The 57,671-nt window shown below is 41.0% G+C and carries 43 protein-coding genes, 2 tRNA genes and 2 pseudogenes (2 of these 47 running past the window's edge); 36 read left to right on the forward strand and 11 right to left on the reverse strand.

Annotated features, from left to right (window positions below; translation table 11 throughout):
- On the forward strand, positions 1-1,797 hold the 3' portion of the coding sequence (locus JMX18_RS01655; protein WP_201583086.1) for a fimbria/pilus outer membrane usher protein. It extends 768 nt beyond the left edge of the window; 1,797 of the gene's 2,565 nt are visible here — the last part of the coding sequence; its start codon lies beyond the left edge, outside the window; it ends in the stop codon at positions 1,795-1,797.
- Positions 1,794-2,816, forward strand: a complete 1,023-nt coding sequence (locus JMX18_RS01660; RefSeq protein ID WP_201583088.1) for a fimbrial protein — start codon at positions 1,794-1,796, stop codon at positions 2,814-2,816. Before JMX18_RS01655 ends, JMX18_RS01660 begins: the two co-directional genes overlap by 4 nt.
- Positions 2,817-2,982: 166 nt before the next feature.
- Here JMX18_RS01660 and JMX18_RS01665 read toward each other — a convergent pair whose 3' ends face one another.
- From JMX18_RS01665 to JMX18_RS01690, 6 genes are all read right to left on the reverse strand, one after another.
- Positions 2,983-3,810, reverse strand: a complete 828-nt coding sequence (locus JMX18_RS01665) for a M48 family metallopeptidase (RefSeq protein WP_265088803.1) — start codon at positions 3,808-3,810, stop codon at positions 2,983-2,985.
- A 2-nt stretch (positions 3,811-3,812) separates the two neighbouring features.
- Positions 3,813-7,181 (reverse strand): type I restriction endonuclease subunit R, encoded by a 3,369-nt coding sequence (locus tag JMX18_RS01670; RefSeq protein WP_201583090.1) that lies wholly within the window; start codon positions 7,179-7,181, stop codon positions 3,813-3,815.
- Positions 7,182-7,697: 516 nt separating this feature from the next.
- Positions 7,698-9,047: a KAP family NTPase gene (locus JMX18_RS01675; protein ID WP_201583092.1), complete on the reverse strand. Its 1,350-nt coding sequence runs from the start codon at positions 9,045-9,047 to the stop codon at positions 7,698-7,700.
- A gap of 176 nt (positions 9,048-9,223) precedes the next feature.
- Positions 9,224-10,408 carry a restriction endonuclease subunit S gene (locus JMX18_RS01680; protein WP_201583094.1) on the reverse strand — a complete coding sequence of 395 codons (1,185 nt, stop codon included), beginning with the start codon at positions 10,406-10,408 and terminating at the stop codon, positions 9,224-9,226.
- The gene (locus JMX18_RS01685; RefSeq protein ID WP_201583096.1) at positions 10,398-11,918 is read right to left on the reverse strand and encodes a type I restriction-modification system subunit M; all 1,521 of its coding nucleotides are present in this window, start codon (positions 11,916-11,918) and stop codon (positions 10,398-10,400) included. Before JMX18_RS01685 ends, JMX18_RS01680 begins: the two co-directional genes overlap by 11 nt.
- 468 nt (positions 11,919-12,386) lie before the next feature.
- Positions 12,387-13,574, reverse strand: coding sequence for a hypothetical protein (locus JMX18_RS01690; RefSeq protein WP_201583098.1), 1,188 nt, complete (start codon positions 13,572-13,574; stop codon positions 12,387-12,389).
- A 430-nt stretch (positions 13,575-14,004) separates the two neighbouring features.
- Here JMX18_RS01690 and JMX18_RS01695 point away from each other — a divergent pair, with 430 nt between their 5' ends.
- The 28 genes and pseudogenes from JMX18_RS01695 (at position 14,005) to JMX18_RS01825 (ending at position 47,100) form a co-directional block, all read left to right on the forward strand.
- Positions 14,005-14,919: a YagK/YfjJ domain-containing protein gene (locus JMX18_RS01695; RefSeq protein WP_201583099.1), complete on the forward strand. Its 915-nt coding sequence runs from the start codon at positions 14,005-14,007 to the stop codon at positions 14,917-14,919.
- Between the two features lie 128 nt (positions 14,920-15,047).
- Positions 15,048-15,353 (forward strand): hypothetical protein, encoded by a 306-nt coding sequence (locus JMX18_RS01700; protein ID WP_201583100.1) that lies wholly within the window; start codon positions 15,048-15,050, stop codon positions 15,351-15,353.
- 23 nt (positions 15,354-15,376) lie between these two features.
- Complete coding sequence (locus tag JMX18_RS01705; protein ID WP_201583101.1) at positions 15,377-16,372, forward strand: DUF932 domain-containing protein; 996 nt, start codon at positions 15,377-15,379, stop codon at positions 16,370-16,372.
- A gap of 105 nt (positions 16,373-16,477) precedes the next feature.
- Complete coding sequence (locus JMX18_RS01710; protein WP_201583102.1) at positions 16,478-17,584, forward strand: YqaJ viral recombinase family nuclease; 1,107 nt, start codon at positions 16,478-16,480, stop codon at positions 17,582-17,584.
- A gap of 126 nt (positions 17,585-17,710) precedes the next feature.
- A complete protein-coding gene (locus tag JMX18_RS01715; RefSeq protein ID WP_201583103.1) occupies positions 17,711-18,622 on the forward strand; it encodes a recombination directionality factor in 912 nt (303 codons plus the stop codon).
- A 175-nt stretch (positions 18,623-18,797) separates the two neighbouring features.
- Positions 18,798-19,049, forward strand: a complete 252-nt coding sequence (locus tag JMX18_RS01720; protein WP_201583109.1) for a helix-turn-helix transcriptional regulator — start codon at positions 18,798-18,800, stop codon at positions 19,047-19,049.
- Between the two features lie 365 nt (positions 19,050-19,414).
- On the forward strand, positions 19,415-20,782 hold the full coding sequence (locus tag JMX18_RS01725; RefSeq protein ID WP_201583110.1) for an aminotransferase-like domain-containing protein: 1,368 nt from the start codon (positions 19,415-19,417) through the stop codon (positions 20,780-20,782).
- A gap of 468 nt (positions 20,783-21,250) precedes the next feature.
- Entirely contained in the window at positions 21,251-22,534 is a 1,284-nt protein-coding gene (locus tag JMX18_RS01730) for a hydroxymethylglutaryl-CoA reductase, degradative (RefSeq protein WP_201583111.1), read from the forward strand.
- A gap of 94 nt (positions 22,535-22,628) precedes the next feature.
- Entirely contained in the window at positions 22,629-23,060 is a 432-nt protein-coding gene (locus JMX18_RS01735; RefSeq protein WP_201583112.1) for a hypothetical protein, read from the forward strand.
- Positions 23,061-23,185: 125 nt separating this feature from the next.
- Entirely contained in the window at positions 23,186-24,559 is a 1,374-nt protein-coding gene (locus tag JMX18_RS01740) for a tripartite tricarboxylate transporter permease (RefSeq protein ID WP_201583121.1), read from the forward strand.
- 234 nt (positions 24,560-24,793) lie between these two features.
- Complete coding sequence (locus tag JMX18_RS01745) at positions 24,794-26,083, forward strand: CitMHS family transporter (RefSeq protein ID WP_201583123.1); 1,290 nt, start codon at positions 24,794-24,796, stop codon at positions 26,081-26,083.
- A 24-nt stretch (positions 26,084-26,107) separates the two neighbouring features.
- Entirely contained in the window at positions 26,108-27,451 is a 1,344-nt protein-coding gene (locus tag JMX18_RS01750; RefSeq protein WP_201583125.1) for an acyclic terpene utilization AtuA family protein, read from the forward strand.
- The gene (locus tag JMX18_RS01755) at positions 27,452-27,751 is read left to right on the forward strand and encodes an AtuA-related protein (RefSeq protein ID WP_201583127.1); all 300 of its coding nucleotides are present in this window, start codon (positions 27,452-27,454) and stop codon (positions 27,749-27,751) included.
- Between the two features lie 78 nt (positions 27,752-27,829).
- Positions 27,830-27,928: pseudogene (locus tag JMX18_RS01760) on the forward strand (AlpA family phage regulatory protein); the annotation flags it as partial.
- Between the two features lie 435 nt (positions 27,929-28,363).
- A complete protein-coding gene (locus tag JMX18_RS01765) occupies positions 28,364-28,795 on the forward strand; it encodes a hypothetical protein (RefSeq protein ID WP_201583129.1) in 432 nt (143 codons plus the stop codon).
- Positions 28,796-28,799: 4 nt separating this feature from the next.
- Entirely contained in the window at positions 28,800-29,567 is a 768-nt protein-coding gene (locus tag JMX18_RS01770) for an HEXXH motif-containing putative peptide modification protein (RefSeq protein WP_201583131.1), read from the forward strand.
- Positions 29,564-30,730, forward strand: a complete 1,167-nt coding sequence (locus JMX18_RS01775) for a radical SAM protein (protein ID WP_201583135.1) — start codon at positions 29,564-29,566, stop codon at positions 30,728-30,730. Before JMX18_RS01770 ends, JMX18_RS01775 begins: the two co-directional genes overlap by 4 nt.
- A gap of 210 nt (positions 30,731-30,940) precedes the next feature.
- Positions 30,941-31,072, forward strand: a pseudogene (locus JMX18_RS13305) (IS3-like element ISPar1 family transposase); the annotation flags it as partial.
- 286 nt (positions 31,073-31,358) lie between these two features.
- Entirely contained in the window at positions 31,359-32,681 is a 1,323-nt protein-coding gene (umuC, locus tag JMX18_RS01780) for a translesion error-prone DNA polymerase V subunit UmuC (protein WP_201583141.1), read from the forward strand.
- Positions 32,682-33,107, forward strand: coding sequence for a translesion error-prone DNA polymerase V autoproteolytic subunit (gene umuD / locus JMX18_RS01785; protein ID WP_201583142.1), 426 nt, complete (start codon positions 32,682-32,684; stop codon positions 33,105-33,107). It begins immediately after the preceding gene.
- A gap of 88 nt (positions 33,108-33,195) precedes the next feature.
- Positions 33,196-33,399, forward strand: a complete 204-nt coding sequence (locus tag JMX18_RS01790; protein ID WP_201583143.1) for a hypothetical protein — start codon at positions 33,196-33,198, stop codon at positions 33,397-33,399.
- 614 nt (positions 33,400-34,013) lie between these two features.
- A complete protein-coding gene (locus tag JMX18_RS01795) occupies positions 34,014-34,613 on the forward strand; it encodes a DUF1819 family protein (RefSeq protein WP_201583144.1) in 600 nt (199 codons plus the stop codon).
- 12 nt (positions 34,614-34,625) lie between these two features.
- On the forward strand, positions 34,626-35,237 hold the full coding sequence (locus JMX18_RS01800) for a DUF1788 domain-containing protein (protein ID WP_193009405.1): 612 nt from the start codon (positions 34,626-34,628) through the stop codon (positions 35,235-35,237).
- Between the two features lie 10 nt (positions 35,238-35,247).
- The gene (gene brxC / locus JMX18_RS01805; protein ID WP_201583149.1) at positions 35,248-38,853 is read left to right on the forward strand and encodes a BREX system P-loop protein BrxC; all 3,606 of its coding nucleotides are present in this window, start codon (positions 35,248-35,250) and stop codon (positions 38,851-38,853) included.
- The gene (gene pglX / locus JMX18_RS01810) at positions 38,853-42,317 is read left to right on the forward strand and encodes a BREX-1 system adenine-specific DNA-methyltransferase PglX (RefSeq protein WP_201583153.1); all 3,465 of its coding nucleotides are present in this window, start codon (positions 38,853-38,855) and stop codon (positions 42,315-42,317) included. The genes brxC and pglX overlap by 1 nt, the downstream gene beginning before the upstream one ends.
- Positions 42,317-44,815, forward strand: a complete 2,499-nt coding sequence (gene pglZ / locus JMX18_RS01815) for a BREX-1 system phosphatase PglZ type A (protein ID WP_201583161.1) — start codon at positions 42,317-42,319, stop codon at positions 44,813-44,815. The genes pglX and pglZ overlap by 1 nt, the downstream gene beginning before the upstream one ends.
- 240 nt (positions 44,816-45,055) lie before the next feature.
- Positions 45,056-46,143, forward strand: a protein-coding gene (locus JMX18_RS01820) for an IS3 family transposase (RefSeq protein WP_201583165.1) whose coding sequence is annotated in 2 segments (ribosomal slippage) — positions 45,056-45,308 and positions 45,308-46,143 — 1,089 coding nt in all. Because the reading frame shifts where the segments join, the coding sequence is not laid out codon by codon here.
- A gap of 24 nt (positions 46,144-46,167) precedes the next feature.
- Positions 46,168-47,100: a hypothetical protein gene (locus JMX18_RS01825; protein WP_201583166.1), complete on the forward strand. Its 933-nt coding sequence runs from the start codon at positions 46,168-46,170 to the stop codon at positions 47,098-47,100.
- 74 nt (positions 47,101-47,174) lie between these two features.
- Here JMX18_RS01825 and JMX18_RS01830 read toward each other — a convergent pair whose 3' ends face one another.
- The 3 genes from JMX18_RS01830 to JMX18_RS01840 all read right to left on the reverse strand — a co-directional run bounded on the left by JMX18_RS01830 (position 47,175) and on the right by JMX18_RS01840 (position 48,991).
- Positions 47,175-48,542 (reverse strand): tyrosine-type recombinase/integrase, encoded by a 1,368-nt coding sequence (locus JMX18_RS01830; protein ID WP_201583167.1) that lies wholly within the window; start codon positions 48,540-48,542, stop codon positions 47,175-47,177.
- Positions 48,543-48,705: 163 nt separating this feature from the next.
- Positions 48,706-48,792, reverse strand: a tRNA-Leu gene (locus tag JMX18_RS01835).
- Positions 48,793-48,917: 125 nt separating this feature from the next.
- Positions 48,918-48,991: transfer RNA gene (locus JMX18_RS01840), tRNA-Cys, on the reverse strand.
- A 348-nt stretch (positions 48,992-49,339) separates the two neighbouring features.
- Between JMX18_RS01840 and folD the strand changes: the two genes are divergently transcribed.
- Positions 49,340-50,227 (forward strand): bifunctional methylenetetrahydrofolate dehydrogenase/methenyltetrahydrofolate cyclohydrolase FolD, encoded by an 888-nt coding sequence (folD, locus tag JMX18_RS01845; RefSeq protein ID WP_201583169.1) that lies wholly within the window; start codon positions 49,340-49,342, stop codon positions 50,225-50,227.
- The gene (locus tag JMX18_RS01850) at positions 50,227-50,823 is read left to right on the forward strand and encodes a phosphate-starvation-inducible protein PsiE (protein ID WP_227674523.1); all 597 of its coding nucleotides are present in this window, start codon (positions 50,227-50,229) and stop codon (positions 50,821-50,823) included. The genes folD and JMX18_RS01850 overlap by 1 nt, the downstream gene beginning before the upstream one ends.
- Positions 50,824-50,954: 131 nt before the next feature.
- On the opposite strand, the gene corA is transcribed toward JMX18_RS01850, so the two are convergent.
- Both corA and JMX18_RS01860 read right to left on the reverse strand, forming a co-directional pair.
- A complete protein-coding gene (corA, locus tag JMX18_RS01855) occupies positions 50,955-52,145 on the reverse strand; it encodes a magnesium/cobalt transporter CorA (protein WP_201583171.1) in 1,191 nt (396 codons plus the stop codon).
- Positions 52,146-52,216: 71 nt separating this feature from the next.
- Positions 52,217-52,606, reverse strand: a complete 390-nt coding sequence (locus tag JMX18_RS01860) for a DUF2237 family protein (RefSeq protein WP_201583173.1) — start codon at positions 52,604-52,606, stop codon at positions 52,217-52,219.
- A 395-nt stretch (positions 52,607-53,001) separates the two neighbouring features.
- On the opposite strand from JMX18_RS01860, the gene JMX18_RS01865 reads away from it, so the two are divergent.
- The 4 genes from JMX18_RS01865 to rlmN all read left to right on the forward strand — a co-directional run.
- Complete coding sequence (locus JMX18_RS01865) at positions 53,002-54,267, forward strand: ATP phosphoribosyltransferase regulatory subunit (RefSeq protein WP_227674524.1); 1,266 nt, start codon at positions 53,002-53,004, stop codon at positions 54,265-54,267.
- 113 nt (positions 54,268-54,380) lie between these two features.
- Positions 54,381-55,670: an adenylosuccinate synthase gene (locus JMX18_RS01870; RefSeq protein WP_201583174.1), complete on the forward strand. Its 1,290-nt coding sequence runs from the start codon at positions 54,381-54,383 to the stop codon at positions 55,668-55,670.
- Between the two features lie 294 nt (positions 55,671-55,964).
- Positions 55,965-56,396: a nucleoside-diphosphate kinase gene (gene ndk, locus JMX18_RS01875; RefSeq protein WP_201583175.1), complete on the forward strand. Its 432-nt coding sequence runs from the start codon at positions 55,965-55,967 to the stop codon at positions 56,394-56,396.
- 458 nt (positions 56,397-56,854) lie between these two features.
- A protein-coding gene (gene rlmN, locus JMX18_RS01880; protein WP_201583181.1) for a 23S rRNA (adenine(2503)-C(2))-methyltransferase RlmN crosses the window boundary here: on the forward strand, positions 56,855-57,671 show its 5' portion. The gene runs 416 nt beyond the window's last position; only the first 817 of its 1,233 coding nucleotides appear in the window; its start codon is at positions 56,855-56,857; its stop codon lies off the right edge, out of view.

Here is a 57,671-nt window from a genome sequence, read left to right on the forward strand (position 1 = left end):
TTTCCTAAATATAGAGGGGTACTAACACTAGGTGATAGCTTTACCAATGGTGAGTTATTTAATTCGTTTGGGTATCGTGGAGCAGAGTTTGCTAGCGACGATCGCATGCTACCTAGTAGTATGCTTGGTTATGCGCCAAGAATTCGTGGCAATGCTAAAACTAATGCCAAAGTTGAAATTCGTCAGCAAGGCCAATTGATTTATCAAACCACAGTAGCTGCGGGAAGCTTTGAGATTAATGATTTATACCCGACGGGCTTTGGGGGTGAGCTTGAAGTCTCTATTGTTGAAGCTAATGGTGATATCCAGAAATACTCAGTGCCTTATGCTTCAGTAGCACAAATGCTACGGCCAGGAATGAGCCGCTATTCATTAATGACCGGTAATTTTCGTGATGCAGATATTGATGCTGATCCATTCATTGCTCAGGGTCAATATCAACGTGGCATCAATAATCGTATAACGGCTTATGGTGGCCTTCAGGGATCAGAGGATTATACCGCAATTACTTTAGGTAGTGCATTTGCAACCCCGATAGGAGCAGTTGCATTAGATGTTACCCATTCTAAAACAGAGTTTAAACGGCGCAAGCAAGAAACAGGACAAAGTTATCGTCTTAGTTACAGTAAATTAATTACCCCGACCAATACTAACCTAACTTTAGCAGCATACCGTTATTCAACCGAAAACTATTATAATTTACGTGATGCACTGCTGGCTCAACAGCTAGAAAAAAGAGGGGTAAGCTCTGGGTTTTTTGGTAAACAGCGTAGTGAGCTGCAAGTAACTTTAAATCAAGGCTTACCAAAGGCTTGGGGCAATTTGTATGCTACAGGTTCTTGGGTAGATTACTGGGATCGTGAAGAGACCTCAAAGCAATATCAAATTGGTTATAGTAATAACTATCGCAACCTTAATTATGGTTTGTCAGCGAATAGAAGGATGATAGAAAACAAAGCCACAAACCATGTTGAGGATGATACTGAGTATATGTTAACGCTATCTTTACCTCTCTCATTCAAACGCAACGCTATCAATCTAAACTCAGTTCATACAGAAGATAATACTACGATTGGTATGAGTGGAGTGGCTGGGGATCGTTTCAATTATGGAGCTTCGGTGTCAACAGACTATGAAGATCGGTCAAGCTTAAATGTTAATGCTCAATACCGTAATAACTTTACCACCTTAGGCGGCTCCTATGGGGTTTCAGATCAGTACCAGCAAGTTTCACTAACCGCTAGAGGCAATGTCGTTGCCCACTCTGATGGTATACTGTTTGGTCCAGATCAAGGTCAAACTATGGTCTTGGTTTATGCCCCAGAGGCTGCAGGTGCTAAAGTAAATAACACCAAGGGTTTGACTATTAATAAATCTGGCTATGCTGTGATTCCTTATGTGACTCCTTATCGTTTGAATGAGATCGTTCTAAATCCTGAAGGTATGGCTTTAGATGTAGAGTTAGAAGGTACCAGTGAGCGTATAGCGCCTTATGCCGGATCGATATCTAAAGTTAATTTCGTTACCAAATCAGGTAAAGCGCTGTATATCAAAAGTTTAAATGCGAATGGTGAGACCTTACCTTTTGCAGCTGAAGTCTTCGATTCAAAAGGGGAGTACGTAGGCATGGTTGCTCAAGGTAGTTTGGTTTATTTGCGCACCAATACTTTGGCTGATACCGTCACCGTAAAATGGGGTGAAGAGCCAAATGAACAATGTAATATAGATTATGATGTCACCACTCAAGCTCAGCAGAGTGACAAAAATATACTGATGTTAGAAGGTTTGTGTCAATGAATTATAAGCTCTTAAATAGTGTTCTTATACTGCTAGGCTGTACTTTGAGCTTAGAGTCCTATGCTGCATGTACAGCAGACAGGAGATTTAATTCAGTAGACATCAGTATGAATGTAGGCAGGGTGGTCGTTAGACCAAGTGATCCCGTCGGAGCGGTGTTGCGCCGTGCTTCTTTTCCTATTACTGCTAATGGATCTACAATTACTTGTAATCGTTTTGGAGGCACAATCCAAGCGGAGCTCTCTCAAAACCCTTTATTAAGTCCTGCAGGCGGTGATGCTGTTTATGATACCAATATCGAAGGCATTGGTATTCGTTTATACAGGAATGCTGGCTCGGGTGCTGCAAACTTTTCAGGGTACTATCCTTATAATCGTTCTCTGACTAGTAATACCACCTATAGATTAGGAGAAGGTTTTTTTATTGTTGAGATCATTAAAACGGCGAGCTCGACAGGCTCGGGTGCTCTAACTGCAGGTAGGTATAGTAGCTATTACTCGCGTGATGATGTCAATAATCCATTTCTAACAAGTACGGTCTATGGGAGTGCTATTACGATTGCTTCCTCTTCCTGTGAGCTTTTAGGAGAGGTTAATAAGACCGTTCAACTCCCTACAGTCAATAAGTATGATTTCAAAGGTGTCGGTTCTACCCAAGCGGCGCAAGCTTTTGATCTAAACTTTTTATGTAATGGCGGTGAAAACCCAACAGGCTATCAAGAGAGCAATGTAATTAGTTTAAAGTTTGATTATACAGCAGCGCCTAATACTACCAATGTTATTAATAATAATGCACCTGCATCAACCAAAGCGCGAGGCGTTGGTGTTCAATTAAAAACCAGTTATAACAATACTAATAAAACCATTGCCAAGAATGAAAAACTCAAGCTAGGGGTGTTAAAGTCCAATGATAGCCTTCAATATAATGTCCCTTTGAGTGCCAGTTATTATCAAACTGATGCAGATATTACGGCAGGGAAGGTCAGCTCGGTAGCGACGGTGACGGTCGAGTACGATTGATTGCAGCACTAAATGCCATCTATTTGACTCCTAACTCTAACCTATTGTTTTTATTAATAATTTATTTAGTGTTTAATAGAACAAGGCTCAAATCGAGATTATTCATTAAGTATATATCAGGCTAGAATGAGCCTTTTCAACCCTACAGGATTTCTGTTAATAGCCTTTATTCATTTAAATAAAACTCAGCCATGCTATCGAGTTGGGTCTTAACCGCCTTCCAATGCGGCATCACCTGAGTGAGCAGCCGCCAGAATCGTTCACTATGATTGTGCTCTTTGATATGGCAGAGCTCATGCAAGATCACGTAGTCGATACTTTCTTTAGGCGCTTTAACCAAATGCGGATTGAGGATTAAATGGCCTTGAGTAGAGCAGCTGCCCCATTGCTTTTTCATCGAGAGTATCTTGAAGGTAGGAGAGTTATGTACCCAATGAGCTTGCGGCAGTACAGCAGCAAGGCGCTGTGCAAATATCACTTTAGCCTTGCCCTGATACCAGTCCTCTAACAGGGATTTAACTTTGATAGAGCGATCATTATTATCACTACCATCACAAGGCAAGCTAACGGTTAGTTTGCCACGGCTAAGCTTTACACCAGCAGCTTGCGTGGGATCGATAATGACTTTGAGTACATATCGGCGGCCCAAATAGAATTGGCTTTCACCACTGACATAGCGTCTTGGCAGCACGTCGCTTTTTTGCTTGGCAAAGTCCTGTAGATGCTGCCATATCCAGCGCGCCCGTTTTTTGACGACGCTCTCAATATACGCATCTGATAGCCGCGGCGGCGCAGTGATTATCACCCGCTGATCGGGATGTACTTTGATACGCAGTTTACGAGCTTGGTCTTTACGTACTACCTCATAGCGTATTTTGTCTTGCCCATAGTATAGATAGTGCTGCACCCCAGCAGATTTGGTAGGCTTACTATCCTTACTAGACATGCTATCTTTAACGGGCTGCTTATCATCGTTTAGTAAGGCAATTACCATGATTAGTTACCCCTAGATATGCCATGGCGAGCAATATCTATGACTTTATCAGACAGTTTTTTGGCATTATCAGTGCCGATAGCTTTGAACAATAGCTTTAGCAAGCCCACTCTGATGTCTTTTTCCATTTGTGAGGGATTCAGTGAGTTTTCTGCCACCGCTTTATTCACTACCTCATCAATATCGTAGGCACAGCTAACCAGTGCTGCATTATCTAAGTCATTTTCTGCTAAGATACTTGGATCGAATAAGTGTTTGAATAGTCCAAAGTAGGCTTGAGCATGTTTATTATGTTTACCTGATTCATCGACAAATTCGTTAGGAATATCAGGCACTTTGCGAGCTTTAACGTCTTCTTCAAAGTCAGCAAACATCATGTACTGCTTGACTGGCGCATCGAACATGGCTTTGGCATCCTCAATGGCTTGTCTGAGCAGCTTGGAGAAATGCTGTTGCGCATAAGGATCATCCGCCAAATCCTCTTCAATCATCTTCGTTACACGGCTGGTAATCTTGTCCGTTTGGTTACGGGCTTCATGATCACTCAGCGTTTCAGGCTTGCCGTCTTTTTGCAGCGTTTTGCCCAGATTGCCGATTAGATAAGCGCCTTTAGGCTCTCTGACCTCTAAACCGGCAATATGTTTGTTGAGCAGGTTACGAATGTCGTCTTCAAACTCATCAAAGTTAATGGTCTCATTGGCATCTTCACGCACTTGCCTGCGCAGCTCAACAAAGGCTTTTAGATCCTTTTTATAGTGCTCTCGCTTACCGTCAAAGAAGCTATCTTCAAAATAGGAAGCAGACTGTAACGCTACTTTCATCACATTAGCAAACTCAGTCAAGGCCGCATAAAAGTCATCGCGTTTTTTTAGGCGTGTATCAATGATAGTACCGTCTCTTTCTTCCATTTTTGGCGATAGAGATTGGCGGAGAGCATGCCCATCTTGTTTGTTAGCGACCTCTGAAAATATAGCCCAAACCTTCTTATGTAGCATCGGCAGCTTTTTATATTCAGAATCCATAGCGTGGTACATACCCGCTAAGTCTGCAATATCAAAGCCACCCTGAGTACGCTCGGCAAGATCTTGGTATTTCTCAATAGTGGTATCCAGCTCTTTTAGGATACCTCGGTAGTCAATCAGATAACCAAATTGCTTTTTGCTATGTAGGCGATTCACCCGAGCAATGGCCTGAATCAGATTATGACCCTTTAAAGGTTTATCAATATACAGCACGGTGTTTTTAGGCTCATCAAAGCCAGTCAATAACTTGTCTACCACGATCATAATATCTGGGCCATTGCCATTACTGTGGTCGTCGCCAAAGGCAGCGATGATGTCCTTGGTATATTGAGTGTCATCCATACCGTATTTGGGCGCCACGTTATCCTGCCACCAGTTTTGTACGATGTCCTTACTCTCGGCGTCGACAATTTCATGACCTTCACGAGTATCAGGAGGGGACATCGCCACCACTGATGTGACCTTACCAATGGTATCCAAAGCCTGCTTATAGCGAATGGCAGACACTTTTGAGTCGCAGGCCAGCTGACCTTTTAAGCCTTGCTGTTTAAAGTTTTGAAAGTGGTCAGAGATATCATGAGCGATCAGCTCTATACGCCCTTCAACCTGATAGAGTTGTCCTTTTTTGGAAAACTTACGTTTCAGATCCGCTTTTTGAGCGCTGGTCAGCTTTTGAGTAATACGATCAAACCATTTATCTATAGCGATATCATTGGTATTAAGCTCAGGGATACGCTCTTCATAGAGCAGGGGCGTGACGGTTTTATCAGCCACCGCTTGCTGCATGGTATAGGAGTGAATGATGCTGCCAAATTTATTTTCGGTCTTATCGTCCTTTAGCAAAGGCGTACCGGTAAAGGCAATAAAGGCTGCATTAGGCAGCGCTTGTTGCATACGGATATTGTTCTCACCGTTTTGGCTACGATGACCTTCATCGACTAAGACGATAATGTTTTCACTGGGGTTATAAAAGTCATCGTACTGCGCTGCGGCACCAAACTTATTAATGATAGAAAATATAATACGCTCGTTACTTTTACCTACTTTCTTCGCCAAGTCTCTACCTGATAAAGCTTTGGCAGTGCGCCGATCTTTATCGCTCAGCGCTCCTGCTGCGATAAAGGTACGGGCAATTTGGTTTTCTAAATCGATACGGTCAGTGACCACAAATACTCGGCATTTTGCCAGCTCTGGCAACCAAATCAGCGCCTTGGATAAGAACACCATGGTAAATGATTTACCACTGCCGGTGGTATGCCATATCACACCGCCCTCACGGCTACCACGCTCATCGAACTGGGTGATACGCTTGACTAGGGCTTTGATGCCAAAGACTTGCTGATAGCGTGCGACGATTTTACCGGCTTTATTATCAAACAAAGTGTAGTAGCGGGTCATATCGAGCAGTCGATCTGGGCGCAGTAAGCTGATAATCAGTCGGTCTTGATCGGTGACGGCTAGCTCGCCTGCATCAAGCAGTGATTGATATTCCTGCTTATCATAAGTGCCACGCTGCGCAAACAAGTGGTCAATTTGAGCATCTTCTAAACGCTGGTTCTTTAAACGATAACATTCAGCCTCGCTGATTTCTTCTTCGATCCACTTGGACCAAAACTTTTCAGGAGTGCCGCAAGTCCCGTACAAGCCCTCATGACCATTAACCGCAAGCAGTAGCTGACTATAAGCAAACAGGTGCGGAATGTACTTTTGCCCTTGATTGCGGATGTGCTGCGAGATGGCTTGGCTATTGGTCGACTGCTGCGGGTTATTGGAGTCGGGGCGCTTGGCCTCAATCACTACCAGTGGCAGACCATTTACAAAGCAGACGATATCAGGTATCACGTTACCCGTGGCATCGGTGTTTTGTACGACCATCTCTTCGGTCACATGATAGGCGTTATTGTCGATATCTTCCCAATCGATGAGCTGGATAGTCGGCGAGGCTCTTTTACCATCGATAAATTCAGTGACGCTGACGCCATAGAGTAGGGCGTCATATAGCTTTTCATTGGCACGGGTTAAGCCAAGATTCATCGCAGGATTTAGCTCGCTGATGATCTTGTTGATACCTGCTTCCGATAAAGAATGCTGCTGACCTTCAAAAGGGAAGGTTTGATTGGCTAAAAATTCACGCAGTATCGGCAATAGCAGCACTTGGTTACTGCTATTGGTTGCTGAGTCAGCTGGTACGCTAGTGGCTCGCAAAGTACGTAGCTTTGAGCATTCTTTAGGGGAGAGGTAGCGATAGCCCAAATTCATTAGTAGGGTAAGGGCAGGAATCTTTGCGCTAAATTCTTCGGCGAAATTGATGGCTGCATGGCAGCTAATATTAGAGCTTGGGTTGGTCATATCTGTCCACTTTAGACATAGCGTTTGTTTGATTATATTAATTGTAGCTGATACTGTCATAAAAAAGGCAACAAAAAACCGTCATGGTTGCGCGTTACCCAAAGGGCACTAAGCGTGACGGTTATGTTAGGTATAGAGTAGTTGACTGATTTTGCTGTGTCAATGTAGATTAATAGAAATTAAAAAGCAAAAACTTAAAAAATTAGCCTCGAGATTTGAATGCTTTAAAAGTGGGGAAATATGCAGGTCATGGGACGGTGTTCTTTAAAACTGCATTCGCGCCTCGTCCCTCGGCAAAAGCCGCTTACATCTTGCACTTGGACAGAGCAGTGCTTTGTTTAATACTTGCTCACTTTTGGCAAAGAATTTTTTGTAGGCTGGGTTTTTAACCCAGCGTTGTAATTCTGCAAAGTCTCAAAGCTGGGTTAAAAACCCAGCCTACGCATCCTACGAAACTAAAAATGCAGGACAACTTTTCAACGTTTCTCAGAGTTAAAAACTCAGATTATGCAACTATCACTCAAAAGCCATAATATTTGCTGTTTTAACTATTTCACCTATTGCCATTCCAGAGGTTAAAGAACGTCCCATAAATTCAACAACATAGTATTTCCAAGAGTCATCATACTTTTCTGGCAGAATATATTTTTCAGTATTTTTATTACAATCTTTTGCAATAAATATCATCATAACTTCAAAAACTTCTAATGCTCCCAATCCTTGTTCAAAGGTTGGAGTTCTTTCAACGCCTAAAAACTCTCCTAGCGAATTGGCATCAATGTTACCCTTTTTAATTTGCCTTAGTAAATCTGGTCGATAACAAACTAACATAACGCCAATTAATCGTAGCAACGTGTAACCAAGATAATTTCTTTCAACAAAAACTTTTGAGTCAGAAAGACCTTGTACAATTTGTATATGTAAAATTAATGTTTCAATCTCCCTGAGAGAAAGACTCTGATGTCGTATTAAATGCTCTATCGCGCCTCTAAAGTAGTCACCATTCAAGCAATCATCAGGTAAACATTGTTTTTCTGATGCAAGAGTAAAGAAATGTTGTTTAGAAGCTATAATGGGAGAATGAACACTTCTATCAGAAAGAATAGACAATTCAAATCTAAATTTTATAAACTTGTCCAAATAACGTTGCGCATCAACTGCTTGACCGTAGCAATGATTTATAGAGGCTCTTAATTGCTGAGTGTTAGTAATAAGTACAAAACTGACGTTTTTAACATCGAAGGTATGCTTAATAATTTCAAGCATATCAATTGCAAAGTTTGGTCTACAACGGTCAAGTTCATCTACGAATACAATAATTGGATTATCAGTTGCAATTGCGGTCAATGCTGCTTGCAACGTCTTTAGGTTATGCTCTGCTTCTACATGATCTTTTAGGATTAATTCAGCTGTAGCGTCAATTGCTTTATCGGTCGCATTTTCAATTTCTTCATTAAAATTTTCTGCAACATCGGAAAAGTCTTGCCGAAGTAAATGAGATACACCAGCTTTAGCAAGCGATTTAAGCCCAAATCTTATCGCAGGTAATACCTTTTTTATAAAGTTCTCACGTGTAGAGTCTTCTGGTAATGTCTTGATGATTTCTGCAAGTACTGTCATTAAAGGTTCGTTGATATGATCAGCTTTAAAGGCATCAATATAAATTATATTATGTGTATCATCTTCTTTCATTAAATTAATGAGTTTATGGCAAAACTCAGTTTTTCCTGTTCCCCAACTGCCATCAATGACCATTGGTGAAATATCTATATCAGATTTTAGAAGTTTGATAGCTTTTTCAGCGATACTTTTACGTCTAAACTCATCGCGATCTTCAAACGTTTTCGTTGTAATATCCATATCCATTTTATCTTTCCTCTTTAACTATAATCAAAATACAATTCAGCAGAAATATATGGTGCTGTAGGGTGTGGTTAGCGCAGCGTAACCCACCGAGTAATTAAGAAAACTGAAAATCGGTGGGTTACGTTTTTCGCGATTCTCTACGAGCATCTAAAAACTAACCGCACCCTACGCCAAAATCACCCATCAACCCGCACCCTTTTCCTACCCGTCAACAACACCTGCATCAACGCCTTTTTCTCTTGCTGCAAATCCGCCAACTGCTGCTTAAGCAACTCAATTTCTTTATCAGCGTTGATTAATACCGCAGCGATTTTTTGTTGTTCTTTGAGAGGTGGGAGAGGTATAGGTATTAAAAGCATGTCACCTTTATTCAGCTTTGCTCTTGTACCGCCATTAACAAAAGCTAGAATATTTTTATGAACTAATGAATAATATAACCATTCAGTTATCGTATTTGACTTCGCTTTAAGTACATGAGCATGATTATTGACCCATGCCTTACCATAAGAAATATTAGCTATTGGACGAGTAGAGAATTCACTAAAATTACCTCCATCTTCAGCTAAGAGGACTATAGGTTCATCAAAAATATATTTATTGATGTAACCTTGGATGCCATTAGCACCCCAATAGGGAATGTCACCCTGCATAGATTGTCGTTTGGTCGAATTCAAAGGGATTCTTTTGTTATCTAAGCTTGTGGCACAGTCTTTTAACTTAACCTTTTCCCATTCACCCTCAAACCGTTTACCCTCATCATCAAGCAAACGCTTTTTACCCGTGAGCAATTGCTGCATCAAGGCTTTTTTCTGCTGCGTACTGTTCTCAATCAAACGCTCAGTAGTGTTAATCGCTTTATCCCAAGTAGATAGGATTTTGGCAATTTTTTGTTGTTCATTAATGCAGGTAGGGTGAAGGAGTTTAACTTTCTTTAATTCAGCAGATTTTATTCCTTTAGCTGTAGAACCTGAAGATCTTATATCTATTAGTCGCTGCCCATGCTCCGAAAGTAAGAAATATAAAAGAAAGTCAGAATGTAGCTTATTACTGACTCTTAAAGTAACCGTTCTTTGTGCTACAGCATATCTTCCTGTCTCAGGAAAGCGACAAGCCATACCTAAAGGTGCTTCTGTTGTAAACAATATGTCGCCAACAGTAGGAATACCTCTAGACATCCAATTTTCAAATTCATCTTCATGTACATATTCTTTATTAGAAAAGTCTAAATATCCAAATCTTACGTTTCTTGCAGTAATTAAAGGAATGCCTTTATCGGCTTTCGGTACAGACTGTCCTCTGTAATCTATTATTTTATCTAATAGATTTACTAAGGATTTTTCATTCCACCCATCAGGCACCATAACCCAACTCCTTTAAAAACCCTGCCATTTCTTCTTCTAACGTATTTAACTCCGCTTTAAGCGCCAAACGCTCTTTACGTACCGCTTCCAAATCAATCTCCGCCTCTTCCTCAAAGGTATCGACATAACGCGGAATATTGAGGTTAAAGTCGTTCTCCGCTATCTCATCAAAGCTGGCAAGATAGGCGTATTTATCGACAAACTCGCGCTTTTGGTAAGTATCGATAATTTTCGCCAAATTATCCTCAGTAAGCTTGTTTTGATTCGAGCCAGAGTCAAACTCACGGCTGGCATCGATAAATAGTACCGTCTTATCGGTTTTACTCTTTTTAAATACCAATATCGCTGCCGGAATTCCTGTCCCAAAGAATAGCTTTTCGGGTAGGCCAATCACCGTATCGAGTAGGTTCTCTTCAATGAGCTGCTGACGGATTTTGCCCTCAGAGGAGCCGCGAAACAGCACACCATGCGGCACCACCACACCCATACGCCCATTGTCGTTCTTTAACGTTTCAATCATGTGGGTAATAAACGCATAGTCGCCTTTGGTCTTGGGCGGTATACCGCGATGGAAGCGACCATGCGGATCATCGGTGGCATCTTCATGACCCCATTTACTCAGTGAAAAGGGCGGGTTGGCGGTCACCACATCGAAGCGCAGTAGATTACCTTTATCATCGAGCAACAACGGATGGCGCAGAGTATCGCCCCATTCGATACGGTGATTGTCCTCACCGTGGAGGAACATATTCATTTTGGCCAGTGCCCACGTTGAGCCAATCGCTTCTTGACCAAACAGCTCATAGTTTCGGCTGCCCGAGTTTTTACGGGCCATGGCTCCACACTTAATCAGCAAAGAACCCGAGCCGCAAGCTGGATCACAGATAGCATCGCCCTCGGCAGGCTCTAGGATAGTGGCGAGTAGGTTGGAGACCTCAGGCGGCGTATAGAACTCGCCGGCACTGGCACCCGAATCGGCCGCAAAGTGCTTAATCAAAAACTCATAGGCATTACCAATCACATCCAAGCTACCGACCCGAGAGGGGCTTAGGTTCATCACCTCTTTACCGTAGTCCTCTAGCAAATGCCGTAGCAGCTCGTTTTTCTTTTTCTCATTACCCAGACGATCGGTGTTAAAGCTGATATCTTGGAAGACGTTTTTTAGCTTATTACCGTTGGCTTCTTCAATCGCATGTAGCGCTTCATCAATACGCTGACCGTTGCCCGGTTGATGGCGCAGCTCATATAAATCCCAAAAGCTAGCGCCATCTGGCAACACAAAGCGCTGGTTACTCATCAGCTCTTTGACCAAATCGGCATCGCCATACTCTGCCATCAGGGTGTTGTACTCGTCTCTATAGACATCGGACAAATACTTCAAAAATAGCATGGTCAAAATAAAGTCTTTATAGGTATCGGCACTGATCACCCCACGGAAGGTGTCACAGGCATTCCAAACCGCTTTGTTAATCTCGCTTTGGCTAATAGAGGAGGTAGGGGTTGCAGCCATGGCAGGGTATTTCCTTCAATTGAGACTTAATGGTTTTAAATAGGATTATATTTTATAGCTTTATAAATGGGTTGAATCACATCTTGTGCACTATGGTAGTTGACTGACATGCTTTAGTCTATCGCAATCTTAGCAGGGTACGACAGTAAGTGTCGCATAGATATAGAGTTTCTTGACTTAAAGTATGTTGAGGCAGGGGTGTCACTCGGGGGAAGCTTAACTGAATAAAATGGCTAATAAAAGTCAGCCATAAAAAAACCGCAAATCGTTATGATTTGCGGTTTTTTGTACTACTATAATGGTACCCGGAGCCGGAACAGTTATTATAACTTAAGTAATTGATTTAATTGGATAAATAAAATTATTAAATATAAAGTGTACATACTGGTGTACATAAAGTTTAGATTTCGAGATTGACTAGCAATTGCAAAATAAATCTATCGTAGCATGAAAACCTAACTTTCAGTATCATTGATCCTTATAAGCAGAGTCGATGAGACTAGTAAGCATCTCAACTGAACTTATACCATAGTTATTAGACAGCTCTAACAATTTCTTTTTACTTGCTTTTGGTAAAAGTAGGTCTTGAGCAGATTCAGCATCTCTCTTATCTCTAAATTTTTTCTGACTCCAAGCCTTGCGCATTCTAGATATGAATAAGTACTTATTCATAGATACTTCATAATGCTGATGCAATTTATATAAATATGAATCCATAGCATCAAGGCTAGCACATATCTGGTCAAAAATATCATCAATACTAGAAGGGTGGAAGGATGGTGGTATGATCAAAACCTTATGCTCTTTAAGATATTCAACTGCCCAATAAATTTGGTCTTCATTGCCTTTATCTAGCCATTTAGTATCCTTACGAGTAGTCATAATTCTTATGTATACCATTTTGGCTTGATTCAAAAAGTTAATCTTCTCTTGTACTGCAAAATTAAATTGAAAAAATGGTGACTGATCATATGCATTATTATCATCGCTCATTAAGTTTTGTTGCTGCTGAGGTTGCCGGTAGCCATACTGTAAATCATCTTGATTTGGTACAAGCTGATGCTGAGGTTGTTGCTGAACGCCTTGAAAAGATTGAGGATATGATGAAGTAGATTGAAGTTGCTGCTGCTGGTGTTGATAATACTGCTGTGGAAATGTTTGCCTAAAGAAACGTTGATGAATTGGAGCTGGATATCCCATGTATGGCTCTTGTAGTGCATAACCTTGCCTAGATTCTACATATGGGCCTATAGATTGTTGCGGTTGAGCTGTGTTAGATGCTTGAGGTGTAAAGTAAGTTATATCAATATTAAATATGAGGTTGTCTAAAAAATCGTTTAAAAAATAAAAATGAGCTTGTGGAATTGAATAGTCCATATAATAGTTATGATAGAAACTCTCCAACCATATGGCTGCTCTTAAGTCACTTTTGACCCAAGAAAAGAGTTCGTCATTAACTATTTTTCCATGAATAAGGTCGCAGATATTTTGAATTATATTGCTATTTTTGTAAGGCTCCCTGTTAAGAAGGGATAGTAAGTATTTATTATCGCCAGGAACTATGGTGGTAGGTTGGTCGTATCGTAAACCAAAGAGTATGAAGTTAGTTTCTCTGTAACTAAGCTTCTCGATACAGCTCTTAAGGTGAGAATCCACAATTATATCCCTAAAATGAGTGGTAATTTAATAATATACTACTAATATTTGAAAGATACAACAGTGCCATTTCAATAGTTTTATAGTAATACTAAGATAGTATTTACGTAATAATTACGTAGTTACTATATCGCTAGAAGCAATATTTATCGGGGCTTTAGCTATATATACGATAATATTAACGGTTTTAATAAATTATTAAACTTTAAGTATTATTCGGCCTAACTCCATCTCTCTCAAATTTCTCAAATCACACGTCTCACTCGCATCCAAACGTTACAACCCAAAAAAGCAACTTGCACTGGTACGCAACCTGCTTAGTGGGTTATTTATATTATTAACTAATACTCAATACCTACCAGTAAAAAATAACACTCTCCATTGATAATTATGTACAACCACCTCAACCTTAAAACCAATGGAGAATCTCATGTCATATTCACTCATAGGCCAATCACAACTCATCGATAACGTTGATAAACTCGTTAGACAGGTATTGTCTCTTACCCTTAGTTTCGAAGCGATTAAAAACCAGTTAAATAGGTTGTATCAACCATTCATGTCCACCTTTGATCCTGATTTATTCTACTCACAGACTATCGACTCATTTGTGTATAGTACCGATGCTATTGTCGGTGATTTATACCCGTCTGATGTTATTTGGGATCACAGTAAAACACAGCAATTCGTTAATAACATAGCTTGTTATAAACAGGACGTTGAGACCGAGGATAACGCTTGGCGCTATCAAGAGAGTCAGAATAGAAAGAAGCTCGAAAGCTACGTTAGAAACCTGCTGAATCACTACTCAAGGCTGTTGTTCATTCGAGTGGACTTGATGTATCTGAAAGAAACGAGTCATATGGTGACTATAGAAGACTTTAATGATCACATGACTAAGCTCAGAGAATTCATAGGAAATAAGAAGACATGCTTTGAGCATTTGCAAGGTAACGCTTGGGCTTTAGAGCAAGGGTATAAGAATGGCGGTCTGCATTGTCATTTACTGCTCATCTATGATGGTTCAGAAAGGAATAGTGATTATTACTTAGCGAAAGAAGTCGGTGAGAAATGGAAGAGCATCACTGAAGGTACTGGTACTTACTATAACTACCATGACGCTGAGACTAAGCAGAGTTATAGACGATATGGTAACTTAGGTATTGGTATGATCCACCGAGATAATCCGCAGCAAGTCGAGAATGCAGTGCGTACGGCATTATACTTAACCAAACCTGATAAGGTGGGTCAGCACTTAAAAGTATGGTTGCCTAGCATGCGTACCTTTGGTCATGGTATTTACCGTACAAATAAGCGTCGTGGATTACCGCCCATAACAAACTAATTTCAAATACATACTACATTCATGAGATACCACCGCTCACGCTTTGTGAGTGGTTGATCTAAATACTCCCTTTCCCAAGGTCTGCCTCGTGCAGGCCTTTTTTTATGCCCTAAATTTAAGGAGCACTTATGAAACCAGTATGTCCACGCTGTCAGTCCACTGCAGTCTATGAGATGACAGATGCTACCAGTCACCCACTGGTGAGTGAAACAGTCTTACCTGCAGTACTCGTCCCTCTCAGTATTGGCTTATGTAAGTCACTCAATATCCACCCTGTCATCGGTGTTGTGCTTGGCAGTGTCTTAGCCACTGCTATTGAGCAGGCAATACCTCATCACACACGACCGATCACTCACAAGCATTATCGCTGTGATCAGTGTTCTCACGTTTATCACGCCGTGAATGAATCACGCTTTTACATCCCCTCAATTTAATAAACAACACAAGGAATATTCTTATGGCACATTTAATCGAAACTATGGCTTACGTCGGTGACACCCCTTGGCATGGCCTAGGGCAAGAGCTATCGCCTAAGCAGCCTATCGAGATCTGGGCACGTGAGGCGGGTATGGATTGGCGTATCGAATCCTCCGATGTCAGCTATATGGCAACCAATGACAAAGGCCAAAACCTGATCATGCCTTTTGACAACAATAAGGTATTGTACCGCTCTGATACGCTTGAGCCATTATCAGTCGTCAGTCAGCGCTATCAAGAAGTACAGCCGAGTGAGATCTTAGAGTTTTACCGTGATCTGACCGAACAAGCAGACTTTGAGCTTGAAACCGCAGGCGTCTTAAAGGGTGGCCGTAAGTTCTGGGCACTCGCGCGTACGGGACAATCAGCAACCCTACGCGGTGGTGATGTCAGTCATGGTTATTTACTACTAGCAACGGCTTGTGACGGCACGCTTGCGACCACCGCACAGTTCACCAATATTCGGGTGGTATGTAATAACACCTTAGCGATCAGTTTGGCTAATGGCAGCGGCGGCGTGGTGAAAGTACCGCACAGCACCACCTTTGATGCGCAGAAGGTCAAGCAGCAATTGGGCGTGTCCGTCAGCCAGTGGGATGACTTTAACTATGAGATGAAGCAATTAACCAATCGACGAGTCACCCAAGCAGAAGCAGCCAATTACTTAAACCGTGTGTTTAACGATGTGCAGGACGATGGCCTGATTCTGTTTAATACCGCTAAGAAGGAGAAAGAAGCAGTGCCTAATGCTCGTGCCATGAATCAGGTAATGACGATGTTTAACGGTCAAGGTCGCGGTGCTGATTTGGCCTCTGCTAAAGATACCGCTTATGGGCTACTATCTGCGATGACAGAATTTGTGGATCATGAACGCCGTGCCATGTCGAGGGATCATCGTTTGGATTCTGCTTGGTTTGGGGCTGGGGCGAAGCTAAAGGATAAAAGCTTAGAGCAAGCGCTATTGATGATCGCCTAAATCAGCGTATGAAACTTAATGATTAAACCACGCCCTTGAGCGTGGTTTTTTTATGCCGTTTATTCAACCAATCACATTCACTAATCCATTTATAAGGAATCTATCATGGAAACTATCGCTTTACACAATACCAATCGCACTCAGCTAAGCGCTAAACGGTCAACTGTTACGGTTAAGCCAACAGCAACACCGCTAAAGCAAGATAGGACTGTTGATAAAACCAATCAATCTAAACCCTCAACCACGACCAAACGTCTGATCAACACCAAAGACTTAAGCCATGAGGACTGGCTGCAAGTACGCAAGCAAGGCATTGGCAGCTCTGACGCCGCTGCTGCTTGCGGTATTCATCCGTATCTCTCTATGCTTGAGCTATGGATGATTAAGACAGGACGCATGAGCTCAGACATCGATGAGAGCATTGAAGGGTACTCGCCTTTGTATTGGGGCAATACTTTAGAGCCAATGGTGGCTAAGTACTATCAAGAACACACAGGCAATAAGGTACGGCGCGTTAATGCCATCTTGCAGCATCCTGATGCTGATAAAGCTTTTATGCTGGCTAACTTAGACTATGCCGTAACAGGTAGTGACGAAGTACAGATACTGGAGTGTAAAACCGCTGGTGAACATGGCGCTAAGCTCTGGAAGCATGGCGTACCTTTATACGTCACTTGCCAAGTGCAACATCAATTAGCAGTGACAGGTAAAACGGCTGCTCATATCTGTGTGCTGCTGTGTGGACACGAGGCTAAGATTTATAAAGTTGAGCGTGACGAGCGCTTGATTGAATCCATCATCGAGCATGAGCGTCTGTTCTGGCAGTATGTAGAAACCGACACGCCACCCACCCCTGATCATTCTGAATCTGCAGCCAAAGCGTTAAAACTGCTGTATCCAAGCCCTAAGCCGTCAAGCAAGATTGATCTGCGAGACGACGACGGGGCCAATAAGTTGTTTGAGCAATTACTGAGCTACCGTAATTCCATGCAAGAAATGGAACAGCGTCATGATCAGGTGAAGCACCAGCTGCAAACGCTGATTGCTGATAACGAGATTGCGGTGTTCTCAAGTGGCGCGATCTCTTGGAAGCGCTCGAAGGACAGTATTGGCTTGGATAACAAGGCAGTACTTAAAGCCCACCCTGAGCTATTGAGTGAGTTTAGTAAAACCAAGCAAGGTAGCAGACGCTTTGTGATCTTAAACGACTAGGTACTTATCTCATTAATTACAAATCAATCCACTTATCAAACAACCAAAATAAGCGCATAACAGCCCACCAGAATCGGTGGGCTTTTTTATGTCTTAACCAATTTATTAAATTTAAGGAATACCACCATGATTAAAGGTCTCACGATAACCCCACCCGTCTTAGGTCGAATCAGCATTGGCCGTGTCATTCAAAAGGATGGCAAGCGTCTCCCTGCGAAAGACGATCAATTCACCATTACCAGCCAAGTGCAAAATAAAGACGGCTGGGTCAATCATCCACTAGACGCCAAGCTGCGTAAGGGTACAACCGATAAGCTCAGACAAATACCAGTACGGATGTTGTTTAACGATCCTGAGCTAAACCTACGTGCTGAATACACCTTATTTGATCGGCAAACAGGCAGACCGTTATGCGTCGGCGATGGTGAGCAGTGTCAACGTCGCACAAGTAACGGCGTTGAGCAACTGCCTTGCCCATCCCCTGATCGTTGCCCATTAGCACAAGGCGGAGCCTGTAAACCTTATGGTCGTCTGTATGTGAATCTATCAGAAGACGATGAGCTGGGTACCTTTATCTTTCGCACTACTGGCTTTAATAGTATTAGAACGCTTGCCGCACGCTTAAGCTACTTTGCGGCGGTATCAGGCAATAAGCTGTCATGCTTGCCACTGCAATTAACTCTAAGAGGTAAAAGTACCACCCAAAGCTATCGCACGCCAATCTACTTTGTGGACTTAACCCTGCGTGAGGGCGTCACGCTTAAGGATGCAGTACAACACGCTGGAGCAATTGATCGTGAGCTGAGTGAGCACGGCTTTGATCAAGCCGCCTTAGAAGCAGTCGCCAAACAAGGGTATGTGAACTCAGCCTTTGAGATCGATAGTGATGAGGCACTTGCCGCTATTGAAGAATTTTACCCAGCCGAGAGTAGTGACACTAATCAACAGCAGCAAGAACACAGGCAAAATGGGCTAGCCACTCATGAGATGAGTAGCATTGAGCAGGGACTACGGCAAAGTGTGACAGCGGTGAGCTAGTCCAGCCACAGCCGTTAATGGATACAACATAAAAAGGAGCTGATTTATTCAGCTCCTTTTTTTTATTAGCTGCATCAAAGGCTAACTGTCGGACGGTATGGGATGCAGTAAAAAAATATAGGTCTCGGTAAGTATATGAGAGGACACGCTCTCATTCACTTATAAGGAGCAAGTCATGGAAAATCTAAATGTAACACAGCCAGTAATCGAGCAGTGCAATCATATACCACAGCTATTAAGTATTAAGGATGTTGGTCATTATACTGGTCTTAGTCGCTCTACAATTTATGAAATGATCAATGAGAAGTCTGATCGTTATGATCCAACGTTCCCTAAGAAGGTACAGCTTACGCAGGTAAGGGTAGTGTGGGTCGCGAGTGAGATTGCAGAATGGATTAATACTAAGATCAGTGAGCGCTCAGTCTAACCATGTCAAACCGCCTTTACTCTAAGAGTAGGGCGGTTTATTTTTTTTATTACCTTGATTGCTGAATTCATAAGTATGCTAAAAAGATTTTAGAAGAAGACATATTTAGAGTATCACCATCATTGCTGACAAATTACTTTGTTTCTTTTAAGCTTAAGGTATCTAGAGCCATCCAAATTACTAAAATAATCGTAAATACCATAACCGTCCATTTTGGCACATACTTATTTAAGCTATGCTGATATTACTGTTCAAGATTGGTTAAAGTAATATGGCAGTTCCTAGTATTAGGAGGTTCAAACGATATACTTTCAAGAGTTTGCTATGATGCCTAATGAGTCTTTTATTTAAAACGGAGTTTAAAATTGAAGAAGTTCGAAAAAATATGTCTATTGGTGATTGATGACATTAAATCTGGTAGAAAAAAGGTTGGAGATAAAATACCTTCAATTCGAGCTATGTCAAAGAAATATCAGGTTTCAAGAAATACTATAGTGAATGCTTATAATATTTTATTAGAACAACGTTGGATCAAGGCGCTTCCTAAGTCAGGGTTTTATGTCAGTGAGGATTTATCCAATAAAGAAACTCATAGCACTATGTTAGATTTAACTAATTTTTACAATGGAGTCGATTTACTAGAACAACAATTAGTCAATGAATATAACCATAGACCTGGTGAAGGAAGATACCCTAGAGAATATATGGATAATTTGAATCTAGATAGTTATTTAGGACATCCAAATTATGGAGAAAAACCATTATATTTTGACTACGGCTATGGTGACCCAGCCGGGAACAGCATGCTTCGAGGATTTATTGTCGAAATACTCAAAAAGCACTCTCTTAGCGTTGAACCACAGAATTTATTAATGACGTATGGAACTAATCACAGTCTGGATTTGATCATTAGGCACTTTCTAACTGAAGGAGATAACGTAATAGTAGAATCTCCTGGATACTACCCTTTATTTAGTAAACTTAAGTTAAATCCAGTTAATGTGATCGCTGTAAAAAGAACTAAGTTCGGTATAGATGTTAATAGTTTAGAGACGATAATTAAAAAGAGTAATCCTAAGGTTTTCTTCTTACAGCCCTTTGCTCACAATCCTACAGGAACAGATTTAACAGTAGAAAATATAAAGTCTATTAAGTCAGTATGTATGGCGAATAATGTCCTTATTGTCGAAGATGACCCGTTTCTGTTGATTAGGAATAATGCAGCCAGCTATCTTTTTGGTGAAGATTCTCCTGTAATTTATTTAAGTAGCTTTTCGAAGACAGTCTCAGCCTCATTAGGATGTGGTTTTATAGTCGCATCTACGAAATTGATAAAGTCACTCACACGCTTAAAAATGATAACGATTATTAATACATCGTCAATAATTGAGAATATTCTTAATCACTTGATAAGTAGCGGTACTTTAAACAATCATTTACAAACCTTCAAAAATCTATCATATGAGAAGTCGACTGACTCGATAAAGGACTTAAGTAAAGTCGAAGGCTTAGAGCTTTATCCTCACAACCCTGGAGGCCATTTCTTATGGTTCCGTATTCCAATGGACGACAGAAAAGTACTTAAGCACGCAAGGAGTAATAGTATTTTTATTGCTCCGGGAAACCTTTTCTTTCCTACAGAAAACGGCTACTTCGCATTAAGAATTAATAAGTTTTATGTAGATCAAACCACTGTTAGATTTCTTGAGAAGGAGGTTTTTAATAGAGAATAAAATTGGTGCTTCGTTACTAGGTTTCTATCAATTAATCTGTGTTTGCATAGGCCTTATATATACAACCCTCCTGACTAAATCAAAGTCAAATATAGCCTTCAGCGATAGTGCAAAGTTGTCTAAGTTTATATCATAAAACTATTCTACTAAGGCAATATTAATAGCTAAAAACTTATTCGATTTTTTTGAAAAAAAACGTAATTCTTATTCTCAATGACGACAGCTAGCTATAGAAATGGGTACAGTTTCAAGTGAAAAAGTAGTTCTGTACCCTAGGAGGAAGACTAAACTCATGGTATTTCTATAGTAACTAGCTGAAGTGGCATTGCCACGAGAAACCTGAAGGTTTAGTTAGCTAGATTTATACTAAGGCATTTTTGGTGCGTATCTAATTTTTTCTAGTACAGAAAGCATATCAAATGCCCATCAAACCCTTCTTCATGGAATTGTTTTACAGGACGTATCCCTATGGAAAATTTAACCTCTTCTTCAAGACTTGCGGGTTTTCACAAGCTGCAACACCAGCAGCGTCTCGACAAAATATCTGATTTTTTAGGAAAAAGCGCATTCAATCAAGAGCATTTTCTAGACACAGGCAATACTAACTTCAAAGTCGTCGACAATATGGTTGAGAATGCAATCGGAACCATGAATATACCTGTGGGCGTTGCCACTAATATGATAGTCGATGGTAAAGATAAGCTTGTTCCTATGGCAACTGAAGAGTCTTCAGTTGTTGCTGCTGTTTGTAATGCTGCTAAACAGTGCCGAAATACTGGAGGTTTTTATACTTATACCTCTGAACCTATAATGATCGGCCAGATTCAATTGATTAATGTTCTTAATCCCATGATCACTAAACAAATCATACTTGAGAATGAGGAGGATATTAAAAGCATATGCAACGAAGTAGATCCTCTGTTAGTTAAGTTAGGCGGCGGATTCAGGGGCATGGAGGTAAAAGTTTTAGATAATGGCCATGAGTATAATGTCATCGTCCATATTCTTGTAAATACTTGCGATGCTATGGGTGCAAATGCGGTGAACTCTATGGTTGAAGCATTATCGCCAGTGTTAGAGAACCTGACAGGTACCAAAGCGAATATGAGGATTTTATCCAACCTTGCAGATAAACGGTTATCTATGGCAAGAGCCACTTGGAATACCGATGAAATAGGAGGGGAGGAAGTTAGAGACGCCATGTTGTCAGCATATAGATTTGCGGATTCAGATCCATATCGAGCAGCTACGCATAACAAAGGCATCATGAATGGCATATCAGCTGTTATCTTAGCTACAGGCAATGATACACGTGCGATAGAAGCAGGTGCTCATGCTTACGCTTGCAGAACTGGTCAATATCGTAGTTTATCTAGTTGGAGTGTCGATAAAGACGGTAATTTATGCGGCAGTTTAGAGCTGCCCATGGCGGTAGGTTTGATTGGTGGTGCTACCAAAGTACACCCAACGGCTCAGCAGAACTTGGAGATTCTTAGTATTGAGTCTGCAGATGAACTGGCTAGAATTACCTGTGCTGTTGGACTTGCCCAAAATTTTGCTGCAATGAAAGCATTAGTAACCACAGGTATTCAAAAAGGTCACATGTCACTACATGCAAAAAACATAGTCGCGATGGCTGGAGCTACTACGGATGAAATCGATAAAGTAACTGAATTACTAATCCAGGGCGGTAAGATACGTATAGACGTGGCTGAGGAAATATTAGCAAGCTTACGCAATACCAGTATGTAGAAAACTAAGAAGAGTTCAGTCTAGACTTAAGTACGAAGCTAAATGCTTACTTCTAGACAGTCGCTCTAAACTGTATATGGTGAAAAGGATGAACATGAATATGGAAAGTTCAGGGAGCAACTTGGTAGAAGTATGGGGTGATACGGTTAATTTTAGGTCAATGCTATTCGCTATAGTGATAGGTAGCGTAGTGAGTACAGGCACTTTTTTATTAGCCAAATTTTATATGTCTTCGCTATCTGGAGATCCAACTCTTCTAAATGGTTATGCGATGCTAATTGGTTTAGGAGGCTGCTTGCTATCAGGCTTTATTTGCTCAGTTATGTTTAAACCTGCGAGAACAGTAATAGCAAGTAGTGAGGATAACAGCGAAAATATCCAAGAGTTTATTGTTGAGCTAATAAGAGACGATCCTAATTACACTAGTGTAAACGACCTACCTTCTGAGGTTAAAGAAGAGCTGGATTTATTAAAACTGATGCCGGTGTTTCAGGAAGCTGAAGCAATTGTGAAGAAACAATCATGATGAATAAATGATTTTATTTCTGATGAGCACTTACGTCAGAGTAGTTTAGTAATTAGCTAAAGATAGAGTTCAAACATATTTATATTTCTTACTAATAACTGATACAGACTTCAAGGAAGAAGGTAATGTTACATGAAATTTTGATTCAGTTTTGGCCGGCTCTTATGTACGGCTTAGCTGGAGCTATTGTTTTTTCGTTAATTGGCATGGTCTCTGGAACAGACGAAACAGCAACAATGGTACCGCTTACCTTAATGGTGATAATAATTGGTGCGCCACCAGCAGCGGTTTTTACCTTTTGGATGGCAGGGGCTGTTTCTAAACATATGACTCATGCAATACCAACAGCGCTCTTAGGTATCCCTGGAGACACAATGGCGACTCCAATGTTGGAAGAAGCCGATCTCTTAAGAAAGTTAGGCATACCACATATTGCCCTCAAAAAAATGATTTCGAGCTCGATAATATCTGCTTTTATTGCTGTTGTTGCAGCCGTTGGTTTTGCATTAATTCTAGCTCCGTTTGGCGATATTATTACTAAATTTGCGCCATGGATATTTTTAATAGCAGCTATATTAATTGCTTATTTCTCTAAAGGTAAATGGGCTTCAGTACTTATACTAATCCCCTTTGTGACTTTTATCCTGGCTCTGAAGGCTTTTACAGGACAATATGATACTAAACTTGGTGTCACCTACTTTTTAGCCATTGCTATTGGTCCTTTAATAGCTGATTTATTTACAGTTATGAGTCCTATAGGAAGAAAAGCGCAATCTAGAGAAAAGGAAAATGAGATTCAAATAGCACCTGATTTGAAGTTATGGCAGGGCTATTTTCCTAATCCGTTCAAAATTTTGGATAGGACGCAGATTAAATTTACAGTGATAACTTCACTGATATCTAGTGCTACTTTCGTATTTAGTCCTGTAGCTATGACTGTTATATTGGGAGAGTTCGTAGGGTCGCGTATTAAAAATACATATCATCGACTGACTACCGTGCTTTCTTCTAAGAATGGTGTTACTGAGTCTACTTATATTGCAGAAGCGCTAATTCCATTAATTGCTTTTGGTTTACCGCTTAGTCCAGTTGCTGCTGGTCCAGCAGCCCCTTTATTCAATGCGCCTCCTGTTTTTAATGTTGAGACTGCAGAGATGGCTGGTAATAACCTGCATCACTTACTTAGCCCTATGGATTTTCTTTTCTATGGAATACTGTCTGTAATACTTGCCGCTATGATTGCCTACCCTTTTTCCATGAACTACGCTAGAAATGCAGCTCTATTTGTAGTTAAAAAAATTAGCCATGAAGCGATTATCGCTACCTTCATCGGTCTGATTCTAGTAATCAGTATATGGGAAGGAGGGTTAGTAGGGGTGTTTACAGTTATATCACTTGGGTTGTTAGGTGGGCTTTTATCAAAACACTTTTCCTTTAATACTGGGTGTCAATTCATGGGTTACTACGTTGCTATTTTATCTATCCCTGCCATTCTTTAATGCTTCGATCTTGTATAGACATATTCAGCTAAGCCGCAATCAAAGTATTTAAAAGCTAATGTTTTTCGTAGTTAGTCAAATACTTTTGAGCTTTTACAGAGCTATGCTCAAACATTGTAGAGTAAGACTTAATGATCTAATTGTCTGGACACTTAGATTGGTTTCATTAAGCAGTAGAGAAATCAATAAAATTAAATGACAAGGAAGAACTTAACTTTCAAAGGGAGAATGCATTTGTTAGCTTTACTGGGATTTTTGACAATTTTTGTATTTTTGGGTCTGATACTGACTAAGAAAGTATCCGTGATCGTTTCACTAATTCTAGTTCCTGTCGTTTTCGCTCTAATAGGTGGATTCGGTAGTGAGTTAGGAACCTTTATGTTGGACGGCATCGTTAGTGTTGCCCCTACGGGAATCATGTTAGGGTTTGCTATTTTATTTTTTGGAGTGATGAACAATGCGGGTTTGTTTGATCCATTAATTTCGAAAATCTTAAAACTGGTTAAAGGTGATCCGATAAAAATTACAATAGGAACTGTCGTTATTGCGATGGTTGCTCACTTAGACGGATCTGGAGCTTCTACTTTTTTGATCACCATTCCTGCGCTGCTGCCGTTATACGATAAGTTAGGGATGAACCGGATTATTCTAGCCGGTATGGTCGCTCTCGGTGCTGGCACAATGAATTTAACTCCTTGGGGAGGTCCAACAGCACGGGCCGCAGCTGCGCTAGACGTCAGCACTGCTCAATTATTTAATCCTCTAATTCCTGCTTTTGTAGCTGGAGTAGTTTGGATTATTTTCGTGGCATATCTAGTCGGAAAAAAAGAGCGTAAACGCTTGGGTGTTCAGGATATGGAGCATAGTTTGCATGACGAGTTGACTGAAGAAGAACGCAGTATGCGCCGTCCGAAACTTTTCTGGTTCAATTTGGTTTTAACCATCTTGACTATAGTAGCACTGGTTCAAGTCTGGCTCCCTCTACCAGTAGTCTTTATGGTAGCTTTTGCAGTCGCTGTCCTAATAAATTACCCTAAACCAAATGATCAAATGGATCAAATAAGAGCACAATCCGTTGGCATGATTACAGTAGTTTCCATTATTTTTGCTGCTGGTATTTTCACCGGTATTCTTTCAGGTACAGGTATGATCACTGCTATGGCTACTTCGTTAGTCAATATCATTCCAGATACTGTAGGCGGTTCTATGGGAGTTATTGTAGCCACAATAAGTATGCCATTGAGTTTGATTTTCACTCCAGATGCTTATTATTTTGGGGTCATGCCAATTCTTGCAGAGACTGCTAGTGCATACGGACTTGATCCAATACAAATCGGTCAAGCTTCTATGCTGGGGCAGATGACTACTGGATTTCCATTGAGCCCTCTGACAGCATCAACATTCTTATTAATTGGTTTGGCAGGGGTAGAACTTGCTGATCATCAAAAATTCGTATTCAAATGGGCATTTGGTACCACAATTGTTATGACTATCGTGGCAGTTATCACAGGTGTCATTATATAAATAGTACTACATGGAGGTTAGATTATGAAATCAATCAGAATAGGGTCTGGGGCTGGTTATTCAGATGACAGGCTACAACCAGCGCTTGATATCATTCAATATGGGGAAGTCGATTATATTGTTTTTGAATGCCTTGCAGAACGAACGATTGCCATTGCACAGCAGCGAAAAATGAAAAATATAAAAGAGGGTTATGATAGTCTTCTTGAGTATCGAATGGAGCAAGTTTTACCTCTTTGTGTAGAAAAAAATGTGAAGATAGTAACGAATATGGGTGCTGCAAATCCAGAAGCAGCTGCTGAACGGGTAAAACAAATTGCCCAAAAGCAAGGTCTGCATAACCTAAAAATCGCGGCGGTAACTGGAGATGATGTTTTATCAAGAATAGATCGATATCAAGATCAAAAACTGTTAGAAAATAATAAGCATATTAAAGAGCTAGGATCGGCAATCGTTTCTGCTAACGCTTATATTGGAGCAAGAGGTATTGTGGAAGCACTTGAAGCAGGTGCGGACATAATTATTACTGGTCGAGCAGCTGATCCTTCCTTATTCCTTGCACCCATGATTTATGAATTTGGCTGGTCTTTTGCAGATACTGAACTTCTAGGTAAAGGAACGATAGGAGGTCATCTAATGGAGTGTGGCGCTCAAATCACTGGAGGCTATTTTGCAGACCCTGGATATAAAGAGGTGCCTGAGCTTTGGAACGTAGGCTTTCCAATCATGGAAGTAGATGAAAAAGGTGATTATTATATTACGAAACTGAATGACTCTGGTGGTGTGGTTTCTCTAGCAACGGTAAAAGAACAGCTACTTTATGAAATTCATGATCCGGCTAATTACCTAACACCAGATGTCATTGCGGATTTTTCTAATGTTCAAGTCGAGGAAGTAGAAGACAATGTTGTTAAAGTGTTTGGCGGCTCCGGTAAAAAAAAGACGGGCTTGCTAAAAACCAGTATAGGATATAAAGAGGGGTACATTGCTGAGGCAGAAATCAGCTATGGCGGTTCAGGTTCCGTTAAAAGAGCAAGGTTAGCAAAAGAAATCATCCAGAAAAGACTGGCCGCCGAAAATATTGAACCCGTTGAGATTCGTTATGACTTTATCGGACTTAATTCTTTATATGGAAATGACATCCCCAATACGCAGGAAATGCTGGAGGTGAGACTCCGTGTTGCTGCAAGAGCTGAAGATGATGTAATTGCTAAGGCTATTGTTCGAGAAGTGGAGTCTCTTTATACCAATGGCCCAGCAGGTGGTGGCGGAATCCGCTCAAATATTAAAGAGATCGTTTCAATAGGTTCAATTTTGATTCCAGAAGCAGACACGGATATTAAAATCTCATATCGTGAGGTAAAATAAATGAAATTACGTGAAATAGCACATTCCCGTACGGGCGATAAAGGGAATATATCAAATATTTCTCTTATAGCATTTAAAGATGAAGACTATGAATTAATTAAAGAAAGAGTTACTGAGGAAGTAGTGAAAGAATGGTTCAAAGACATCGTACAAGGTGAAGTCACCCGTTATGAGCTGCCGAATCTTAGTGCATTCAATTTTGTTATGACTGGCGCATTAGGGGGAGGGGTTACAAAATCCTTAGCACAGGATATGCACGGAAAAAGTCTAAGCTCCAAATTACTAGATTTAGACATATAAACAAATAAGAGTTCAAACAGCATTATAGTAAGCGGCAAAGCTTGACCATGTAAACCCTTATATCATCATGATCCAACGTTCCCTAAGAAGGTACAGCTTACGCAGGTAAGGGTAGTGTGGGTCGCGAGTGAGATTGCAGAATGGATTAATACTAAGATAAGTGAGCGCTCAGTCTAATCCTGTCAAACCGTCTTAACATCAATGTTTAGGGCGGTTTATTTTAGATTTTTCGTTTTTTAGGTTAGAAAGATCATCTTTAATGAGCCTTATGGGGCTTTCTCCTACTTAAACTTATATAAGTTAGTCGTAGTTATCATGACTCACTTATATAAGTTTTTTTTATTGAGCAGGTTTATTTTGAGTGAATTACAGGTAGAGCTAACAGAAAATAAACTGAGATTTTTTAAAATATACTCCTTTATTCGTATAATAAGCAAATATTTGTAGACTTTGTTTCTAAAATGAACTATTGTTTTTATAAGAAATAAAAAGTAATAAATTATCTGTATCCCAAATACTGCCTAAAGGGGTGGTAGTTGTTTAGTACATTAATAAATCATAGTGCTAAGGAAAGTACTCGACTAATGCACATAAATATTAAGGGTGAAGAAGATGTCAGAAAACTCCAAAAAAAACGCAATTCTAGAGCTAGAAACACGTATTAAAGAATTGGCAGGAATAGTGGGGGAGCAAGAGTTTACTACGGTGCTCCCACCAAATATTGCAGCAACCATTGCAGATCGTATGGACCTAGAGTTCAGTCCCGTAGCTAACTATGAGAAAGGTGGGACTTATACTAAAGAAGGACCACCAGATTCATACACAAAAGGTGGCACCTATACCAAGAGTGATTTTACTAAGGAGACAGGTGATCTTGAGGGTCTTAAGGATAGTGGTTTACCTGGTCGTGACCTTATCATTCAACCTGGTGAGATTGAAGGCCTTGATACACCTCTTAAGGTATCATCTGTTTTACGGCACCCTGAAGTTCGAGAACGTTTAAGAAATGTGATTGAAGCTGAAGTGAAAGGGTTTAAGAAGTGAAGCCATGGTAACAGTAGACTTTGTAGCGGCTCCCTCTGATATAGATAGGAAGGAGCTATCACAGGTGGCTTTGTCATCTGTATTACTATTGGGCCGCGAACTTATCGATGTCTTCAATGTTTTGAGCAATGCTGAAACAATTATACTTAGCTCTGGTGATTCCCAAGATCAGAACGGATGCTATACCCGCATATATTTGATGAAATTGGAAACGCGTGAAGCTGTGGCTGCTGTGTTATTTATAACTTTTTTTTCTAGGCGCACAATAGCATCCAATGAGGCGGATATTCGTATTGAGTCACTAAAGACAGCTTTAATGAATCTCTCGTTGAACTACCGAGAATGGGTAATAATGAGAGTACGCTATATTTTGGTTGATCTTGATGATACTAAAACCTTGAATAGCGGCTCATCATCGCAGTCACCGGACACCATTAGAATTTCTGGAAACCCTGCTTCACATTGTATTGCCGAGATGGTCATACATGAGGCAAGCCATTTACACTATGTCACAACTGTTCAAAGTGATGCTGTCACGCAAAAGGATGCGCCAGAGGTTTATTCTATATTTATGCGGCGAGATCGTCCGCTCGAACGGGTTGTCTTCGCTTATCATGCCGCATGCAATATTGCGTGTATGATAGGGCAGTCTCCAAAACATAACCATGAAGTAAGGGCGTTGCAAGACACACTTGCATTGGGTCAAACTATTGCAGAAAACCAACATTTTCTGACGTCTTATGGACGTAAATTAATTGAGGCTTTGCCATGAGAGACACAGTCGAGATGCCAACTACATTTGTGGTTAAATTGACACAGATTTGCAATATAAATTGTTCTTACTGCTATGTGTATAATCATCAAAGTGATGCTCATGCGCATTTGCCAAGGTTCTTATTGGAAGATGACGTACACCGTCTTGGACGTGATATTGCGGCGACCAGTCATATCCATTCTGATGTGACTCGAAAAATTGTATTTCATGGCGGCGAGCCACTTGTTGCAGGACGAAAGAGGTTGCAGGATTACGTTAACATTATGCGAAGTTATGTGCCTGACATTACATTTTCACTGCAGACTAATGGAATCCTACTTAGTACTGACTGGGTGAAGTTTTTGAAAGACAACGCAATATCACTCTCAATCAGTATTGATGGAGCAAAAGCTGAACATGATCGATTCCGTGTTGATAAACGTGGACGAGGCACTTTTGATAGGGTTCGTAAAAGTATTGATTTGTTGCATGAAACTGACATGCCCTTTGGTCTCTTATGTGTGATTAACCCTTATGCTAATGGAGCAGACACCTATCGTGCACTTAAATTACTCGCACCACATAATTTTAGTTTCTTGATCCCAGATGTGTCACGTGATACACGTGACAGCTATTACCCTGATTTACCAGCATTAGCAGTTGGACGTTTTTTGCAAGAAGCATTTGATCTTTGGCTTGCTGAACCAGAAAGAATTAGGGTTGGACTGTTTTCTGATATGGTGGCGTCAGTTTTGGGGTGGCGGGGACGTACAGACGCTTTTGGTAGCGAAAACCTTGCTTACCTCATTTATGAAACAAATGGCGAGTATGAATTGTTAGATGTTCTAAAAGTTTGTAACAACAGTATGACAGAAACTTCAGAGTCTATAGACTTACTCAGCCTTTCTGGAAATGCACAGATTCGTACGATTATAGACTCTCAACGTACAATTCCTACAGGATGTAAATCTTGCAGACATGCTGAGGTTTGCCGTGGTGGGTATTTACCGCATAGATGGGATCAACAGCGTGGGTTCGACAACCCCTCGGTATGGTGTGATGACCTCATGTACATTTGGGATCATGTTACGCGATGTGTCTCTAATGCAGCTCGCCAAGTCGGCAATATTGATCCAGGAGTACTAGATGACATGCTCATACCTGTTTATGAATTAAATTAAATCTTAATAAAGCTTCAATTTATATCACCTTCCAAGAATTAATAAATATAGTATAAGTAATAGGTTTTTCAAAAATTTTTGTATATAAGTTGGGAATTGCATATCTAGATTTAATTCCTGAGCATTATTAAGTTATAGACTTCACTGAGCTATGCTAAAGAAACCGTAGAGATAAACTTGGTAAACTAAGCGAATTAATCGGAGTTTATCATGACTAAGAAAATAAGAACCTACAGTGCAGAATTTAAAGCCGAAGCCTTAGAATGTTTTGTAAAACTATCGGATATTAGATCAAAGATAAGCTACTACCGATACGGAGCGTCAATACAGCCACTCTCAAATCGATTGTTGATGAATAATAAGAAGTACCGTGAACGATGGTCTGCAGCGTGATACAGGTACAAAGAAGTATTTGATTTATTATCTAAATAATAAATTATTCAATCATTCATACAAAAATATACTACCCATCCTAAAATCCTTACGACAACCGTCGTCGTCTATAGTTTTTTGTCCCTTGAAATTTAGATCGTCTTATCTCTACAATCAAAGCCATCCTATCCAAACACTTTAATATGAGTGCTTGGATGTCATTCTGTTTTTATGCCGTCCACTTAAAGAGTCTGCCATGTATGCGCTCATCGACTGCAACAGCTTTTATGCCAACTGTGAGAAGCTCTTTCGTCCTGACTTGAAGGATAAGCCAGTAGTCGTGCTGTCCAACAACGATGGCTGCGTCGTCGCTCGATCAAGTGAGGCAAAGCTATTAGGTATTAAGATGGGTGTGCCGTACTTTCAAGTTAAAGACTTCTGTGAGCAGAACGACGTCACTGTGTTTAGCTCCAACTATACCCTTTATGCCGATATCTCCCAGCGTGTCATGACCACCTTAGAGACCCTCTGTCCAACGGTTGAAGTCTATTCCATTGATGAAGCCTTTTTATACCTAGCTGATTATCCTGTTGCCATGCAAGATCTCAGTGCTTACGGACATAAGCTTAAAGCCATTGTCGAGATGCACACGGGTATTCCAGTGGGTGTCGGTATCGGTACTACCAAGACCATGGCAAAACTTGCCAATCATGCAGCTAAGACATATCCCGCCACCAAAGGCGTCTGTGTGTTAGACCATATCAGATGGATACGCCGCATCATGCAGATAACCGATGTCGGTGAGCTATGGGGCGTAGGGCGTCGTTATAAAGTTAGGCTTAATGAAATGGGCATTCATACCGTCTACCAGTTAGCCATCTGTGAGCCTGCCAAAATCCGTCAACACTTTGGGGTGGTACTAGAGCGCACCTGCTTAGAGTTAAACGGTCAGTCATGTCTGGGTATTGAGAGCATAGCGCCTAAAAAGCAAATCATCTCCTCGCGTTCTTTCTCCGAGCGCATCACCGACCAGCAAGCCCTTAGCGAGTCAATCTGTGCTCATGTGGCAAAAGCGGCCAGTAAGCTACGACAGCAAGACAGCCTCTGTGCTTATATCACGGTCTTTGCTAAGAACAGCCCCTTTAGTAAAAATGAGCCCTATGTCTTTATCTCTGGTGACTATCACTTCATCACGCCTACCGCAGACACCAGAGTGATGGTCACCGCTGCTAGACAAGTCTTAAAGGTGATCTATAAAGAAGAGGTACGCTACGCGAAAGCGGGTGTGATGCTGCTTGGCATTTGTCAGCATGATGAGGTGCAGCTTGATTTGTTTGCAGAAGATCAGAGCAAAGACAACAGTGAGAATGAAAGTACAAAGAAAAGTGCTGACAAAAGAGGTGAAGTCACTGCCATCATGGATGAGCTCAATAAAAAGTACGGACAGAACAGTCATCAGCAAGCAGCAGTGTTTATCGCCAGTGAAGGCATTAAAGATAAGCAGTCATGGCAGATGAACCGAGACATGCTATCACCATGCTATACCACCAATATCAATCAATTGCCTAAGGTGCATTAGATGACCGTCAAAATAATCGGTAAGCTCACCAATGAAGGTGAAACGGTATTGCTGTCTTTATACAGCGATAAAGTAAAAGCGGGCTTTCCAGGCCCAGCCACTGACTATGTACAAAACCGTATTGATCTGAACACGCTACTCATACGCCACCCCGCATCGACGTATCTGGTCGAGGTGGAAGGGGACAGTATGGTCAATATCGGTATCTACCCCAATGACATCTTAATCGTTGATCGCTCACTGACAGCTTGTCATAAAGACATTGTGATTGCGCTAATAGATGATGGCTTTACTGCTAAGCAATTGATACTGGGTAAGAACATCATACTGCGAGCGCACAATGAGAATTATGCCGATATCGTGGTTAAAGGATCGGTTGAGCTGTTCGGTGTGGTGTCGAGTAGCATTAGACGGTTTAAGCGATGAGGGTAGGATAATAAGCGAAGTCAGATTTATAGCAGATAACACGTTAGCAGTAACGAGTATTATTAATGTCAATCAAGGGAGCAAAGCAATGACTGATAAAATAGAGCAAAGTGAGTCTAGTGATTTGGTACAAGGATGGATAGATAGGTCAGCACTGAACGCCATACAAATGAGCGAGGATGAGAACTACCGTCAGCTGGTGTCTGCAAGAGCAACAAATTGGGGTAAAGATATTCAAGCGAAGTCAGATCAGCGGATCAGACAGTCACAAGCGCCACATTTAGAGATATAGCTAGAAGTGAGGTTTTTAATCTCGCGTTTTTTTGAGTGTCAATGTTGTTAAAAACCCCATGTTTACGGGAGTAAGTTGTTTTTCTCCCGACATATAGCAGAATGTTCAAAATAACCGTTGCTGCATATGGTATGTTACGGCGTGGCGTAACGTATAAAAAGCGAAGTTTATATAAGAGCAAAGCGATTGTATAAACGACTTCGTAATCCCAATCAGTTAATGTTAAAAAATGAATACCTAACGATATCGTTGTCACTAAAGACAACGACATAATCTATTCAGTGTTATTTATGAATAAATCAACAGTATCGAATTTGAAATCAATCATCTGATGTATACCAAAATGCAATCAATATGCATTATATAGCGATTAAGAAATGCCATAGCATTTAAATGCCTGTTATTAATTTTAAGATATATAAATTTCATTTCATGAAAATGAGTTATGTTGTTCAACATACATATGCAAATACGTCTTTTATGTTGTTTAAGCAATATACAGAACCATGTACAATACTGGCCTGCGTTACCTTATAGCAATAAACAATAAGCATTATCCAAAACGATCAACCTCTATATGCAGGTTAAGCGTTTTTTAAGCAGGTTAAAAATAGATGAATAGCCAAAAATACAACATGTCATTTACAGCTGGTGCGCTACTTCAGACAGAGTCAGTAACGATAGCCAAGTTATATCTTGAAGTAGGCGACTGGGATTTAGTGAAAGACAAAGTGATCTCTGAGAATTTACTTCAATCTAGAGCATTAAGTACACTTAAACGCTTAAGCCATGAAATTATAGCTCGCTTGAGTACACTTAATATTGAAGAGCTTACGTTACTTACAGAGTCTGAGTACCAAGATCAAGCCTATATGCTGTGGATTGCAATTTGTCGTTACTATCGCTTTATTGCTGATTTTGCTACTGAAGTACTACGAGAGCGCTTTATCACTTTCAAACCAGACCTTCAGCACTCAGATTTTGATACGTTTCTGAATAGAAAGTGTGATTGGCATAGTGAGCTTGATAGTTTAAGTGTCAGTACGAGGAAAAAGCTTAGACAGGTATTATTTAAAATGCTTCGTGATGCCAATTTCTTAGACAGCAAAAACAACATTCAAGCCACTATGTTGAGCTCAAGACTAATAGAAACGATAAAGCGTAATGGTAGTAGAGATATCAAATACTTCACGATTTCTGAAAATGCAATATAAGGAAGTGCTGTCATGACTATGAGCAACGTACAAGCATGTGATAAAAAAAGTTATGATCATCTTTTTTCTGTCATTTCAAGTGAGAATTTCCTTAAGATGCAAGGCCTAGGGAATGAGGTTCCATTTTTCATTTGTCCTTTTAGGCCTGAAGAATCAAACGAGATGCTGCGTCTTGAAGACCAATTAACTAAGCAGTTACAGAAAAATGGTATCAATATCTTGGCTATAAATTTGTACGATCTGTCTATAGAGCTACTCAAAGAACGCGAAATTTTTGATCAGATACTAGAAATGGAACAGCAGATTGACAAGGAACAGCTGAAAGAGTTGCTTCAAGGAGTCTTAGATCCTGAGTCTCATTTGGCACCAGCGATTGCTAAGAAGCTAAGTAGTACAGAATACGATGTTCTTTTTCTATCAGGTGTTGGTGAGGTTTTCCCGTATATACGTTCGCATAACGTTTTGAATAACTTACAAAGTACAGCCAAAGAAAAACCAACCGTTATCTTTTTTCCAGGAGCCTACACTCATTCTTTAGAGTCTGGCGCATCGCTTGATTTATTTGGCAGACTGCATGATGACAAATACTATCGAGCATTCAACATTTATCACTGTGAAGCATAATGAGACAGATATGACTGCCCTTAAAACAATATTTCAAAAACCAGTAAACCGTCCAATTGAAGGTGTAATTAAAGCTGACGATGAAGCCAGCCTACGCCTAGAGTTAGAAGAGTATGTATTAACAGATGAAGTAGAAAATCGTCTAATATCATTTTTCGATGCTTACAATGACTATCAGGTTGCTAATGGTGTCTGGCTTTCTGGGTTTTTTGGTTCGGGAAAATCTCACTTATTGAAAATGTTGGCGCTATTACTTGAGAATCGCCAAATAGATAACACATCGGCACTGGAGTTATTCTTACCTAAATGTGGGGACAATGATGCGTTAAGCTCTGGTATCAAAAACGCGGTTACGATTCCCTCTAAAAGCATTTTGTTTAACATTGATCAAAAAGCAGATGTTATTAGTAAGACACAGGTTGATGCTTTATTGGCAGTATTTGTTAAAGTTTTCGATGAAATGTGTGGCTACTACGGTAAGCAGGGACATATTGCTCAGTTTGAACGTGACCTCGATAGTCGAAAACTTTATGGTAGCTTCAAAGAGGCATATGAATCTATCGCTAATAAGCCTTGGGAAAAAGGACGTGAGCAGGCAATACTTGAAGCAAAGAATATTGCTCAAGCTTATAGTCAGGTTACTGGAGAAGATCAGGCGCTAGCTATGGGTATTTTAGATAAATACCGTAGTCAGTATCATGTATCGATTGAAGATTTCGCTTCTCAAGTTGATGATTATATTGAGCGTCAGATTAAAGAAAATGGCTACACTGAGTTTCGTCTAAACTTCTTTGTTGATGAGGTGGGGCAATATATAGCTGAAAACGTTAAGCTTATGACCAACCTTCAGACTATCGCTGAGAGCTTAGCGACCAAGTCTCGTGGGCGTTCTTGGATTATTGTAACCGCCCAAGAAGATATGGGGACTGTTGTTGGTGAGATGGGCAAGCAACAAAGTAATGACTTTTCAAAAATTCAAGCTCGCTTTGCTAACCGTATGAAGCTAACCAGTGCCAACGTAGCAGAAGTTATCCAAAAGCGTCTCCTCGTTAAGACAGATGAAGGTGCTAAGTTGCTATCTGGCATATATGATAATCAGTCAAACAATTTTAAAACGCTGTTTGATTTCGCTGATGGATCACAGACATATAGAAATTTTAAAGACAAAGAACACTTTATAAACAGCTATCCATTCATCCCTTACCAGTTCAGCTTGTTTCAGTCTGCGATTGCTGATCTATCATTACATAATGCTTTTGAGGGTAAGCATAGCTCAGTTGGTGAGCGTTCGATGTTGGGTGTGTTTCAACAAGTAGCAATAAAAGTAGGTGATCATGACATAGGTCAGCTAGCAACTTTTGATTTAATGTTTGAAGGTATTCGTACCGCATTGAAGTCAAACATCCAACGAGCTGTCATCAATGCAGAAACCCATTTAGATAACAAATTTGCAGTACAAGTATTAAAAGCCTTGTTTTTAGTGAAATATGTTGATGGATTCAAATCCACAATTCGTAATATCTGTGTTTTAATGCTAAGTAGCTTTGGTGAGGATGTAGCTGTACTCCGTCAGCGTGTTGAAGAGGCGCTTAATCTACTAGAGGATGAGACCTATGTACAACGTACAGGAGATATGTACGAGTATTTGACGGACGAAGAAAAAGATATTGAAGAAGAGATAAAAAATACGGAAGTAGAAGCAGCTGATGTGGCTAGTGAGCTTGAAAGCATAATCTTTGATCAAGTGATTAAAAGTCGCAAGATTCGTTACAGTAGCGGCGCATCAGGTAGCCAAGGACAAGACTATTCTTTTTCACGAAAGCTTGATGATAAGTTATATGGTCGTGAATACGAGATAGGTATCAATGTCATCAGCCCGTTTTATGAGCATGCTGAAAATGAAGAGATGATGTCTAATAAATCTAACTTTTCTAGCGATGAATTATTTGTAATCTTGCCAGCCGATTCTCGCTTGATGAGTGATATAACGATGTACAAACGTACAGAGAAATATGTCAGGCAAAATTATTCTATTGCTCAGCAAGAGACAGTAAAACGTATCTTAGGCGAGAAAGGACAACAAAATACTAAGCGTCAGGCCGAGTTGCTACAGCGAATAAAAAGTCTCATGAGTCAGGCAAAACTACTCGTAGCAGGTACGGAGCTAAATGTTAGCTCAGAAGACGCTCAATTACGTATTGAGAAAGGCTTCAATGAGCTTGTTTCTAGATCATACCCTCATCTACGTATGCTACGCGATGCATCTTACACAGAGGCTGATGTTGCCAAGATTCTCGACTCTACCCAACAAGACATGTTGGGTGCCGATATAGCTACATTAGCCGAGCCAGAGCGTGATGTATTATCTTTTATCCAAAGAAATGCTAGTGCGGCTATACGGACGACAGTAAAAGGGTTGTTAGAACAGTTTGAAAAAAAACCATACGGATGGTCATACGCTGCTGTGCTCAGCACCCTTGCAAAGCTATGTGTAAATGGCAAGGTCGAAGTTCGAATGGATGGCAACATATTAGAGGACAGTGAGCTTGCGCGCGCTTTAGTAAATAGTCAACGTCAAAGCAACCTGGTATTAGAGCCCCAAGTTGAATTTTCTTCGTCACAAGTTCGTCATCTCAAAGAGTTTTATGAAGACTTTTTTGCTAAGCCTGCTAGTAATAATGAGGCAAAAGCACTAGGCAATGAAACGATTGATGCATTCAAAGAGATGTTACAAGATTTGGAGGGTTGGTATGCACAGTCCGCACGATATCCTTTCTTGAGTGCATTAGATCCCGCTATTCAGCAAATCAAAAAGCTTTCAAAATCATCCTACGCATGGTTTTTAACTGACCTTAACGAAGATATTGAAGATGAGCTTCTGAAGATCAAAGAGCAGCTGATAGATCCTATTTACAATTTTATGAATGGTTCTCAAAGAGAAATATATGATAACACTCAAAATTTCTTGAAAGATCAATCAGCGAACTTTGATTATATCGAAAGAGAACAGGTGAGGGTGCTTGAGGCCAGTCTAAACGATACCTCTATATATAAAGGCAGTAAGATCCAACAGGTCAAAGTGCTATTAGGCAGCTTGAAAGACAAGGTCAATGATGCCCTACAGGAAGCTCGTAGCCAATCGATTGAAGCGCTTAAACAAATGCAGTCGCGTATGCAAGAGATGGATGAGTATAAAAAACTTCCAGATATCAGACAGGCAGAACTTGACGCTCCTTATACACAACTGATTGATAAGGTGAATGAAGAGAAGTTGATTGCCGTTATTAATGATAGATTGCGATACTTTGAAGACAAGGGCTATGCAACTTTATTGCAGAAAATGGTAGTAATGGCAACGCCCAAGCCACCACCAACGCCTGCAAAGGTAAGTACTAACAACGGTGATAAGAGTGATAAAGACCAATCACAAGTGTCTGCGCTATCTGAGCCTAAACAGGTGAGTGAGCCTAAAAATGAGTATATCAACTCAAACAAAATCAGGGTGGATTACGATCGAGCTTGGATAGAGAACGAGACCGATGTAGAGCGTTATCTAGAGGCGATGAGTGAGGCACTGCTCAGCGAAATACGTAAAGGTAAAAGGATCTATATCTAATGGAAACGACCAAACTCAAAAAATTTGCTCAACAGGCACGTGTCACCTTGATTGAGCAAGTCGCTACTAAGCTCAAATTTGTACGCGCAGAAGAAAGTTTAGCCAGACGTGAGAATCCTATCGCTGTTAAAAAGCTAGAGGAGCTAATCAAGCAGCAGTCCGAACAGGAAATCGTCGAGCGTATCGCATACATCTGGTTCAACCGTTTCTGTGCACTTCGCTTTATGGATATGAATCGCTATAACCGAAGCCTCGTGGTCTCTGCTGCGGCCGGAGATACTCAACCTGAAGTACTCGCTCTGGCAAAGGCTGGAGACATTGATGAGCGAGTGGTCTCAGAAGCTGTCCGTGAGCAAATTCTCAACCTGTTAAATGGCAGAGCGCCCAGTCAAAATCCAGAAGCAGAGGTTTATCGTCTGCTACTAGTCGCGTACTGTAATCAGTGGCATGAGTCGATGCCGTTCTTATTTCAGCGAATTGATGACTATACCGAGCTGCTAATGCCTGATGATCTACTATCAAGCAGCTCAGTACTGGCTGATATGCGTGAATCGATGCCAGCGAGCGCTTGTAAAGACGTTGAGGTAATTGGTTGGTTGTATCAGTTTTACATCTCGGATAAAAAAGATGATGTATTTGCAGGTTTGAAAAAAAACAAAAAAGTGACACCAGAAAATATTCCAGCGGCTACTCAGCTATTTACGCCACATTGGATCGTACGTTATTTGGTAGAGAACTCGCTTGGGCGATTATGGCTGCTTAATCACCCAGAGTCCAAGCTAGCAGACAGCATGGAATACTATATAAAGCCCGCTGCTGATAATGATGACTCCGATTATCTAAAGGTAGAGCGTCCAGAAGATCTTAAGATTTGCGATCCAGCATGTGGCTCAGGTCACATGCTGACTTATGCGTTTGATCTGCTATACACCATTTATGAAGAGCAAGGCTACGGTGCAGCAGAGATACCTTCGCTCATCTTAACGCATAACTTGTACGGTATTGAGATTGATGAACGCGCAGGTGAGTTGGCTGCGTTTGCTTTAACTATGAAGGCAAGAGATCGTCACCGTCGCTTCTTTAATACAGGCGTACGTCCAAATATCTGTGTGCTTGAGCCCATCAGTTTTGATGACGATGAGCTCAATGAGTATATGGACTTCATCGGTCGTGATTTATTTACGGCTGACTTAGAGACGACACTGCGTCAGTTTGATGAGGTGAATAATTTTGGCTCTTTGATCAGACCAGCGCTGACGGACGTTGCTGAGATTTTAGAGCAGCTAGAAGCAACTGATGTATCAGGGCAGCTATTCTTAGGTCACACTCACCAAAAGGTACTTAAGCTTTTAAAACAGGCAGATTATTTAAGTCCGCAGTATCATGTCGTCGTTGCGAATCCGCCATATATGGGTGGTGGAGGAATGAATAGTGAGCTAGGTGATTGGCTAAATATTAATTATCCAGATGTTAAGTCTGACTTGTTTTCTGCTTTTATTGTTCGTAGCACTGAGATGACACTTGAAAAAGGTCAATTAGGTTTTATGACCCCATTTGTTTGGATGTTCATATTGTCGTATGCAAAATTACGAAAATATTTAATAAACACTAAAACACTTACCTCTCTAGTCCAATTAGAGTACTCAGGATTTGACGGTGCGACAGTTCCAATTTGTACCTTTACTTTAGAAAACCAATATAAGCTAGGGTATAAAGGGGCTTATATAAGGCTTACTGACTTTAAAGGTTCTCAGAATCAAGCACCTAAGACTTTAGAGGCAATCAGAAATCAGAGTAGTCAGTGGTTCTATCGTACATGTTCAAATGAATTTAATAAAATACCAGGAAGTCCAATAGCTTATTGGGTTAGCTCTTCAATTATAAATTCTTTTAACAATGAAAAAATTGGTTCTCTAACAATATCCGATGGACAAACTAAGACAGGTGACAACAATAAATTTCTTAGATACCTTTGGGAAGTAAGTAGCAGCTCTGTAGGTGTTGATAAGAATTGGGTTAAACATCCTAAGGGAGGTAAGTTTAGACGTTGGTACGGTAATTTAGACACTTTGATCAATTGGACGGAATCTGCTAGGAAGCATTATCGGAAAGATCGAGTAGCCAGAATTTTACCTAAATACCTGTGGTGGAAAAAAGGTTTTTGTTGGACATTGATTACCTCTGCGAAACAATCGTTTAGAGTTGTGAGTGATGATGAGATTTTTAATTTAGCTGCTCCAACTTTATTTCCAAAAAATGAAAAGCAACTCAATATTTTATTAGGATTAACTAATACACCAATATCTGAGTATATTGCAAAGTTAATGAACCCAACGTTAAATATGAATGTTGGTGATATTCAAAATATACCTTTAGTCGATGTCGATGAAAGCTCCATTAATCTTATTGTCGAATCTTTGATAGGTGTCGCAAAGCAAGATTGGGACGCTTACGAAAATTCGTGGGACTTTACTACCTTACCACTACTTGATGATTCTTTTCGAAAGCTAACGCTCGCGGATACCTATAGACAAGTACGCAATCATTGGCAGCAAATGACCGATGATATGAAGCGGTTAGAAGAAGAAAACAATCGTATTTTTATTGACGCTTATGGCTTACAAAATGAGCTTACTCCAGAGGTTCCCCTCAAAGAAATCACTCTAACCTGTAATCCTTATTACCGTTACGGCGGTGATAAGACGGATGATGAGCTAGAGGCACTTTTGCTAGCCGATACAATGCGCGAGTTGATCTCGTATGCCGTTGGCTGCATGTTTGGTCGCTATAGCTTAGATAAGCCTGGTTTAATACTTGCCAATCAAGGCGACACAGTCGAGCAGTATCTTGAGCAAATACCTGAGCCAAGCTTCACACCTGATAAAAACAACGTTATTCCTATCTTAGATGATGGCTGGTTCAGCGATGATATTGTTGAGCGCTTCCGTAAATTTATTAAGGTAGCTTTTGGCGAAGAGCAGTATGAAAGTAATATGCAATTCATTGAACAGTCGCTTGGCAAAAATGACAAGCCACGTGATATTCGTGACTACTTTTTAAAAGACTTCTACGACGATCACGTAAAACGCTATAAGAAACGTCCGATATATTGGCTATTCACCAGTGGTAACTTCAGTGCACTTATCTACATGCATCGCTATCAGCCCGATACGGTAAGTATCGTGCTCAATGACTATCTACGCGAATTCCGTACTAAGCTTAATGCTTATAAAGATCAGCTTAATGCGATCAATATTAGTGCCAGTCAAAGCCAAAGTGAAAAAACAAAAGCACAAAAAAAGCTAGATATCACTAACAAAATGATTACTGAGATGGAAGAGTATGAGCGCGATGTACTCTATCCATTAGCGACCAAACAGATAGAGATAGACCTAGATGATGGTGTAAAAGTAAACTACCCTAAATTTGGTAAAGCATTAAAGAAAGTAACGGGGCTTAGCTAATGAATGATCGCATCATCAACGCATTACAGCAGCTCTTTAAAAGACATCGTATTGTTTTTTGGTACGATGCCAAGCATGAGCTTCGTGATGACTTTGACAGTCTAGTACTAGAAGATATTGAGAAAATCGTCCTAAATAACAATGAGTTCAGTGTTAAATATAAAATAATACGTGAGCAGCCTAATCAAAAGTTTCTGCTTTATCGTGCAGGTGCTCAGCCTGCGCTATTAGATAATTGGCTATTGGATTTACAGCTGGCTCACGGCGAATTTCGTACTGACCAAGTTGCTATCTGGCTCTCGGAGCTATCATTAGGTATTGAGTTTGCAGAGGTCTTAAAAGATCATGCAGAGTTCTTTCGCGCTAAAAGCCGTAAGGATGCTCTAAGTAAGCTTATAGAGCCCAGTGATAGCTCAGGTATGGTTCAGCTAAAGATGCTGGCTGTTTGTGCTAAGAGCGAGCCTAAAATGGACACAGTCGTTGAGAGTTTGTTGCAGGACTTAGCCAATGATAAAGATGAAAAGATGAGTCTGATTAGTCGATCTGCTCTTGATGGCTTTTTCTGGGAGCAAATGAATCGCTACTATGGCTATAACTCTACTGAGCCTAGTATTCATGATTTTGCCATTGAGCTCTTTAAGTCTAGCTATGCAATGGCAACTGATGGTCAGGTAAAGCTGTCCAATGATGCTTTAGTATTTCTGAAACGTTGGAAAGACAGTAGACAGTATCAAGACAGCTTTGAGATGTTATCCGATAAGTTTTCTGCTGATCTCGATATTAGAGATGATCTTAGTAGTAGAGATTTTAAACAGCTCATCGATATAGACTACTTTCGTTTAATCGACAATAAGATAATTAGTGCGATAGCTAATGCAGTCTTACAAAGTGACTTTACCGCTGAGCAAATCGCTTTTTGGATTCGCCAACGTCGTCAGAGTCACTGGTTTGCTGAGTTTGAGCATACCTACCAAGCCCTTGATAATGCAGCGCAGTTTATAGATACATTTAACCAAGTTAAAATCGATATGGATAGCCTTGTACAAGGGGTAGAGCGTTATACCCAGTCTTGGTATAAGCTTGATCAACTTTATCGTAAGTTTATCTACCACAAACTTGAGTCTGGAGAAGTATCACTCCTCAACCATCTCAATGATAAAATTGAGAACATATACTCTAATAACTATTTGCTTAAATTAGGCAATCGCTTTCAGGATTTCGTAGAATCTGAAAGCAAATGGAATGCTGCGCCAATTCTTAGGCAGGATAGGTTCTTTAAGCATTGGGTGAAACCGTTTCTAGATAACAACAACAAAATATACGTTATTATCTCCGATGCCATGCGCTATGAGATAGCGGATGAACTTGTCAGCTTAATACGTCAAGAAGATCGCTATAGTGCTGATATAGCGCCTATGCTGTCTATGTTACCTAGCTATACTCAGCTTGGTATGGCAGCGCTACTACCGAACGAGACATTATGTATAGCAGACAACACTTCAGGCACAGTGCTTGTGAATGGACAAAGCTCACAGGGTACATCCAATAGAAGTAAGATACTTAAAACTGCATTACAGGATCGAGGAGATGCGATCACTGCCGATGATTTTATGCAACTTAATAGAGATGGTAGTCGAGAGCTATTAAAAGCTAATGACATCATTTATATTTATCATAATCGGATTGATCATACTGGCGATAAAATGCACTCAGAAGGGCAAGCGTTTGAAGCGGCAGAAAAGACGCTTAGCGATTTAATGAAAATCATTAAGAAGCTAGCAGCAGCTAATGCTAATAATATTTTAATCACGGCTGATCACGGTTTTATTTACCAAAACCGTGAGATAGATCAGAGCGATTTTTCAGGTGCTGAAGTAAGAGGCAAAGAAGTCTTATATAAAGATCGTCGATTTATACTGGGTAAGGGATTGGTTGATTCACCAGGCTTGCATAAGTTTAGCTCTGAAGCGCTCGGTTTAATTGGTGATGTTGAAGTACAGATACCTAAGTCGATTAATCGCTTAAGACTTAGTGGCTCGGGAAGCCGCTTTGTACATGGCGGAGCATCATTGCAGGAAGTTGTCGTGCCCGTCGTTAGCATCAATAAAAAAAGGCAAAGTGATACTACAGCAGTTGAAGTGGATATTTTACGCGGATCGAACTCTTTAATTACTACAGAGGAGCTTACTGTTAGCTTATACCAAAGTACCCCTGTCACTGAAAAAAATCAGCCTCGCGTACTGAGAGTAGGTGTCTACACTGAATCAGGTGAGTTGATCTCAGATAGCTATGAGATGACATTCGATTTACGCTCAGAAAACCCGCGCGCGCGTGAGCAGCAGGTAAACTTGATTTTCACGCGTAGAATCGATGAGCTTAACGGTCAAGAGGTTGTTTTAAAGCTAGAAGAAAAAGTAGGCGGAACTTCTCACTACAAAGAATACAAATCGCTTAAATATACAGTAAGACGTTCATTTACGAGTGATTTTGATTTTTAAACTGTTTTGATGCATAGAGTATCTGTAAAAGGAGTCATACCGCAGTGGACACGACTGATATAGCAATGACATCTGAAGTAACTACGCTCGGTTGGGTGGTATTGGTCGTGGTACTAGGAGTAATATTATTTGCTGTTATAAGAAAAATAAAAAGCGACAGGCGTTTCGGTAATCCCCCCAATAAATAAGAACACTTACAAATAGAGATTAACTGCTAAAATACACCAGCAGGAGAATCCTATGAAAAAGACACGCTTTAGCGACAACCAAATCGTCAACATCCTAAAACAAGCCGAACAAGGCGTCCCTATTACCGAGCTATGCCGTGAGCATAACATCAGCCAAAGCACCTTCTACAACTGGCGATCTAAATATGGTGGTATGGACGCCACACTTATCAGCCGTCTTAAAGAGCTTGAAGTTGAAAATGCCCGCTTAAAGAAGATGTACGCTGATGAATGTCTTAAATCCGACATCCTACAGGATGCTATGTCAAAAAAGTGGTAGCGCCCCAAGGGCGCAAAGCGTTGGTTTGTCACTACATTGAAGATCGTAGCATTAGCATACGCCGTGCTTGCCGTATCTTTAACATCAGCGTCACCTGTTATTATCACAAGTCGGTGGTAACAGATGAGAACCAGCAAATAGCGGACTTACTTATCAAACTGACTGATGAGAACAAGAACTGGGGCTTTGGCTTGTGCTTTTTAACCTTGCGTAATGTGCTAGGACTGCCGTACAACCATAAGCGGGTATATCGCATCTACTGCGAGCTTGAACTCAACCTTAGAATCAAGCCTAAGCGTCGCATTAAACGTGCTAAACCAATACCATTAGCAGTACCTGATAGGATTAACCAAAGCTGGAGCATGGACTTTATGCACGACAGCTTAACTGATGGCCGCGGCTTTAGACTGTTCAATGTCATTGATGATTACAACCGTGAGGCACTCACCGTTGAAGTTGACTTCTCGCTACCGGCCGGGAGGGTCATACGCAGTCTTAATCAGCTTATTGAGTACCGAGGCAAACCTGTGCAGATAAGATGCGATAACGGCCCTGAATACATCAGCAATGCGCTCAAAGACTGGGCTGAGCAGCAAGGCATCATCTTAAGCTATATTGAACCTGGCAATCCACAGCAAAATGCGTATGTAGAGCGCTTTAACAGAACCATGAGATATGATTGGTTAAATCAGGAGCTGTTTGATAATCTAGAGCAGGTACGCGCACAAGCAGAAAACTGGTTATACCATTATAATCATAAGCGCCCAAACATGGGCAATGGCGGTTTTACACCGATACAGAAACTCAATCAGGCAGCTTAATTCTATTTATTAGGTGTCTTAAGTTTGGGAGGGTTACCTTTCAAACTTAAAAAACTAAAAGTTCGTAGTAAAATCAAAGCATTACCAATTGATAATACTATTGATGATCAAGCATCTATGAGTATAAGTAACCAGGAATACGAAAGTAGCTTTGCAAAATATAGCGATGCGTTTAACCAACATATTGACGTGCGTAACCAAACTAATGCTTTATTAAAGAAGCTAGAAAATACTACTATCCATAACTTTAAACTGATAGAAAAAAGTAAAAGCTTGTGTAAACAGCCTTACGATAAATATGAACTAGAGCAAAAACTTAACTCGTATAGCTTTGTACCAGAGGAGTTATACCCTTTAAAACGTATATCAAAGTTTTATATAAAGCCAATTGTAGCAGTGATGTTTGGTGCATTGATTGGCGCTATTTTAGTTATGGCATTATTAGGCTTGGTATCAATGTTTGGAAATGCTTCCACTGGAACCTCTATCCAATCTTTGTCAGGTGCTGCAGAAACTAATGCTACCTTGGCATGGTTTGGCGGTGGCTCTCTAGTATCAGGTGGGGACGGTATTAATGGCGGTATAATTGCATTAGGTGCTGTATTCTTTATTCCGGTTGCAGCTTTACTTTATTTCTCTGTTAACGGCCGTGAGAAGAATATTCAGAAGTTCAAGTCAGAAACGAAAAAATTAAACTACGATGATGTGCAGCTTAGAAACAGTAATCGATGTATAGAGTCTGAAATAGCCCACTTTGAGACCCTCTATACATATATAGAAGAGTCTTATAAAGATACTTGCAAGCTTATGTATCCGAAAGGTTATATCACAAGAATGCGAAGGGGTTTGTCGAGTATGATCAATAAAGATCATTATAGTAAGGAAGAGGCCAAAGCGATCGATAGGCTAGCGCAAGCGGTTTACTATGTCGATCAAACATCCGATAAGATGAGATAGATTTTTCGTTTAATTTTATAAAACGTGTTTAGCGTTTTTAGTAAATAGTATATTTCTCAATAAGTTTTCTAATTTTAGTCTAAGACCTTACCACTAAGTAACTTAATCACTTTATCTTCACCAAGCTGATCAATCAATGCGTGCAACTGAGCATTAGTATTAATGGTGGTTTCCGCATCCGCTCTAAATTCTGCCGTATCTCTACCTTCTCTTAAAGCGTCTAAATAGTCAGCCCATTTCTGCATCATCTCCGCACGATCATCAATGTACTCAAATCGACCGTAAGCCGCTCCATTAGGATCTTTAGTAGTATGACCCAACGCCATCTCTACAAGCACTAGAGGGTACTTTAGCTGCTCTTGTAAGATGGTCTTCGCTGTCGCTCTAAAGCCATGTGCGCAATGTATGTCTTGATAACCCAAATCTTTCAGTCGCTTGTTGGCTGTAGCGTCAGAGATGATCTGATGTTTTTTAGCGGTCTGGCTAAAAAAGACATACTCTGTATGACCATTTGCTTTATGTTGTTCACGCAAGATTGCTATGGCTTGATCAGGTAGGGGAACCACCATGTCCTTGACCATATTTACCTTGCCTTGACCCTTTAAAGGCTTTAATTGCCACCTGCCAGCCTTTAGATCTAAATCAGTCCAGCGCATACGCCTTAGATCACCGTTGCGAACAAAGAGAAGCGCTAATAGCCTAAGGGAATTTATAGTGTTTGGATCACCTTCTATTGTTTCAATATCCCGCAGTAGCTTAGCAAGCTCTTTGGGCTTGGTAATAGCAGGACGATGACCGTAGCTCGACTTAGCCAATTGGCTCTTTATGAGAGCTGCAGGGTTGCTACTACAAAAACCTCGAGCGCCAGCATAGACAAACACATCACTGGCAATGCCAGCGCAGCGTTCAGCCTTATCCGTAGGCTTGCCAGCTTTATTTAATGAGTTGGCCTGAATATCTAATAGCACTTCGAGCATTCTAGGTGAGCTGATCTCACTGATCGGCTCATCACCAATGTATGAGCATATGAGTTCAAGACGACCTTTTTTACGTATCAGTGTATTACTTTTCTGAGTCTGCTCTAATCCTTCAAAATACTCCCAAGCAAAATGATTAAAAGAGTTTTTAGTTTTACTAACAACACTTTTCTTTATTTCTTCACGATGGTCTTTAGGATCAATATTTCGATTTAGTAGCTCTTCATACTCACGCCAGATCTCACAGGCACGAGCGAGCGATACGTTGGGATATACTCCAAGCGATATACGTTTATTTTTTGATTGAGTAGGGGACTTATACCGATATATCCAAGACTTAGTACCGTTAGGTCTAACCATGAGATATAGCATAGGATGATTTTTGACAGTGACTAGGTACTCTTTGTCAGCAGCTTTATGGCTACTAGTACTTCGATCGGAGCTTATAGGCTTGCGCTCTTCCATGATGATCATCCCAATGTACATTTAAAAACCAGTGTACATGATAGTGTACATCAGATGCATGGATTGGGATAGATAGAGCAGGACAGTATAGAACGCTAGATACAGCAAAGCCCCTGATATCAGGGGCTTTGGATGTTCTATAAGATAGTATAGGACTATGTAATGGTACCCGGAGCCGGACTTGAACCGGCACGATCTTGCGATCGAGGGATTTTAAATCCCTTGTGTCTACCAATTTCACCACCCGGGCAAAACTTGTATCATCTAGCAAATAAAGGCTAAAGCTAAGCTTTTTACTTGTTAGATAAGTGGTCGCTATTATAAGCAATTATACTGATAATGCAAGCCAAAATTAACGTAAATCTAATAAATAATTGGAGGCTGGAGTCGGAATCGAACCGGCGTTAACGGAGTTGCAGTCCGCTGCATGACCACTCTGCCATCCAGCCAATCAAGGTGGACTATATTAGCAAAAATATTACAAATTACAAGTCATTTTTTAATCAAAGTGAGGTTATTTTACTTATTAGCATGGTTTTACAGCTTTCTATCAGTATCAGCGTCATTAATAGCTATTAAACTAGCTCTAGTTAAGCCATTAAAGCAAGGTTATAGTCAGGTGAAAGTAAAACTATTATATAAACTCATTCCAGTAGCGCTATGTTTTTTTAAAGTGTATCGACTATATATATAATAATTCGGCATAGTTAGCGGTTCACGACTAGGCTTTTACTAGCGGTACAGGTACAATATTATGCTTAATTTTGCGTCAACTTATTTTATCCATTGGAGCTACTATGCCAACTGCTAGAGAGTCTGCCACTGTTTTAGACGGTAAAGCACTTGCTAAACAAATAGAACAACAATTATCTACGCGCGTCGATGCTATCAAAGCGAAAACCGGACGTACGCCTAGTTTGGCTACTATTTTGGTCGGCGATGATCCTGCTTCAGCGACTTATGTGCGTATGAAAGGTAATGCTTGTAAGCGTATCGGGATTGATTCTATTCGGGTTGAGCTGCCCACTGAAACCACTACTGAGCAGTTGAAGGCAAAGATAGATGAGCTCAATAATGACCCTGATGTCCACGGTATTTTACTGCAGCATCCGGTGCCTGCTCAAATCGATGAGCGCGCTTGCTTTGAGCAAATTGATATCGCCAAAGACGTCGATGGGGTAACCAGTTTAGGGTTTGGGCGCATGAGTATGCAGCAGCCTGCGTATGGCTCTTGCACGCCGCAAGGTATCATGCATATCCTCAATCATTATGAGATTGAGCTGGCAGGTAAAGAGGCGGTAGTTGTTGGTCGCAGTCCTATTTTGGGCAAGCCAATGGCAATGATGCTATTAAATGCCAACTGTACGGTAACTATTTGCCATTCAAGAACTCAAGATTTAGCCGCTCATATCAGACGTGCTGATATCGTGGTGGGCGCAGTAGGGGTGCCAGAGCTGATCAAGGCGGAGTGGATTAAAGAGGGTGCGGTAGTTATAGATGCTGGCTTTCATCCAAGAGAAGGCGGCGGCGTTGGTGATATCGAGATGGAGGGTATTGCACAGAAGGCCAGCGCTTATACCCCAGTGCCGGGCGGCGTAGGGCCGATGACTATCAATACCTTGATTCGTCAAACGGTTGAGGCGGCTGAAAAATCAGCAGGCTTAAATGCGGATAATAAGAGCTGATGAAACCAGCACCCGAGCAGCCATCAGAACATCAACACGACAGCCATGATCCTAGTAAACCTAACTTGGCTCAGGCAAAACCTAGCAAAGCCGGCGTAGATATCCATCAGCGCTTGCAATGTATAGGTAGAGAGTTTGTCGATATCTGCCACTACGTTATTTTATTTTTAATTAGCGTGGTGGTGGTTTGGACAGCGGGCAAGGAGTTTTTTGTCATACTACAAAAAGGATCGGCGGACTTAAAAGATATCTTGATGCTATTTATTTATCTTGAGCTGCTAGCTATGATTGGTATTTATTTTAAAACCCATCGTTTGCCGGTGCAGTTTTTGATATTTATCGCCATTACCGCTTTGTCACGACATTTAGTAGTCGATGTACAAGCGGTATCGGATTACTTTCATTTGTGGTTATTGGCGACGATTTGTATCGGTATCTTGGTATTGAGCGCCGCTATCGTAGTGTTGACTTGGACGGCAAAAATGTTTGGTCGGCCCGAAGACTACTCAGACGACCATATGGATAATCAGGGCGCTCAGCGTCAAAGCGCCCATACTGAGCACCATTTACCAAGCGATAATGCTCATCGTAAGTGAAAATAAAGGCAGATCTTAAAAGTTTTTTCTTAAAATAAATGCTGACTTAGTAAGCATTGTTTGCTAGAAGCTATTAAAGGCTGGGTTTTTAATCTAGCCTTTTTTTAGACTTAAAACATGTAAAACTTGCTTTACAACCATCCCAACCGCTTAAAATTGTAATATAAATAAGCACACAATGAGCCGATGATAGCCATAATTACCAAGTACGAATATTCCCAGTGCAGCTCCGGCATAAAGTCAAAGTTCATCCCATAAATACCGGCTATCGCAGTGGGTACGGCTAGAATACCGGCCCAAGCCGCTAGCTTACGTACTACTTCGTTCTGACCCATATTGACCATCGCCATATAGGTGTTCATCACCACACTCAGCATCTCATTGAGACCGTTTATGGCATCTAAAGAGTGCAGCAGGTGGTCATTAACGTCACGGAAATAGGGTTTGGCTGCTTGCGAAAACGGTGAGACCAAATCGCTATCTTCATGATTGATAAAAAAACTACAGATATCCTGAACGGGTAAAATGATCGCCCGCATGTGTACCAGCTGAGATTTAAGCTCATAGAGATTCTTAAGCGTGCTTTTATTAAACTCATAGGTAAAGATATAACGCTCTTGCTCACGTAGATAATTACCCAAACGGTCAGTGATAGGCATGTAGTTATCCACGATAAAATCAAGAATAGCATGCAGTACAAATATCGGCCCCATGCGTAGCTTTTCGGGTCGACGATTACAGTGTTCGCGTACTGGTGCATAAGAGATAGAAGGACCGTTACGAATGGTAATCAGATAATTTTTACCCATAAATATGGCGGTGGTGCCATAACGAATGACATTATCTTCTAGCTTCGCCGTCCGTATTACCACAAAGATAGTATCGTTGTCATAGTTCTCGACTTTGGCACGCTGATGATCGGCAAAGGCATCCTCAATCGCCAACTCATGTAAATCAAAGGCACTTTTGACCTTAATCATAGTCTCTAGGCTCGGCTCATACAGGCCAAGCCAAATAAACTGGCCGCTATTGGTCAAGGCCTTGCTTACATTACTGAGCGCTATTTGTTCAAGCTGCGCCCCAGTTTTACGAGAATAGGCATAGCAATTGACCACTTCGTCAGCACTGGATAAATCAATATCTTCATAACGTTCGGCATCGGGGTCATAAACGGTCATGGTCTCGATAGTATCTTCGAGCGTTGCATCCGCATCACCGTATATATAGCTATCATAATCAGCGATATATAGTGAGTCATTGCTGTCAGTAGGGTCACTGATATTGGTGTTGGGGTTGACCATTAGGTCGTCATCGCGATTCATAGATCACCTCTCAACATAGACAAAATGTTTTGAATAAATTCTTAATATATTTTATTTAACTCAAATTATAGTTATAGCGCATAGCGCTTTAAGGTTTCTATATCGACTAAGGTTAATAAGCTCTCATGACAAGCTTCTAATTTGAGCTGAGGAGCAATATCAAAATCTAACGCCTCTACCCAACGTAGAGCGCAGATGCACCAGTAGTCACCGGGTTTAAGGCCATCAAAATTGTATTCAGGTAAAGGAGTAATAAGGTCGTTACCACGCTCGGCTGAAAAGTTTAAAAATTCGCTGGTCATTTTGGCGCAAACCGTATGCTGGCCGACATCATAATGGCCAGTATGACAAAAGCCGTTACGATAATAACCGGTAATAGGATCAAAGCAGCAGCTGGCAAGCGCTGTGCCTAACACGTTGGTTTGATTGATTTCAGGATTGGGATGATGATCAGATGACATAAGGCCTCCGAGAGTGCAAAGAGCGGCTAGTTTAACATGAGTCTACTATGAAGTCGTTACTTTGAACTATTTAGAATAGTGGCAATGGGTGCTCAAATGCGCTGGCTTTTATTATAAACGAGCGCATATTGTATTGAATTATGGCTAGGCGAAGCTTAATCGCTATGCTAAACTTAAGCGTAAAGTGCCTTGACCATCTATCGTCTTAATTTATTCGTTTTATCATTCCAGTTTATAATTATTACTGCCATTTTTGGTATTACCTAGTTTTTACTAATAATTAGGCCGGTGATGTTGTGTGTCAAAAATACACCGCACTTAGCAATCATTAGCTCAAAACCCTAATCTTATAACGCTGCATTTTTGGCAAGCGCTACGCCAAACAAGGATTTATTGTGCCTGCAAGTTCTGATTCTGTTAATTCCCAATCTCTGCCTAATTTGAGTAACTTTCATCTGAGCAATTTTGCTGGCGAAGTTGCTAATAGTTGGCTCCTCCCTGATGGGGTGGTCGATGTGCTATTTGAAGAGGCGCAAAAGCAAGAAGTGCTTCGCAATAAGCTTACGCAGCGGCTTATCACGCATGGTTATCAGCTGGTCGATCCGCCGATGATTGAATATACTGAATCATTACTAAGTGATGCCTCAGAAGATCTTAAGCGTCAAACTTTTAAGATTATCGATCAGCTCACTGGCCGTCTAATGGGTTTACGTGCTGATATCACTCCGCAAATCCTGCGTATTGATGCGCAGCATGGCGGCACTGGTATTGCGCGTTATTGTTACGCCGGTCATGTTATTCATACCTTGCCTTCAGGTCTATTCGGTTCACGTACCCCATTACAATTAGGGGCGGAGATTTTTGGCTGTGCCGAATTTGAAGCCGATATAGAGCTCGTTGATGTACTGCTTAGCCTAATTGATAGCTTAAATATGAAAGCGGCGTTACATATCGACTTAGGACATGTGGCTATTTTTAGACGCTTAGCTACTCTAGCCCAGCTCTCAAGCAGTGATACTGAGCAGTTAATGCATTTGTATGCCAATAAGAATCTACCAGAGCTCCAGCGGGTTTGCCAATCACTGACTATGGGCGATGATTTTTATACCTTGGCACGTTTTGGGCATGACATGCCGCAATTAATGGCGAAGTTGTCGGCGGATGCGCAGCAAGATAAGCAGATTGCTGATGCTATTAATGAGTTACAACTACTGAAAACTCATCTACAACAAGTGTGGCATTGTGAAGTCAGTACCGATGTGACCGAGTTGACCGGCTATCATTACCATACTGGTATCGTCTTTAATGGTTACATAAATAGCGAAACTCAGCCGCTGGTACGAGGCGGACGTTTTGATGGTATGCAAAGTGGCAATCAGCAAACTCATCAGCAACAGCCCCGCGCTGCCACAGGTTTTAGTATGGATGTCAGTCGGTTACTACCGCATATTGAGCTGGCTGCGCCTACTATAGTGGTGGTTGATTATGAATCACTAAAGAGTGCTAATGATAGTCAAACCCAGGCGCTGCGGTCTAAAGTCGCTCAGTTACGCCAGCAAGACCATTGGGTGACTATGCCATTAAATGACACCGATTATCCTCAAGGTGTTACGCACCGATTGAGTATTATGAACGACGAATGGCAGCTAATAGCCATATAGGTTAGTAAGCAGTATCTAAAAAATAGCTATTAAAGTGGTACTTATTAACAGCACTATCACTTTATTTTAATCAATATCGAACACACTCCAATACATTATTGTAAGGATTTATCATGGGTAAGAATGTCGTAGTTTTAGGTAGCCAATGGGGCGACGAAGGTAAAGGTAAGATCGTTGATCTGCTTACCGAAAAAGCTTCAGCGGTCGCACGTTTTCAGGGTGGGCATAATGCTGGGCACACGCTAGTCGTCGATGGCAAAACCACCGTTCTCCATTTGATTCCATCAGGTATCCTACGCGAAGGCGTCACCTGTTTTATCGGTAATGGCGTGGTATTGGCTCCTGATGCTCTATTAAAAGAGATGAAAGAGCTGGAAGCTAACAATGTGCCGGTACGTGAGCGTCTGCGCATCTCTCCTAATTGTCCGCTTATCATGCCTTACCATGTAGCGCTTGATCAAGCTCGTGAAGCCAAGCGTGGCACTGGAAAAATTGGTACTACGGGCCGCGGCATTGGTCCTGCTTATGAGGATAAAGTGGCTCGCCGTGCGATCAAGCTTGCTGACTTATTCCGTGATGACTTAGAAGAGAAGTTACGTAATTTAATTGAGTATCATAACTTCCAACTCACTCAGTACTATAAAGTTGATGCGATTGATTTTGACGAGACTTATAAGCTCTGCCAAGAGTGGCGCGATGAGATCAATGGTATGGTTACTGATGTGACCGAAGAGCTTAACCAGCTGCGTTTGGCGGGCAAGAACTTGATGTTCGAGGGTGCACAAGGCACTTTACTTGATATCGACCACGGTACTTATCCTTTTGTTACCAGCTCCAGCGTTACTGCAGGCGGTGTATCAACAGGTACCGGTATCGGTCCATTATATCTAGACTATGTGCTTGGCATCACCAAAGCTTATACCACTCGAGTGGGTAGCGGTCCATTCCCAACGGAATTGTTCGACGATGTGGGCGCCCATTTAGCGAGAGTCGGTCATGAGTTCGGTGCTACTACTGGTCGTGCCCGTCGCTGTGGTTGGTTTGATGCCGAAGCATTACGCCGTGCCGTAGTACTCAACTCACTATCGGGTATTTGCTTGACCAAGCTTGACGTCCTCGATGGTTTAGACGAGCTACTAATCGGTGTAGGCTACAATTTACCAGAGACTGAATGTGCTGGCGCCCACGATGCTGAGTTCTATGAATCAGTGACCCCAAAATATGAGACTTTAGAAGGCTGGAGCGAGTCAACCGTTGGTATCACCAACTATGACGATCTGCCAGAAAATGCCAAAAAATATATCAAGCGTATCGAAGACCTGATTGGTTGCCCGGTGGATATCATCTCAACTGGCCCTGATCGTGCGGAGACCATCGTACTGCGTGACCCGTATGATGCTTAGATAAAAAAGTACTGTTTCATAAGCTTTTATAGTCTGTAAAAATAAAACCTCAGTTTATTATGAACTGGGGTTTTTGTTTATAAGAGATTAAATGACTAATATAAAGGCAGTATTTACCTTGCAGCAAGTGACAATCATAAATTAACCCTATCATTTATAGTGTTAATCATTATAATAGTCAGCAATCATTCGCTAAGCTTTATAAGCCCGCATTGGTGTTTATAAGACTAAAAATCGGCGTGATGATCATAGATAACCTATCTCATTTTCCCTTAATCCATTTAGGAGCTTTTCATGGCTAACGAACGTACTTTATCAATCATCAAACCTGACGCTGTTGCTGGCAATCATATCGGCGCTATCTATGACCGTTTTGAGCAAGCGGGTCTAAAAATTGTTGCGGCAAAAATGATGCAACTTGATGACGAAAAAGCCGGCGGATTTTACGCTGAGCATAAAGAGCGTCCATTTTACAACGACCTAAAGTCATTCATGACCTCAGGCCCAGTATTGGTATCAGTATTAGAAGGCGAGAACGCTATCGCTAAGCATCGTGAAATTATGGGTGCAACTAATCCAAAAGAAGCCGCTGAAGGTACTATCCGTGCTGACTTTGCTAGCAGCATCGATGAAAACGCAGTACATGGTTCAGATTCAGCTGAATCAGCTCAGCGCGAAATCAGCTACTTCTTCAACGATGACGAAGTTTGTGCGCGTACACGTTAGTAGCAGTCATGATTAATCATTATTAACTACGGTCTATAATGAAGCATGGTGAAACGGCTTATATCTTAGGGTATAAGCCGTTTCAGCTATAGTTGAGTCACTTTAAAAGTATTACCGTCTGAATTTACATAACCGTTTTACTTTCAACTGACTATACTATACCGTCATAGCGTCCAAGGTTTAGTTACTCTTAGCTTTATGTGAGCGACTTTAACAGACCTATGATTTTTTTATTGAAATTTGCTCTACTTCCCCTCATGATAGACTACTATCACAGGGTTTATCCGTATTTTCTTAACGTTATCAATCCTTTATTAGCATAATGCTAGCTATAGCGCCGCTTGGTTTTTATTTATAAAACCTGCCGTAAGCTCATAATCGTAGCGCTTATAAAGGATTGCTAATACATAACTATCCCAAAGTTTACTACTCATACTTATGGGCAAAGGTCATTTATCATGTCAATCGTTACTACTCCTAATCAGCCCGTCTCTACAGCCGCTAAGCGTAATAGCATCAAGCTGGTAGATGAGGCGCAAGCAAAAACCAACTTACTGGGCATGACCCAAGCACAGCTTGCTGACTACTTCAAAAGTATCGGCGAGAAGCCGTTTCGTGCCACGCAAGTGATCAAATGGATATATCAGCATGGCGTGACTGACTTTGCACAAATGACCAATTTGAGCAAAAGCCTACGTGACAAGCTGGCTGAAAATGCTTGTGTAACGCCGCCAAAAGTTATCCATCGTCAGTATAGTGATGATGGTACGCGTAAATGGGTGTTTGAGGTGACTGGGGGCTCATTGGTTGAGACCGTCCTTATTCCGGCAGATGACAGCAAGGAAAATGGCCGTAAAACCTTATGTATCTCATCGCAAGTAGGCTGCGCGCTTGATTGCAGCTTTTGTAGTACTGGTAAGCAAGGTTTTGAGCGTGATTTGAGCGCCGCTGAAATATTGGGTCAGCTTTGGGTTGCCAACGCCTCTTACATGACCGATGAAAACGATAGTCTAGAGCATGTTGATCATAGCTTATGGGAGAATAATGTGACTAACGTGGTTATGATGGGTATGGGCGAGCCTTTATTGAACTACAAACCAGTGGTCAGCTCGATGGAGCTGATGCTAAGCGACCACGCTTATGGCTTATCTAAGCGCCGAGTGACGCTGTCAACATCGGGCGTAGTCCCTAAGATGTATGATTTGGCAAAAGATATTGATGTAGCACTGGCTATCTCGTTACATGCGCCTAATGATGAGCTGCGTAACGAGCTGG

Origin of the sequence: Psychrobacter jeotgali, from assembly GCF_904846315.1 — a bacterium.
In the GTDB taxonomy this organism is placed as follows: Bacteria; Pseudomonadota; Gammaproteobacteria; order Pseudomonadales; family Moraxellaceae; genus Psychrobacter; species Psychrobacter jeotgali.

What these genes read in the sequence shown, in the direction of transcription:
- JMX18_RS01660 (WP_201583088.1), top strand. Translation starts at nt 1,794, where the DNA reads ATGAATTATAAGCTCTTAAATAGTGTTCTTATACTGCTAGGCTGTACT.
- JMX18_RS01665 (WP_265088803.1), bottom strand. Translation starts at nt 3,810, where the DNA reads ATGGTAATTGCCTTACTAAACGATGATAAGCAGCCCGTTAAAGATAGC.
- JMX18_RS01670 (WP_201583090.1), bottom strand. Translation starts at nt 7,181, where the DNA reads ATGACCAACCCAAGCTCTAATATTAGCTGCCATGCAGCCATCAATTTC.
- JMX18_RS01675 (WP_201583092.1), bottom strand. Translation starts at nt 9,047, where the DNA reads ATGGATATGGATATTACAACGAAAACGTTTGAAGATCGCGATGAGTTT.
- JMX18_RS01680 (WP_201583094.1), bottom strand. Translation starts at nt 10,408, where the DNA reads ATGGTGCCTGATGGGTGGAATGAAAAATCCTTAGTAAATCTATTAGAT.
- JMX18_RS01685 (WP_201583096.1), bottom strand. Translation starts at nt 11,918, where the DNA reads ATGGCTGCAACCCCTACCTCCTCTATTAGCCAAAGCGAGATTAACAAA.
- JMX18_RS01695 (WP_201583099.1), top strand. Translation starts at nt 14,005, where the DNA reads ATGTCATATTCACTCATAGGCCAATCACAACTCATCGATAACGTTGAT.
- JMX18_RS01700 (WP_201583100.1), top strand. Translation starts at nt 15,048, where the DNA reads ATGAAACCAGTATGTCCACGCTGTCAGTCCACTGCAGTCTATGAGATG.
- JMX18_RS01705 (WP_201583101.1), top strand. Translation starts at nt 15,377, where the DNA reads ATGGCACATTTAATCGAAACTATGGCTTACGTCGGTGACACCCCTTGG.
- JMX18_RS01710 (WP_201583102.1), top strand. Translation starts at nt 16,478, where the DNA reads ATGGAAACTATCGCTTTACACAATACCAATCGCACTCAGCTAAGCGCT.
- JMX18_RS01715 (WP_201583103.1), top strand. Translation starts at nt 17,711, where the DNA reads ATGATTAAAGGTCTCACGATAACCCCACCCGTCTTAGGTCGAATCAGC.
- JMX18_RS01720 (WP_201583109.1), top strand. Translation starts at nt 18,798, where the DNA reads ATGGAAAATCTAAATGTAACACAGCCAGTAATCGAGCAGTGCAATCAT.
- JMX18_RS01730 (WP_201583111.1), top strand. Translation starts at nt 21,251, where the DNA reads ATGGAAAATTTAACCTCTTCTTCAAGACTTGCGGGTTTTCACAAGCTG.
- JMX18_RS01735 (WP_201583112.1), top strand. Translation starts at nt 22,629, where the DNA reads ATGAATATGGAAAGTTCAGGGAGCAACTTGGTAGAAGTATGGGGTGAT.
- JMX18_RS01740 (WP_201583121.1), top strand. Translation starts at nt 23,186, where the DNA reads ATGTTACATGAAATTTTGATTCAGTTTTGGCCGGCTCTTATGTACGGC.
- JMX18_RS01750 (WP_201583125.1), top strand. Translation starts at nt 26,108, where the DNA reads ATGAAATCAATCAGAATAGGGTCTGGGGCTGGTTATTCAGATGACAGG.
- JMX18_RS01755 (WP_201583127.1), top strand. Translation starts at nt 27,452, where the DNA reads ATGAAATTACGTGAAATAGCACATTCCCGTACGGGCGATAAAGGGAAT.
- JMX18_RS01765 (WP_201583129.1), top strand. Translation starts at nt 28,364, where the DNA reads ATGTCAGAAAACTCCAAAAAAAACGCAATTCTAGAGCTAGAAACACGT.
- JMX18_RS01770 (WP_201583131.1), top strand. Translation starts at nt 28,800, where the DNA reads ATGGTAACAGTAGACTTTGTAGCGGCTCCCTCTGATATAGATAGGAAG.
- JMX18_RS01775 (WP_201583135.1), top strand. Translation starts at nt 29,564, where the DNA reads ATGAGAGACACAGTCGAGATGCCAACTACATTTGTGGTTAAATTGACA.
- umuC (WP_201583141.1), top strand. Translation starts at nt 31,359, where the DNA reads ATGTATGCGCTCATCGACTGCAACAGCTTTTATGCCAACTGTGAGAAG.
- umuD (WP_201583142.1), top strand. Translation starts at nt 32,682, where the DNA reads ATGACCGTCAAAATAATCGGTAAGCTCACCAATGAAGGTGAAACGGTA.
- JMX18_RS01790 (WP_201583143.1), top strand. Translation starts at nt 33,196, where the DNA reads ATGACTGATAAAATAGAGCAAAGTGAGTCTAGTGATTTGGTACAAGGA.
- JMX18_RS01795 (WP_201583144.1), top strand. Translation starts at nt 34,014, where the DNA reads ATGAATAGCCAAAAATACAACATGTCATTTACAGCTGGTGCGCTACTT.
- JMX18_RS01800 (WP_193009405.1), top strand. Translation starts at nt 34,626, where the DNA reads ATGACTATGAGCAACGTACAAGCATGTGATAAAAAAAGTTATGATCAT.
- brxC (WP_201583149.1), top strand. Translation starts at nt 35,248, where the DNA reads ATGACTGCCCTTAAAACAATATTTCAAAAACCAGTAAACCGTCCAATT.
- pglX (WP_201583153.1), top strand. Translation starts at nt 38,853, where the DNA reads ATGGAAACGACCAAACTCAAAAAATTTGCTCAACAGGCACGTGTCACC.
- pglZ (WP_201583161.1), top strand. Translation starts at nt 42,317, where the DNA reads ATGAATGATCGCATCATCAACGCATTACAGCAGCTCTTTAAAAGACAT.
- JMX18_RS01830 (WP_201583167.1), bottom strand. Translation starts at nt 48,542, where the DNA reads ATGGAAGAGCGCAAGCCTATAAGCTCCGATCGAAGTACTAGTAGCCAT.
- folD (WP_201583169.1), top strand. Translation starts at nt 49,340, where the DNA reads ATGCCAACTGCTAGAGAGTCTGCCACTGTTTTAGACGGTAAAGCACTT.
- JMX18_RS01850 (WP_227674523.1), top strand. Translation starts at nt 50,227, where the DNA reads ATGAAACCAGCACCCGAGCAGCCATCAGAACATCAACACGACAGCCAT.
- corA (WP_201583171.1), bottom strand. Translation starts at nt 52,145, where the DNA reads ATGAATCGCGATGACGACCTAATGGTCAACCCCAACACCAATATCAGT.
- JMX18_RS01860 (WP_201583173.1), bottom strand. Translation starts at nt 52,606, where the DNA reads ATGTCATCTGATCATCATCCCAATCCTGAAATCAATCAAACCAACGTG.
- JMX18_RS01870 (WP_201583174.1), top strand. Translation starts at nt 54,381, where the DNA reads ATGGGTAAGAATGTCGTAGTTTTAGGTAGCCAATGGGGCGACGAAGGT.
- ndk (WP_201583175.1), top strand. Translation starts at nt 55,965, where the DNA reads ATGGCTAACGAACGTACTTTATCAATCATCAAACCTGACGCTGTTGCT.